General features: G+C 68.8%; 54 protein-coding genes and 1 pseudogene (2 of these 55 only partly in view). 28 read left to right on the top strand and 27 right to left on the bottom strand.

Annotated features, from left to right (window positions below; all coding sequences use genetic code 11):
- On the bottom strand, positions 1-226 hold the beginning of the coding sequence (locus ACZ53N_RS12895; RefSeq protein ID WP_469140910.1) for a hypothetical protein. It extends 308 nt beyond the left edge of the window; 226 of the gene's 534 nt are visible here — the first part of the coding sequence; the start codon lies at positions 224-226; its stop codon lies beyond the left edge, outside the window.
- 543 nt (positions 227-769) lie between these two features.
- Complete coding sequence (locus ACZ53N_RS12890) at positions 770-1,201, bottom strand: hypothetical protein (RefSeq protein WP_469140909.1); 432 nt, start codon at positions 1,199-1,201, stop codon at positions 770-772.
- 281 nt (positions 1,202-1,482) lie between these two features.
- Here ACZ53N_RS12890 and ACZ53N_RS12885 point away from each other — a divergent pair, with 281 nt between their 5' ends.
- The gene (locus ACZ53N_RS12885) at positions 1,483-1,845 is read left to right on the top strand and encodes a cupin domain-containing protein (protein ID WP_469140908.1); all 363 of its coding nucleotides are present in this window, start codon (positions 1,483-1,485) and stop codon (positions 1,843-1,845) included.
- 60 nt (positions 1,846-1,905) lie between these two features.
- Here ACZ53N_RS12885 and cynR read toward each other — a convergent pair whose 3' ends face one another.
- The gene (gene cynR / locus ACZ53N_RS12880; protein WP_469140907.1) at positions 1,906-2,811 is read right to left on the bottom strand and encodes a transcriptional regulator CynR; all 906 of its coding nucleotides are present in this window, start codon (positions 2,809-2,811) and stop codon (positions 1,906-1,908) included.
- A 125-nt stretch (positions 2,812-2,936) separates the two neighbouring features.
- Between cynR and ACZ53N_RS12875 the strand changes: the two genes are divergently transcribed.
- The 4 genes from ACZ53N_RS12875 to ACZ53N_RS12860 all read left to right on the top strand — a co-directional run bounded on the left by ACZ53N_RS12875 (position 2,937) and on the right by ACZ53N_RS12860 (position 5,231).
- Positions 2,937-3,539 carry a carbonic anhydrase gene (locus ACZ53N_RS12875; protein WP_469140906.1) on the top strand — a complete coding sequence of 201 codons (603 nt, stop codon included), beginning with the start codon at positions 2,937-2,939 and terminating at the stop codon, positions 3,537-3,539.
- Positions 3,540-3,647: 108 nt separating this feature from the next.
- A complete protein-coding gene (gene cynS / locus ACZ53N_RS12870) occupies positions 3,648-4,118 on the top strand; it encodes a cyanase (protein ID WP_469140905.1) in 471 nt (156 codons plus the stop codon).
- Between the two features lie 90 nt (positions 4,119-4,208).
- Positions 4,209-4,706 (top strand): nucleoside deaminase, encoded by a 498-nt coding sequence (locus tag ACZ53N_RS12865; protein ID WP_469140904.1) that lies wholly within the window; start codon positions 4,209-4,211, stop codon positions 4,704-4,706.
- A 54-nt stretch (positions 4,707-4,760) separates the two neighbouring features.
- Entirely contained in the window at positions 4,761-5,231 is a 471-nt protein-coding gene (locus tag ACZ53N_RS12860; RefSeq protein WP_469140903.1) for a GNAT family N-acetyltransferase, read from the top strand.
- A gap of 26 nt (positions 5,232-5,257) precedes the next feature.
- Here ACZ53N_RS12860 and ACZ53N_RS12855 read toward each other — a convergent pair whose 3' ends face one another.
- Positions 5,258-6,763, bottom strand: a complete 1,506-nt coding sequence (locus ACZ53N_RS12855) for an alpha/beta fold hydrolase (RefSeq protein WP_469140902.1) — start codon at positions 6,761-6,763, stop codon at positions 5,258-5,260.
- Between the two features lie 94 nt (positions 6,764-6,857).
- On the opposite strand from ACZ53N_RS12855, the gene ACZ53N_RS12850 reads away from it, so the two are divergent.
- From ACZ53N_RS12850 to ACZ53N_RS12835, 4 genes are all read left to right on the top strand, one after another.
- The gene (locus ACZ53N_RS12850; RefSeq protein WP_469140901.1) at positions 6,858-7,793 is read left to right on the top strand and encodes a helix-turn-helix domain-containing protein; all 936 of its coding nucleotides are present in this window, start codon (positions 6,858-6,860) and stop codon (positions 7,791-7,793) included.
- A gap of 186 nt (positions 7,794-7,979) precedes the next feature.
- Positions 7,980-8,711 carry an SDR family oxidoreductase gene (locus ACZ53N_RS12845; RefSeq protein ID WP_469140900.1) on the top strand — a complete coding sequence of 244 codons (732 nt, stop codon included), beginning with the start codon at positions 7,980-7,982 and terminating at the stop codon, positions 8,709-8,711.
- A gap of 178 nt (positions 8,712-8,889) precedes the next feature.
- A complete protein-coding gene (locus ACZ53N_RS12840) occupies positions 8,890-9,489 on the top strand; it encodes a TIGR03086 family metal-binding protein (protein ID WP_469140899.1) in 600 nt (199 codons plus the stop codon).
- A 242-nt stretch (positions 9,490-9,731) separates the two neighbouring features.
- Positions 9,732-10,301 (top strand): GNAT family N-acetyltransferase, encoded by a 570-nt coding sequence (locus tag ACZ53N_RS12835; protein ID WP_469140898.1) that lies wholly within the window; start codon positions 9,732-9,734, stop codon positions 10,299-10,301.
- Between the two features lie 106 nt (positions 10,302-10,407).
- Here the strand turns inward: ACZ53N_RS12835 and ACZ53N_RS12830 are convergent, their stop codons facing one another.
- Both ACZ53N_RS12830 and ACZ53N_RS12825 read right to left on the bottom strand, forming a co-directional pair.
- Positions 10,408-11,148 carry a class I SAM-dependent methyltransferase gene (locus ACZ53N_RS12830; protein ID WP_469140897.1) on the bottom strand — a complete coding sequence of 247 codons (741 nt, stop codon included), beginning with the start codon at positions 11,146-11,148 and terminating at the stop codon, positions 10,408-10,410.
- 338 nt (positions 11,149-11,486) lie between these two features.
- Positions 11,487-12,554, bottom strand: coding sequence for a hypothetical protein (locus tag ACZ53N_RS12825; RefSeq protein ID WP_469140896.1), 1,068 nt, complete (start codon positions 12,552-12,554; stop codon positions 11,487-11,489).
- Positions 12,555-13,596: 1,042 nt separating this feature from the next.
- On the opposite strand from ACZ53N_RS12825, the pseudogene ACZ53N_RS12820 reads away from it, so the two are divergent.
- Positions 13,597-13,815: pseudogene (locus ACZ53N_RS12820) on the top strand (IS630 family transposase); the annotation flags it as partial.
- 115 nt (positions 13,816-13,930) lie between these two features.
- On the top strand, positions 13,931-14,842 hold the full coding sequence (locus ACZ53N_RS12815; protein WP_469140895.1) for a glycosyltransferase family 2 protein: 912 nt from the start codon (positions 13,931-13,933) through the stop codon (positions 14,840-14,842).
- Positions 14,843-15,015: 173 nt separating this feature from the next.
- Here the strand turns inward: ACZ53N_RS12815 and ACZ53N_RS12810 are convergent, their stop codons facing one another.
- The 6 genes from ACZ53N_RS12810 to ACZ53N_RS12785 form a co-directional block, all read right to left on the bottom strand.
- The gene (locus ACZ53N_RS12810) at positions 15,016-15,195 is read right to left on the bottom strand and encodes a helix-turn-helix domain-containing protein (protein ID WP_469140894.1); all 180 of its coding nucleotides are present in this window, start codon (positions 15,193-15,195) and stop codon (positions 15,016-15,018) included.
- A 241-nt stretch (positions 15,196-15,436) separates the two neighbouring features.
- The gene (locus ACZ53N_RS12805) at positions 15,437-15,985 is read right to left on the bottom strand and encodes a hypothetical protein (RefSeq protein ID WP_469140893.1); all 549 of its coding nucleotides are present in this window, start codon (positions 15,983-15,985) and stop codon (positions 15,437-15,439) included.
- 255 nt (positions 15,986-16,240) lie between these two features.
- A complete protein-coding gene (locus tag ACZ53N_RS12800; RefSeq protein WP_469140892.1) occupies positions 16,241-16,540 on the bottom strand; it encodes a hypothetical protein in 300 nt (99 codons plus the stop codon).
- A gap of 94 nt (positions 16,541-16,634) precedes the next feature.
- On the bottom strand, positions 16,635-17,441 hold the full coding sequence (locus ACZ53N_RS12795) for an SCO4651 family lipoprotein (protein ID WP_469140891.1): 807 nt from the start codon (positions 17,439-17,441) through the stop codon (positions 16,635-16,637).
- Positions 17,442-18,102: 661 nt separating this feature from the next.
- Complete coding sequence (locus ACZ53N_RS12790; RefSeq protein WP_469140890.1) at positions 18,103-18,654, bottom strand: HAD domain-containing protein; 552 nt, start codon at positions 18,652-18,654, stop codon at positions 18,103-18,105.
- Positions 18,655-18,897: 243 nt separating this feature from the next.
- Positions 18,898-19,440: a hypothetical protein gene (locus ACZ53N_RS12785; RefSeq protein WP_469140889.1), complete on the bottom strand. Its 543-nt coding sequence runs from the start codon at positions 19,438-19,440 to the stop codon at positions 18,898-18,900.
- Between the two features lie 163 nt (positions 19,441-19,603).
- On the opposite strand from ACZ53N_RS12785, the gene ACZ53N_RS12780 reads away from it, so the two are divergent.
- A complete protein-coding gene (locus ACZ53N_RS12780; RefSeq protein ID WP_469140888.1) occupies positions 19,604-20,035 on the top strand; it encodes a DUF6924 domain-containing protein in 432 nt (143 codons plus the stop codon).
- 157 nt (positions 20,036-20,192) lie between these two features.
- Here the strand turns inward: ACZ53N_RS12780 and ACZ53N_RS12775 are convergent, their stop codons facing one another.
- The 6 genes from ACZ53N_RS12775 to ACZ53N_RS12750 form a co-directional block, all read right to left on the bottom strand.
- Entirely contained in the window at positions 20,193-20,363 is a 171-nt protein-coding gene (locus ACZ53N_RS12775) for a hypothetical protein (protein ID WP_469140887.1), read from the bottom strand.
- 602 nt (positions 20,364-20,965) lie between these two features.
- Positions 20,966-21,784, bottom strand: coding sequence for a spirocyclase AveC family protein (locus ACZ53N_RS12770; RefSeq protein ID WP_469140886.1), 819 nt, complete (start codon positions 21,782-21,784; stop codon positions 20,966-20,968).
- A 125-nt stretch (positions 21,785-21,909) separates the two neighbouring features.
- Positions 21,910-23,313 (bottom strand): FAD-binding protein, encoded by a 1,404-nt coding sequence (locus ACZ53N_RS12765; protein ID WP_469140885.1) that lies wholly within the window; start codon positions 23,311-23,313, stop codon positions 21,910-21,912.
- On the bottom strand, positions 23,310-25,652 hold the full coding sequence (locus ACZ53N_RS12760; protein ID WP_469140884.1) for an SDR family NAD(P)-dependent oxidoreductase: 2,343 nt from the start codon (positions 25,650-25,652) through the stop codon (positions 23,310-23,312). The genes ACZ53N_RS12765 and ACZ53N_RS12760 overlap by 4 nt, the downstream gene beginning before the upstream one ends.
- A 34-nt stretch (positions 25,653-25,686) precedes the next feature.
- Positions 25,687-29,661 (bottom strand): acyltransferase domain-containing protein, encoded by a 3,975-nt coding sequence (locus ACZ53N_RS12755; protein ID WP_469140883.1) that lies wholly within the window; start codon positions 29,659-29,661, stop codon positions 25,687-25,689.
- A gap of 11 nt (positions 29,662-29,672) precedes the next feature.
- Positions 29,673-29,849 (bottom strand): DUF5988 family protein, encoded by a 177-nt coding sequence (locus tag ACZ53N_RS12750; RefSeq protein WP_469140882.1) that lies wholly within the window; start codon positions 29,847-29,849, stop codon positions 29,673-29,675.
- A gap of 849 nt (positions 29,850-30,698) precedes the next feature.
- Between ACZ53N_RS12750 and ACZ53N_RS12745 the strand changes: the two genes are divergently transcribed.
- Positions 30,699-31,532 carry an SAM-dependent methyltransferase gene (locus ACZ53N_RS12745; RefSeq protein WP_469140881.1) on the top strand — a complete coding sequence of 278 codons (834 nt, stop codon included), beginning with the start codon at positions 30,699-30,701 and terminating at the stop codon, positions 31,530-31,532.
- 33 nt (positions 31,533-31,565) lie between these two features.
- Here the strand turns inward: ACZ53N_RS12745 and ACZ53N_RS12740 are convergent, their stop codons facing one another.
- Positions 31,566-32,600: a terpene synthase family protein gene (locus ACZ53N_RS12740; RefSeq protein WP_469140880.1), complete on the bottom strand. Its 1,035-nt coding sequence runs from the start codon at positions 32,598-32,600 to the stop codon at positions 31,566-31,568.
- Positions 32,601-33,636: 1,036 nt separating this feature from the next.
- On the opposite strand from ACZ53N_RS12740, the gene ACZ53N_RS12735 reads away from it, so the two are divergent.
- Positions 33,637-34,428 (top strand): alpha/beta fold hydrolase, encoded by a 792-nt coding sequence (locus tag ACZ53N_RS12735; RefSeq protein ID WP_469140879.1) that lies wholly within the window; start codon positions 33,637-33,639, stop codon positions 34,426-34,428.
- Positions 34,429-34,735: 307 nt separating this feature from the next.
- On the opposite strand, the gene ACZ53N_RS12730 is transcribed toward ACZ53N_RS12735, so the two are convergent.
- Entirely contained in the window at positions 34,736-35,764 is a 1,029-nt protein-coding gene (locus tag ACZ53N_RS12730) for a hypothetical protein (RefSeq protein ID WP_469140878.1), read from the bottom strand.
- A gap of 857 nt (positions 35,765-36,621) precedes the next feature.
- On the opposite strand from ACZ53N_RS12730, the gene ACZ53N_RS12725 reads away from it, so the two are divergent.
- Together ACZ53N_RS12725 and ACZ53N_RS12720 are read left to right on the top strand one after the other, a co-directional pair.
- The gene (locus tag ACZ53N_RS12725) at positions 36,622-36,864 is read left to right on the top strand and encodes a hypothetical protein (protein WP_209513636.1); all 243 of its coding nucleotides are present in this window, start codon (positions 36,622-36,624) and stop codon (positions 36,862-36,864) included.
- A gap of 1 nt (position 36,865) precedes the next feature.
- Positions 36,866-37,411, top strand: coding sequence for a Clp protease N-terminal domain-containing protein (locus tag ACZ53N_RS12720; RefSeq protein WP_469140877.1), 546 nt, complete (start codon positions 36,866-36,868; stop codon positions 37,409-37,411).
- Between the two features lie 535 nt (positions 37,412-37,946).
- On the opposite strand, the gene ACZ53N_RS12715 is transcribed toward ACZ53N_RS12720, so the two are convergent.
- Positions 37,947-38,489, bottom strand: a complete 543-nt coding sequence (locus ACZ53N_RS12715) for an ArsR/SmtB family transcription factor (protein ID WP_469140876.1) — start codon at positions 38,487-38,489, stop codon at positions 37,947-37,949.
- 57 nt (positions 38,490-38,546) lie between these two features.
- Here ACZ53N_RS12715 and ACZ53N_RS12710 point away from each other — a divergent pair, with 57 nt between their 5' ends.
- Positions 38,547-39,452, top strand: coding sequence for a S41 family peptidase (locus ACZ53N_RS12710; protein ID WP_469140875.1), 906 nt, complete (start codon positions 38,547-38,549; stop codon positions 39,450-39,452).
- Between the two features lie 300 nt (positions 39,453-39,752).
- Here the strand turns inward: ACZ53N_RS12710 and ACZ53N_RS12705 are convergent, their stop codons facing one another.
- The 4 genes from ACZ53N_RS12705 to ACZ53N_RS12690 form a co-directional block, all read right to left on the bottom strand.
- The gene (locus ACZ53N_RS12705; RefSeq protein ID WP_469140874.1) at positions 39,753-40,586 is read right to left on the bottom strand and encodes a GNAT family N-acetyltransferase; all 834 of its coding nucleotides are present in this window, start codon (positions 40,584-40,586) and stop codon (positions 39,753-39,755) included.
- A gap of 675 nt (positions 40,587-41,261) precedes the next feature.
- A complete protein-coding gene (locus tag ACZ53N_RS12700) occupies positions 41,262-41,825 on the bottom strand; it encodes a GNAT family N-acetyltransferase (protein WP_469140873.1) in 564 nt (187 codons plus the stop codon).
- 78 nt (positions 41,826-41,903) lie between these two features.
- The gene (locus ACZ53N_RS12695; RefSeq protein ID WP_469140872.1) at positions 41,904-42,350 is read right to left on the bottom strand and encodes a hypothetical protein; all 447 of its coding nucleotides are present in this window, start codon (positions 42,348-42,350) and stop codon (positions 41,904-41,906) included.
- Between the two features lie 37 nt (positions 42,351-42,387).
- On the bottom strand, positions 42,388-43,617 hold the full coding sequence (locus ACZ53N_RS12690) for an MFS transporter (RefSeq protein WP_469140871.1): 1,230 nt from the start codon (positions 43,615-43,617) through the stop codon (positions 42,388-42,390).
- A gap of 364 nt (positions 43,618-43,981) precedes the next feature.
- Between ACZ53N_RS12690 and ACZ53N_RS12685 the strand changes: the two genes are divergently transcribed.
- Positions 43,982-44,470, top strand: a complete 489-nt coding sequence (locus ACZ53N_RS12685) for a hypothetical protein (RefSeq protein WP_469140870.1) — start codon at positions 43,982-43,984, stop codon at positions 44,468-44,470.
- Positions 44,471-44,527: 57 nt separating this feature from the next.
- On the opposite strand, the gene ACZ53N_RS12680 is transcribed toward ACZ53N_RS12685, so the two are convergent.
- Entirely contained in the window at positions 44,528-44,749 is a 222-nt protein-coding gene (locus ACZ53N_RS12680) for a response regulator transcription factor (RefSeq protein WP_469140869.1), read from the bottom strand.
- A 117-nt stretch (positions 44,750-44,866) separates the two neighbouring features.
- Between ACZ53N_RS12680 and ACZ53N_RS12675 the strand changes: the two genes are divergently transcribed.
- The 4 genes from ACZ53N_RS12675 (at position 44,867) to ACZ53N_RS12660 (ending at position 49,747) form a co-directional block, all read left to right on the top strand.
- The gene (locus ACZ53N_RS12675; RefSeq protein WP_469140868.1) at positions 44,867-46,870 is read left to right on the top strand and encodes a S9 family peptidase; all 2,004 of its coding nucleotides are present in this window, start codon (positions 44,867-44,869) and stop codon (positions 46,868-46,870) included.
- A 156-nt stretch (positions 46,871-47,026) separates the two neighbouring features.
- The gene (locus tag ACZ53N_RS12670) at positions 47,027-48,079 is read left to right on the top strand and encodes a chitinase (protein ID WP_469140867.1); all 1,053 of its coding nucleotides are present in this window, start codon (positions 47,027-47,029) and stop codon (positions 48,077-48,079) included.
- 9 nt (positions 48,080-48,088) lie between these two features.
- A complete protein-coding gene (locus ACZ53N_RS12665) occupies positions 48,089-49,042 on the top strand; it encodes a helix-turn-helix transcriptional regulator (protein ID WP_469140866.1) in 954 nt (317 codons plus the stop codon).
- 36 nt (positions 49,043-49,078) lie between these two features.
- Positions 49,079-49,747, top strand: coding sequence for a dioxygenase family protein (locus tag ACZ53N_RS12660; protein ID WP_469140865.1), 669 nt, complete (start codon positions 49,079-49,081; stop codon positions 49,745-49,747).
- A gap of 22 nt (positions 49,748-49,769) precedes the next feature.
- Here the strand turns inward: ACZ53N_RS12660 and ACZ53N_RS12655 are convergent, their stop codons facing one another.
- On the bottom strand, positions 49,770-50,291 hold the full coding sequence (locus tag ACZ53N_RS12655; RefSeq protein WP_469140864.1) for a MarR family winged helix-turn-helix transcriptional regulator: 522 nt from the start codon (positions 50,289-50,291) through the stop codon (positions 49,770-49,772).
- Between the two features lie 174 nt (positions 50,292-50,465).
- Between ACZ53N_RS12655 and ACZ53N_RS12650 the strand changes: the two genes are divergently transcribed.
- From ACZ53N_RS12650 to ACZ53N_RS12625, 6 genes are all read left to right on the top strand, one after another.
- Positions 50,466-52,061: an MFS transporter gene (locus tag ACZ53N_RS12650; RefSeq protein WP_469140863.1), complete on the top strand. Its 1,596-nt coding sequence runs from the start codon at positions 50,466-50,468 to the stop codon at positions 52,059-52,061.
- Between the two features lie 110 nt (positions 52,062-52,171).
- Positions 52,172-53,200, top strand: coding sequence for an L-threonine 3-dehydrogenase (gene tdh, locus ACZ53N_RS12645; RefSeq protein WP_469140862.1), 1,029 nt, complete (start codon positions 52,172-52,174; stop codon positions 53,198-53,200).
- Between the two features lie 85 nt (positions 53,201-53,285).
- The gene (locus ACZ53N_RS12640) at positions 53,286-54,467 is read left to right on the top strand and encodes a glycine C-acetyltransferase (RefSeq protein ID WP_469140861.1); all 1,182 of its coding nucleotides are present in this window, start codon (positions 53,286-53,288) and stop codon (positions 54,465-54,467) included.
- Complete coding sequence (locus ACZ53N_RS12635) at positions 54,464-55,378, top strand: LysR family transcriptional regulator (RefSeq protein WP_469140860.1); 915 nt, start codon at positions 54,464-54,466, stop codon at positions 55,376-55,378. Before ACZ53N_RS12640 ends, ACZ53N_RS12635 begins: the two co-directional genes overlap by 4 nt.
- 107 nt (positions 55,379-55,485) lie before the next feature.
- Positions 55,486-56,043: a PadR family transcriptional regulator gene (locus tag ACZ53N_RS12630; RefSeq protein WP_469140859.1), complete on the top strand. Its 558-nt coding sequence runs from the start codon at positions 55,486-55,488 to the stop codon at positions 56,041-56,043.
- Between the two features lie 58 nt (positions 56,044-56,101).
- Positions 56,102-56,586: the 5' portion of an acyl-CoA dehydrogenase family protein gene (locus ACZ53N_RS12625; protein WP_469140858.1), read on the top strand. Its footprint extends 1,237 nt past the window's final position; 485 of the gene's 1,722 nt are visible here — the first part of the coding sequence; the start codon lies at positions 56,102-56,104; the stop codon falls past the right edge of the window.

Genomic DNA, 56,586 nt, shown 5'->3' with positions numbered 1-56,586 from the left:
AGCCGGAGCAGGTCCAGATGCCGTCCCGAGCGGGCTGCTGGAACCAGGCCCCCGCGCCGTTGCAGCCATTTCGGTCGTACATGGTGATGACGTACCCGGCCGGAACGGGTGCCCCGGAACAGGACCACCCGCCCGCCGCGGCCTTGGACTCGGCGGGCGCGGCGGCGGCTGTGCCGGTGGCGGCGCCGGTGAGGACGGCCGCGATCAGTGCGACGGCTCCTACCATCGCCGAGATCCGTCTTCGGACGGCCGTGATCGCCGTACCGTTGCCCCACAGCTGACGTAATTGGCTGTTCACTTCACACCAGTCCTATCGACATGCTCACTGGATATCTCTCGATGGCCGCGAACACCTGTCGGCACAGCAGGATGCCCTTCTTACTCGGGCCTCGCCGAGGAAATGAAGGATTTTCGCTCGGGGGTAACCGGGGGCCGGAGTATCGAAACGGGAATGCGTGATGGAGCGGAGAAAATGATTCCGGTTCGGTGGCGGGGCTGCTGTGCGCGGTGAGCGGGCTGCGCGTTCATCGGCATCTTGTCGCGTATCCGTCAGCTGGGCAAGAGGCCCACTGTGAAGGAGTTTGGCCAGGAAACGGTTGCAGCGGGGCGCGAGGTCAGGTGCGGTGCGGGCGCCGGACTGCGGCGGTAGTCGGCTGCGGATGGCGCGGGGGCCCCCGCCTCTCGTATCCGCGGGCGCGGTTTTTCCGCTGCCGATAACGCCATCGGTTCGTGAAGGGCCCGCTGTTCGCCGCGGGCCCTTCACGACGCGCTATGAGGAACGGCGTCGCCGCGAGGCCCGGCGAATCAGGAAGATCACCAGCACGATCAGCGCCACCACGAAGAGGGTGCCGAGAATCATGACCACCAGCAGGGCAGCGCCCAGCTTACGGAAGAGGCCCTTCTTCTTGTCCTTCTTCTTGTCCTTGTCCTTGGACGGCTTCTTGTGATCGGCCGTCTTGTGGTGCGACGCGGAGAGGGATGCCTGCTGGGACGCTGCCGTGTCCACCGCGCCGACCGTCACCGGACGTGCGTCCGTGCTGCTGAGGGGGGAGTGTTGCCCGGTCCCGGCCGGGGCCTGCACGCCGGCGGCCGACGCGGGCGTCGCCAGCAGGGCGGCGCCCAGCGTCAGGGCGATGAGCAGGGAAACCCTGCGGGCCAGGCGTTGCCGGCGCCTTCCCTCGTGTTGCTGCTCGCTCTTCATTCGCGTGCCCCCTGTATCGGTGCTCTCAAGGTTCGGTGCGCCCCACCTGCGCGGGGCGCCCCCATTATTGACACACCAAAGGCGTGCCCGGTTCCGCGCTGTTGATGCGCGGTATTGATACCGAGTCGAGGCTTCTTGGGGCATTCGCGTGAAAGCGAATGGACTGGACGTCGGTCCGACTTGATGTTTTGGGCTGCGGACAATTGATCAAAAACAACCCGGACCTTGGCGGGCGGGTGGCCGGACCGGACCGACGGCTCCCACTGCTATCTTCCGGGCGCATGGACGACAGTGTGTACGTGGGCAACGCGGGACGGGACGCGGCGCTGGACCGGGGATGGCTGCTCGGACACTTCAAGGACACCGCGGACCCCCGGCACAGCGAGGACGTCGAAATCAAGTGGGGTGTCCATCCGCGGGGCGACACACGCACGCGGTGGGTGAACGGCGAGGAACGGACCGCCCTGCTGGTCCTCATCAGCGGCCGCTTCCGCGTGGAACTCCCCGGGCGCAGCGTGGTGTTGGAGCGGCAGGGCGACTATGTGGTCTGGGGTCGGGGTGTCGACCACTCCTGGTGTGCCGAGGAGGAATCCGTCGTGCTGACGGTCCGTTGGCCGTCCGTCCCCGGCTATCGGGCCGAGTGAGCGGTCACCGGCCACGACGTGCCCTAACGGCTTCCCTTGAAAAGGCAACCCGCACCGTCTTCACGCAGGGGCGTAGCCGCGGGCCTGTACGTGGTCCTCGGTGAGCTGGGTGAAGGCCCGGGCGGCGGCGCTTCGATAGGCGTTTTCCCGGCGCAAGAGGGTGACCGTACGGGCGGGGAGGGCGGGTTCGAGGGGAACGGGGGTGAGGTGGGGGTGGTCGTGGGTGATGGCGTCGGGCAGGACCGTGGCGAGAGTGGTGCGCTGGACGATTTCGGTCAGAGCCTGAATGGAGTTGGCCTCCACCACGATGCGCGGCGTGACGTGGTGGGTGGCGAAGTAGGCATCGATATGGCCGCGGGTGGCGAAGTCGCCGCTGAGCAGGGCGAGATGCCGGTCGGTGAGATCCCGGACCGGCAGCGGAGCGTGCCCCCCGGCGCCGGGCCGGCGGATACCGGTGACGAGGCCGAGGGTCTCGGTGAACAGGGCGGTTGCCGTGATGCCGGGCAAGTGGGAGCCGTGGAACGCGATGCCGAGGTCCACTTCGTCGGCGAGCAGGCCCGCCTCCATGCGGTCCTGGGGTAGCTCCTTCACGTCCAGGGTGATGCCGGGGTGGCGGGCGTGCAGCTCGGCGATGAGAGGGCCGATGAGGTAGGCGGTGAAGGTGGGGGTGAGGGCCAGGCGAAGGTGGCCGCGGGAGAGGTCGGCCACGTCCAGCACGGCACGTTCGGCGGCGGCGAGGTCGCGCAGGGCCCGGCGTGCGTAGTGCACATAGGTTTCGCCGGCGTCGGTGAGCCGGACGGTCCGGCCGGTGCGGTCGAGAAGCTGGGCGCCGACGGTGCGCTCGAGCTGTTTGATCTGCTGGGAGAGCGTGGGCTGGGAGATGTGCAGGTCTTCGGCGGCGCGGGTGAAGTTGGCGTGCTCGGCGACGGCGAGCAGATAGCGCAGATGACGGAGTTCCAGAGCCATGAGCACAACTATAGATGTCATCGATAGCAGTCATGGTTATTGAGTATTGGACGCTATAGAAGCAGGTCATGCATGGTGGATCTCGTCAGCCCCACGGGGGCGGACAGCCACCGAAGGGAGTGACCATGCAAAACCTCACCGAGGGTGTCGCGCGTTTCCAGCGGGATGTCCACCCGGCCAAGGCGGAGCTCTTCGCCCACCTGGCCACGACGCACCGGCCGACGACGCTGTTCATCAGCTGCTCCGACGCCCGTGTGGTGCCGGAACTGCTCACCCAGAGCGAGCCGGGTGAATTGTTCGTCATCCGCACCGCCGGAAACCTCGTCCCCGCCCACACCCCCGGCTCGGACGGGGTGGCGGCCAGCATCGAATACGCCGTGGCCGTCCTGGGCGTACGCGACATCGTGGTGTGCGGGCACTCCGCCTGTGGCGCGATGACCGCACTCGCCGAGAACCACGACCTGAGCGGTGCCCCCGCGATCGCCGACTGGCTGCGCCACGCGGACGCCTCCCGGGCCCGTGCCACCGCGGAAACCGGCACGGAGAAGGTGGACGCCCTGGTGCGCGAGAACGTGCTCGCCCAGCTGGCGAACCTGGCCACCCACCCCTCGGTGGCCCGCGCCCTGGCGGAGAACACCGTCACGCTGCACGGCTGGGTCTACGACATCCCCACCGGCGCGGTCGAGGACGTGGCCGCCGCCGGCCGCCCGGCCGCCCGCGCGGCCTGAGCTACCCCCCATCCCGATCCCTGGAGCCGTTCCCACGGCTTGGGGCCCCCAGAACCTGCCGTCCCTTCTCTCCTCGGGAGCGGCACACCCCGAAAGGAAACCCTTCTCATGGTGCACGCACAGTTCGACCCCACCGCCCGTCAGGCCCTCTCCGTGAAGGCCGTCGAGGCCAAGGTGCGCAAGGACCTTTCCTGGCAGCAGATCGCCGACGCCGCGGGTCTGTCGGTCGCCTTCGTCACCGCCGCTGTGCTCGGCCAGCACCCCCTGCCGGAGACCTCGGCCAAGGCCGTCGCCGAACTCCTGGACCTGGACGACGACGCCGCGATGCTGCTGCAGACCATCCCGACGCGCGGCTCCATCCCCGGTGCCGTTCCGACCGACCCGACCATCTACCGCTTCTACGAGATGCTGCAGGTCTACGGCACCACGCTCAAGGCGCTGGTCCACGAGCAGTTCGGCGACGGCATCATCAGCGCGATCAACTTCAAGCTGGACGTGAAGAAGGTCGCCGACCCCGAGGGCGGCGAGCGCGCGGTGATCACCCTGGACGGCAAGTACCTGCCGACCAAGCCCTTCTGATCCGGCTGACCTCACTGATCCGGTAGAACCCGGGGCGGGCCCGTGGCGACGAGGCCGCCGGCCCGCCCCCTCCCGTAAGGAGGAACCCTCATGGACTTCGCACAGCGCACCATCGACATCGCCCGCCGCAACGTCGAAGAGGGCGGCCGCCCGTTCGCGACCGTCATCGTCAAGGACGGGAACATCCTGGCCGAAAGCCCGAATCTCGTCGCCCGGACCGCCGACCCGACTGCCCACGCCGAAATCCTCGCCATCCGCGAGGCCTGTGTGAAGCTGGGCACCGAGCATCTGACCGGCACCACCATCTATGTGCTCGCCCACCCCTGCCCGATGTGCCTGGGGTCGCTGTACTACTGCTCCCCGGACGAGGTCGTCTTCCTCACCACCCGCGACGCCTACGAGCCGCACTACGTGGACGACCGCAAGTACTTCGAACTCGACACCTTCTACGGCGAGTTCGCCAGGAACTACACCGAGCGGCGCCTGCCCATGCGCCACGAGGCCCACGACGCCGCGGTCGAGGTGTACAAGTTCTGGCAGGAGCGCAACGGCGGCGAGCGCCGCGTCGCCGGCGCCCCCACCGCTTGAGGGGACGGCCGGCCCCTCAAAAAATCACTTGATCCTTCGGCATAGGGTTCCCGCATGACGACCGCACTCCGCCTGGAGAAGATCACTGCCGACAACTTCGACGTGGCGATCGGACTCACGGTACGCCCCGACCAGGAGCACCTGGTGGCTCCTGTCGTGAAGTCCCTCGCCGAGGCGTATGTGCACCCCGATACCGCCTGGCCCCGCCTCATCCTCGACGGCGACAGGCCCGTCGGCTTCCTCATGGCCTTCCTCGGCATCGACTTCGCCGGTGACGGTACGGGCACCGACATCCGATCGGGCCTGTGGCGCCTCAACATCGCGGCCGACGAACAGGGCCGCGGCTACGGCCGCTTCGCGGTCGAGGCCGTGGCCGCCGAGATCCGCCGCCGTGGCGGCACCCGCCTCACCACCACCTGGCACCCGGGCGAGGACGGGCCCGAACGCTTCTACCTGGCGCTCGGCTTCCGGCCGACAGGGGAGATGAGCGGGGACCAGAAGGTGGGGGAACTGGAGTTGGGCTAGACACCGGCCCGCCGGTGGGCGATGCCTCAGTTCCGCAGGTGCCCCAGCACCGATCGCACCGCGCGGTCCACGGCCTGGCGCGCCTGCTCGGTGCGGTCGGTCGTCTCGAACCCGTGGTGACCGAGCGGTAGGTCGATCACCACGACATCGGCTTCGCACTCCGTGGCCGCGGCCAGGAATTCCTCGACCGTCCGCGCGATCGCCGCGCTCTCCAGGCCCACCCGGGTCAGCACGATCGGCAAGGGCCCGGCGGCACGCACCGCGGCCGCCGTGCGGAACCGGTCGCTCAGCCCCCAGTTCGGCAGCGGCGCGAGTATCGGGTACGTCGCCGCCACACACCGCAACCACGGCGGGGGAGCCGCGAGCCAATCCGCCGACAGCAGCCCGCCGCCGGAGAAGAACCACAGCGCGACGCGTTCCCCGTCGACGCGCGGATCAGCGCGTACGAGCTCGACCGCTTCGGCGATGTCCTCGGCAGCCCGTTCGTAATCGGCGAGATCGTGCAGCCGGTGGTCCAGCGTCACCCCGACCGCTCCCAGACTCGCTATGTACCGGCCGTAGCCGACATAGGTCGGCCAGTCGCGTGGCGTCGGCCGGGCGTCGGCCGGAACGGGGCCGCCATGGACGAACACCACCGCCGGACGGGGCCGGTCGTCGGCATCGGGCAAGTAGAGGTCGACCCGCCCCACCCGTTCGCGAGGCCGCTCCGGCACCTCCATGAGGAAGGGCCGCAGGTGTGCGGGTTGCCCGCTCGGCGCGGCCAGTCGGTGCCCGTCCCCCGCGGCGGCACGGAGCAGTACCCCGGCCAGTTCGTCGGGGGTGGACAGCATCGGCCAGTGCCCGGTGTCGAGTTCGAAGAAGCTCACCCGCGGGTCGACGAGCGCCTGGAAGCGGGGATCCCCCAATCCCACCAGCGACTCGACCATGGCGATGCCCGCACCATTGGCTGTGCACAGGACGCCGGTCATCGGCAGCCCGGAAACCGCCCCCGACAGCCGGAGCGGCTGGGTGAGCGTGCCCACCGGCTGCGGTGCGGCACAGCGCACCAGCCGGGCCAGCGCTGGTGCGGGGATGCCGGCGGTGCTGCCCCAGCGCTGCCACTCATCCAGGGACGGCGGGGCGATCGACCAGTCGCCCTCGGCCTGCTCCGCCCGCCGCAGCAGCCGGTCGCGGACCGCCCGGTCGGGGATCAGCTCGAGGGCCGGATCGCCGTCCCGGGGCATGCCCGCGTCCAGATGGACGACGCGGGCGATCCGCTCCGGCCGCCGGTCGGCGGCGCCGAGCACCGGGTGGATGCCGTAGCAGTGGCCGACGAGAACCACCTCCGGCGCCTCCATCTGGTCGATCAACCGCACCAGATCCCCGATATGCGTCTCCAGGTCCGTTTCTGGTCCTGCCGGATCACGGCGGTCACCCATGCCGGTGAGCGTCACCGGATACACCTCGGCCCCCGACGCCCCCAGTCGGGCTGCCACTTCCTCCCATACCCACCCGCCGGTGAAGGCGCCGGACACCAGGACGAATACCGTCATGAACATCTCCTCCCACGCATTGACCCGCACGGCCGGCCAGGGCCGTGCGCGCTCACCGGTACGGTAAGAACTCCTTCTGGGGGAGGTTCAAGTCGTGTCGTCGGACAGCAAGCGGAGCCCTGACCACACGTGGAGCATCGGCGAGCTCGCCGAGCGCGTGGGGGTCACCGTCAACACCGTCCGCTTCTACTCGGACCGGGGACTGCTGCCGGAAGCCGGACGCAGCGCCGGGGGCCACCGGCGGTACGGCCCCGAAGCACTCGACCGGCTGCGTCTGATCCGCTCCCTGCGCACCCTCGACCTCCCCGTCCCGGAAGTGGGCCGGATCCTCGACCACGAGGACACACTGGAGGACGCCATCGCGGGGCAACTGCGGGAGATCGGCTCACGGATGACCGCCCTGCGCTGGCGCGAGGCCGCCCTCCAACTGGTCCGAGACTGTGCTCCCGAGGAACGCGTCGACCGGTTGCGTCTGATCGGGGCGATGACCACCCCGCCCAGCACAGCTCCGCTGGCGCGCTTCTGGCGGCGGTGGCTGCCCCCGCGGCTCCCGGCCCGGCTGGTCTCCACCATCGTCGAACAGGCGGTGCCGCAACCACCGGCGGATCCGACCCCCTCCCAGGTGCTGGCCTTCGCCCGGCTGCACGCCTTCACTTCCGGAGACTGCCGCGGTACCGATCGCGGACAGCCCGCGGCACACCGAGCCGAGAAGGGCTACCGCCCGGCCGTGCTCTATGAGGGTCTGGTGGAGGCGTTCGCGCTGACTTCACCGGAGCTGCGGGCCCAGCGGGCGCCGCACCAGGGCGAGGCGCTCGACTGTTTCGTCTCCGCCTACGCCCGCGCGTCCGGTGCGCGCGACACACCGGCCTTCCGCCACGGGCTCAGCGCCCAGCTCGCCGCGGACCCCCGTATCGACGGTTACTGGCGACTCGTCGCCGAACTGTCGGGCCCGTCGCAACCGACGCCTGGCGCGGCACACGACTGGCTTCGTGCTGCCCTGAACACCCAGACAGCCCGTCCGGCCGTTTGAATCGGGGCCGTAGGGCCGGTTGATGGACTCCGGGCCTTTACCGAGTCGCTCGGCGGTCTTGCCCACCCCGATCCCCGCTGACACAGCCATGCACCTTCGCAGGCTGAACGCCAGGTCTGATTCCCGCCAGCGTCGGCGATCACCGTCCCGTTTCATTGAACCAGCAACCAATGACGAGGAGGGCTCATGAACGGCAAGGCGGTTCTGGTGACAGGCGGCAGCCGAGGCATCGGCGCGGCGATCGCACTGGCCATGGCCGAGGCGGGAGCCGATGTTGCCATCACCTACACGGCCAACGAGGCGGCGGCCAAGGAAGTGGTCCGCAGGATCGAGGCGATCGGCCGCCGGGGCATCGCCGTCAGGGCAGACGCGGGGGACGCCGGTGACGCGGCGGGCGCCGTGCACTGGGCGGCGCAGACACTCGGCCGACTCGATGTGCTGGTCAACAACGCGGGCGTGGGCGTCCTGGGCCCGCTCGCCGGGCTGACGCTGGCCGACATCGACCGCGTGCTCGCGGTCAACGTACGGGGTGCCTTCCTCGCTTCGCAGGCCGCAGCGGACCACATGGGCCAGGGAGGCCGGATCATCACCATCGGCACCTGCATGACCCAGCGGGTACCTGGCCCCGGCGGAACGCTCTACGCGATGAGCAAGTCGGCGCTGACCGGGCTCAACAAGGCCCTCGCCCGGGAGCTCGGCGGACGGGGCATCACCGCCAACATCGTCCACCCGGGGCCGGTCGACACTGACATGAACCCGGCCGACGGGCCCCACGCGGACTCCCAGGCCGCGATGACGGCCCTCGGCCGGTTCGGCCGTCCGGAGGAGGTCGCGGCCACGGTCGCCTTCCTCGCCGGAGACGGGGCCGCCTACATCACCGGATCCGAGTTCTCCGTCGACGGCGGCCACGCCGCCTGATCGGGCCGGACCATGCCCTGCCTCCCGTCGCCTTGCTTTCGGCGACGGGAGGCAGGGCATGGCGGCGATGGACGCAGGCTTCGCATCTGCCCTCCCCGCTGCGGAGCAGGGCGCACGGAAGTGGTCAAGGTCCGATTCCCGCCGGAAGCAGCAGCACGCCTCAGCCAGACTCGGCACCATGAATGACACAGACAGCACGATGCTCAGCTATTTCGACACTGCGGCAGAGGGTTTCAGTGATCGGCTACGGTCGGTGCCGGACACGTGCTGGGAGAACGCCACGCCGTGCACCGAATGGAACGTGCGTCAACTGGTCAACCACATGATCCAGGGGAGCCGCATCTATACCTCGCTCCTGCGTGGCGGCAGCAGTGCGGAGTTCATGGCGAACCTGGACCACGAGGAGCCCAACGGTGACCTGGTGACCACCTACCGGGATGCCGTGGCCGAGTGCCGGGCGGCGTTCCACGCCGTCGGCGCGCTCGACCAGATCGTCGACTACCCGTTCGGTCCCGTTCCCGGTCGGCAGCTGCTTGGCCTGTACGTCGTGGACGCGATCACCCACACTTGGGATCTCGCCCGCGCGGTACGGCTCGACGAACGACTCAACGCGCGCACGGTGCACTGGATCCTCAACAACTTCCAGTGGATCTATCACGGCGTCAGCGAAAGCCCGATCACGGACAGCAACCGCTACTACGGGTCACCCACAGGGGCACCGACGTCGGACACCTCCGAGCAGGACCATCTCCTCCGCGCAATGGGACGCAAGCTGTAGACCCGGCACCGAGATGAATCCTGAACGTGCGATGAACCCGTCCGTGGCGCGTGGAGATCTGCCGGATGTGCCGGGGCGATCACTACGGCCCGCTGCCCCCGGATCCTGGACACCGTAGACACTGGATCTTGAAGGTCCAGGTTCCGGGAGTTGCAGACACTCGCCGTGCGACTTTCCGCTACGTCTCAGCCCGTCGTTCATGGGATGTCCGCGTAGAGGCGGGCCCGGGTTACAGTCGCCCGATGCTGCGCATCGACTTCCCTATCGCCACCGCCCGGCTCATACTCCGTCCGTTCCGGCCCGAAGACGCCGAGGACGTTGGCGACTACCAGAGTCGGCCGGACGTCGCCCGGTTCATGCGGTGGGAGCCGCGAGGACCGGAGGACGTCCGGGTGGCCGTGGAGCAGATGGCCCGGGAGACCGAACTGGCCTCGGACGGGGACTGTCTCAGCCTGGCGGTTGTCGAGCCGGGCACGGGGACGGTCGTCGGGCAGGTCGAACTGGTCCTGCTCAGCGCCGAACACCGCCAGGGTGAGCTCGGCTATGTCTTCCACCCCGCTCACCAGGGCAAGGGCTTTGCCACCGAGGCCGCGTTCGCCGTCCTCCGCCTGGGGTTCGACGCATTGGGGATGCACCGGATGATCGGCCGCTGCCACGCGGACAACTCCGCCTCAGCCGGACTCCTCGAACGGCTGGGCATGCGCCGGGAGGCCCGCTTCATCGGCACGGAGTTCTTCAAGGGGGCATGGCGCGACGACCTGGTATACGCCATGCTCCAGCGCGAGTGGCTGGCCTCGGCTGCCCGTCGGTGAACATCACACGCCCCGTGACCGATGCCAACCACCCTCATTGTATGGGTAGTTACCAACGTGAAGGCTTGCGCACGCCTGAGCCCGGAGTCTCGTTGCTCGCCTGTCCCTACAGGTCAGCAATGACAAGCCGGTAGCCGATGTCGAGTGTTTCGCGGTGAAGCAGGTCGGCATGGCGTTCGTGCCACACGCCGGAAGACAGGTCGTCAGCCAGCCGGGCCAAGCCCGGACGGAGTACCTCCTCGTCAGTCTGGGCGAGCATGGATATGCCGGCACGCACTTCCGGATCAAGGTAGGCCTCGGGCCGGCGCCAGAAGGCGGCGCCGAACCCGTCCGTGCAGTCGTGCGGGATCGGGACCGTCTCGACGCGGGTGCCTCCCAACAGTGCAGTCAGCCGGTCGATCGCGACGGCACGCCTGTCATCGAACGCGGCCACCTCCGGCAGGTACTCGTCCACCAGCCAGAACCTGCGGAGGATGGTCTGGTCCCAGGTGAAGATGACGACGCGCCGCCGGGCGATCCGAAGCAGCTCCCCGATACCGGCTTCCAGGTCGGTCCAGTGGTGCACGGTCAGGAGGGCCATCACCGCGTCGGCGGAGTCGTCGGCGAGAGGGATCGACTCCGCGGATGCCTGCAGGGCCCGCACGGATCCGGCCGGACGCTGGGCGATCATCACTGAACTGGGTTCAACCGCCAGCACCGTTTGCGGTGGTTCGTAGGAGCCGGTGCCGGCCCCTACGTTGATCACCGTCGTAGCATCGCCGAGCGCCGCGTGGATCTTGGCGGCGATCCGGGGATCCGGTCGTCGGGTGTGGCTATAGGTCACACCAATGCCGTCATAGGTCGTCACGACGGACAGTATGCCGCGACTTCCGGCGTCAGCGGCGGGGGCGACTGTGCAGTCATCCCGGCAGCATAGTGACCGGTACGGCTGCAATGGTGTTGAGGCCACCCCGCCCCCGGGTCAGAGCAAGCGCGGCCGGAGCAGTCTGACGTCCACGCGCCGTGTCCGGCCGACGCACCACGTGGCGACCTGGTGATCGTGCGCCGTCAGACTCGATGACGGTCCGGCTCGAGTTCCGGCGAGAGGGACCCGGGTCGGCCCGAAGACCACAGCCGTGGAATCCACCGGCGGTTCGGTGACGGGCCTGGACATGAATGAATCGCCGCCGGTGATCCATAGGTGACTCAGCCGACGAGCCTCGACGCCGCCGCGCCCTGGAGCGCTACGCCTCTTACGGCGCAGTAGACCTCAGCCGGGTTGCTGTAGGAGCGCCACGGGAGGGCTCCTGCATAGCCGTCCACCAGCCGGAACTGTTCCAGGGCGGCCTCGTGGCGGCCTTGCTTGGTCAGGCAGTAGGCCAGCAGATGCCGGACCTCGGCGGCCCTGGGGTGGTCCGGCCGAGCTGCGGCGACATCCGCCAGCGCGGCCTCGGTCAGGGCCATCATCTCCGGCCAGCCGTAGGCCTCCTCCGGCGCCTCGTCGTCGTTGTGCTCGTACCAACTGACCAGCGGGAACATCGTCAGCAAGCTGCCATGCGGAGCCGTCGCCGCGGCCTGTGCGGCGAAGTTGCGGGCGAGTTCGGCGGAGCCGCACCACTTCGCGCTCCAGTATTGGAGCGCGCGCCCATGGGCCTCGTAGTGGTACGGCGCGCGGGCGGTGACCTCGGCCCACAGCTGGTGCAGCGCCTCGTGCGGGGCGTTCAGACCCATGTACAGCGGGATCTGAAGCAGGTACGGGGTCGGGTCGTCGGGATGAGCCAGGGAGGTGGCCCGGTCGAAGTCCTCCCTGGCTTCTTTCAGCACCCGGTGGAAGCCGGCGAACTGCTCGGCGGAGGTGTCCTTGGCCCAGGCCCCGCCACGGATCTGCCAGGCCAACGACACCTTGGCATTCGCGTGGACCACGGCCGCGTCCGGATCGTCGGGGCGCGCGGTCTGCCAGGCCCGCAGCCAGGTGCCGTCGTCGGCCGCCCGCCTCGCGATGACACCGACGAGGTAGGAGCGACGTTCCCAGTCGGTGCCCGTGGCGGTGAGCGCCTGGGCGGCGGGCTGCCAATCACCCTGGGAGAGGGCCGCCAGCACGGCTTCCGCCTCGGAGTCCCGGTACGCCCGGTCCGTGTTCTGCCGCTCCGGCGGCAGCAGCTCCGCGCCGATCTCGGCGGCGAGTCTCTCCGCGCGCTTGGCGAGCCTCTTGGACCGTAGCCAGAAGCAGAGCATGACGGTGATGATGACGAACGGGAGGATCTTCCCTGACATGGGTTCTACGGTCCGATCAGTCGTCGTGAGTTCACATAGATGTGCAAGAGATGTGGGATGCGGGCAAGTGCCCCGCGACCAGCCACGGGTGCTCCGCGTCGGCCGAGTCCAGCAGGCCGCGAGGTCGCCCGACGCGCTGCCTGAGGCGGCTCCCACGGTGGCCTGCCGTCGCCCGCGCGTGCATCGCCCTGTGCGCCAGTCCCGGCCGTTCCGCCCGCTCCAGCGCCAAGGCGCCCCGATCGCGAGCGGATGCGGCGCCCAGATCGAGGCCGCGACGTCGGTCCCGCCGAGCACGCCGAGCACGACATGGGCGACCAGACAGGCGTCGGCCGGCAAGACCACGCGCGCAGCGCGCGCGGAGATGCGGTCACAGAGCAGGGTCCCCCGGGCGAAGAAGAATATGAGTGGAAAGATCATATGTGCGAATCATGCACGGACGGGATCATTTCACCGGAGCCCAACCGGGCAGCCGCGCCAGGGGCGCAAGCGCGACCCGGCCCGGCCACGGGGGAGGACAGGTCATCGTGAGACGGGGGAGATTGGCGAGACGGATGAACGGTGAGGCCGTCGGGCGGTGGCTGAGGCGCGGGAGTTGCTTTCTCGCGACTCTCCTCCTGCCGGGGGCGGCCGCACCGGCGCAGGCGGACACGGAGGGGAACGGCACCGTCCAGGTGAGCCTCCGCCTCGATGGCGCTCAGCCCGACGACTGGTCGGAACCGCTCGGGCTGGGCGCGGACGGCAGATACGGCCTCTTCTCATCCCTGGCGTCCAATCTGGCGCCCGGCGCTACCAACCGCTTGTACGACGTGTTCGTCCGGGACTTACGGACCCGGCGTACCGAGCGGGTCAGATTCCCTGTCATTGTGTTGTCCTCATCGCCCACCTCCGACGCCGCTATGCGGACCGGCTGACCGTGTCACCGAGGTGGTCTCCGGCTACGAAAATCTTGCCCAGAGCCATCTTCACGTGTACGCCGACACGAGTGGCCGAACAGGTGCGTGTGCGCGAGAGCGTTGACGACGAGGGGCGACGACTGCTGTGGGCCGGCAAGACCGAGATCGTCTACCTCCTGACCAACTCCTCCTGACTGAACCGGATCGAGGCCCAGCCATCGCCTTGCGCTACTTCATCCTCGACGGCACCGACCATGGCGATCAACAAGGAGCAGGGCACTATGATCCGTCGCTACATCATCTGGCGAAACCGTCACGCCGACGACCGGCGCCTACACGCCGTCGTCGACAGGGCGAACGTTGCCTGACACGGCACCGGAGAGGTCGCAGGCCATGTACGCCTGCCGGAGTCCGGTAGACGCTGGGCCATCGGCCTCCAGGTGACGCGGGAGTGAACGGCGGCGCCGTCGGCGGCCCTCTGGTATGTACGCTGCCGCGACAGGCCCCCGGGAGAGGAAACGACCGTTGAGCACACCGCCCCCGACGATCGGTGCCATCGTCCTGACCATGAACGACCGCAAAGAGGAGTTCACCCGGGCCATGGACTCGCTCCTGGCCCAGGAAGGGGTGGACCTCGACGTCGTCGTAGTGGGCAACGGCGTCGAACCAGAACTTGTACCGCCCGGCGTCCGCACCGTGGCGCTGCCGGAGAACCTGGGCATCCCCGGAGGCCGCAACGTCGGAGCCGAGAGCGTCAAGGGCGACCTGCTGCTGTTCTTCGACAACGACGCCGTCCTCCCCGAGCCGGACAGCATCGCCCGGCTGGCCACCCGCCTTCTGCGGGACCCCAGCCTGGCGTACGTACAGCCGCGCATCGCCGACCCGGACACCGGCATCACCTTGCGCCGCTGGGTGCCCCGCCTGCGCGCCGACGCTCTACGCCCGGGCACCGTGACGGTTATGGCCGAAGGCATCATGCTGATGCGCCGTGAGGCGTTCGAAGGCGTCGGCGGGTGGCCGGGGCACTTCTTTCTCTTCCACGAGGGCATCGACCTCGCCTGGCGATGCTGGGACCACGGATACACCGGCTACTACATGCCGGACGTGACCGTGCACCATCCGGCCACCAACCCAGCACGGCACGCGATGTTCTACCGGATGAACGCCCGCAACCGGGTCTGGCTGGCTCGCCGAAACCTCCCGCGCATCCTGGTACCCGTCAACCTCGCCGTCTGGTCCCTGCTGACCTTGTGGCGCTTCCGTGACCTCAAGGTTCTGCGTACCTCCCTGGCCGGCTTCCGAGAAGGAGTGCGCACCAACTGCGGTACGCGGACGCCGATGAGCTGGCGCACCGTGGCACGGCTGACCCTTGCCGGCAGGCCGCCCGTCTTCTAGCGCACGAAGGCCGGGCGATCGCTTGGGAGCCGCCCCGCCGTTCAACGCCCGTTGGCCAGGCAACGGCCGGTCCGTTCACCCGGCGGGCTGAATCACCGCCATCAGCCCAGCAAACGACAGTACGCTGGCGAACCACTCGTCAGAGTAAACCCCGTCCCAGGGAGCCGTGTTGACTAACGACCTTGGGAGGAATTGAGCAGGGGACGGACTCGGCGGATCGCGGCGGAGACAGTGGAGCGGTCCACGCTGAAGAACTCGGCCAGGGCCGCGTGCGGCAGCCCATGCCTCAGGTGGGGGAGGGTGACCAGCAACCGGTCGACGAAGACCAGTTTCGGCTTGCGCCCAGCCCCCACCGATCGGCGCCGGGGGCCGCCACGCTGATCACGTAGCGCGGACTCGCGCGCTGCCTCCCATGGAGCCGCGAGTTCTTCGGGCAACTCGCCGAAATGTGCGCGGGAGACACCGGACAGGGCAGGATGGGAGCAGGCCGCACGGGCCCGGGTCAGCTTCACAACTCACCCAACTCGTGCGGCCCGTCTCATGTCACGGTCCGCAGTTCCGTATGACCGAACTGCGGTAACAGTGTCGGCCCTGTCAGCTGTCTGCCGGCAGCAGCTTCTTGATCGCCGCGACGGCGGCCTGCGGTTCGTCGGCGTGGCAGCGGACCGTATGAACCTCCGCGCGCCGCCCCAACAGGCTCACGGAGGTGACTGGTTGGGTCAGCTCGATAGTGATCGTGGTCTGCGACGCGATGGCCACGTCCAGCACACCGTCCTCGGACTTGTTCGCGTCCGGGAAGCGAAGGTCGTAACGGGCGGACGCGATCCGTTCCAGGGGTATCCGCAGATCGAGCCGTGCACCGCGCCGTATCCGCAGCTCGCCCGGCCCCACGACGTGTGGGCGTGTGACGGCGGCGGCGTGCAGCCCCAAGACAAGAAACACCGTGTAGAGGTCGAGAAGCAGCATGACCAGGTGGGCGACCGGATACGCGGCGAGCATGAAGGACACCCCGACCGTCTCGACCACGAACACGAAGACCAACCCGTACGCCGTCGGCGCCTGAGCACGCGCATACCCGACAGCGATATCCGCGTCCCGGACCCCGTGCGAGCGCCGAGCCACCCACAGCCCGAGGCTCGCCATCCACCGCCCCTCGTGTGCCGCCAGCCGTCGCGCCTGTGTGATGAATGTCCCGATCCCCATGTGCCTCAGTGAATCAGAGGGATCCTAAATTCCCCCAGGTCGTAAGCACCCGCTGCTGCCGCGAGATGCTGGCGGAGGTCACTTCTTGTTCCTCTCCTTGCCAGAGGGTGAGCGTGGGGGGTGTGCCGGGGATGCCGAGCTGGACGCGCAGGCGTTCTTTGGTGTTGCGGCAGTGGTAGTCCACGACGCTTTCGCTCAGTCACATGAACCAGGCGATGCGGCTGGTGGGGTAGTCCAGGACGTTGCGCAGGACGATGACGTCGAACTGTTTGGGGGCAGGTCCGCTATCGCGGTGAAGAGGCCGCGGCTGCTTTCCATGATCTTGAGCTGGTCCTGGCCGGCCCGCAGGGCCCGGGCGACGTCGAGGTAGAGCTTGACGTGCCCGATGTAGAAGGCCTGGAAGTCCAGCGGGAGCTGCGCCAGGGCGTCCACGAGGCGGCTGGAGCCGGCGAATGCGTCGGACAGGGCGTCGTAAAAGTCGTCGTCACCCGTCATACGGGTGCTCCGCCGCACAGCCCGGCCGGAGTGTTGCTGGGAACTGTCGGCGGTGGCGCCACCGCGGGGTGCCACCGCAACCGTCGCCGTTTCGTCAGCCGGTGAGGACGCCGCTGGAGGAGGGTACGGGGGTGACCTTGTCGGTGGCCGGGGCCACCACCTCCACGGGCTTGCCGAAGTCCGCGAGGTTCATCGTCACGGTGACACTGACCGGGCCCATGGCGCAGGAGAGCAGGGTGCGGGCCACCCGTCCGTTCCGGTCCACCCAGACGTCCGCGAAGACGGGGATCTCACCGATCTGCTTCTTTCCGGCGGCCCACTTCGCCCGCATTTCCTGCGCCAGCCGGAGCGTGACCATGTCGTCCTCGAGGATGCCGCGGTAATGGACGGCGGGCATGCCGTTCACCTTCTCCTCGCCGACTTTCGAGATCTTGCGCATGCCGGCTGCCTGGCGCAGGACGTGCTCGGGGTCGTTCAGAGGTGCGCGCAGCAAGTAGTGGGCCTCGGCCTCGTCCCGGGCGGTCGAGCCCCAGGAGTCCCCCATCCCCAGGAACCCGCCCACGTAGACGGTGCCGTTGGTGAACATCTCGTCCACGTGCCGGGGGCCCGGCGCATCCAGCATGTCCACCGCCAGGCGACCCTTGTCGCCCGCCAGGTCGAAGGCGCCCTTGACGGCGAGGGTGTAGGGGCGGGTGCCGTCACCTATCTTGATCTGTTCATCGATCCGGGCGCTGGTCTTGCCCGTGGCAGCCACGGCGGCCCGCACCGTCGGCCCGTGGTCCACGGCCGGAGCGGAGGCGGCTGCCTTCGCGGGCGGCTTCGGCTCATCGGCCACGCGGCCCCAGGAACACCCCGCGCACAGCAGGACAACGGCGCTGAGGGGGATGACGGAACGCCGCATTCAATTTCTCCGGGAGGCCTATGTGGTGACATGTCACAGATATCGAATTCGTGATCATACTTTCAGGAGACGGCATGTAGTCGGGTGGGGGTGCGCCGCCCGCAGCGCGGTTGTCCTGGGCCCAACAGCGGGAATGCCCCCGTGACCCATACGCCTCTAGCCCAGGCGGCGCCGAGGCGCCCGGGCGGAACTGCTCGGGCACCTCAGCGCACGGCAGGGTGCCCTGGGTCATTGAGCCTTGAGCGTTGTCACCCAAACTTGACCGCCCTGCTCAGAGTCCCTGTGGCGAAAGAGATCCAGGGTTGGCGCAGCGCGGCATAGAGCAAGGGTGACCGCGGCACAGGACCGCCTGGACGTCCCCGCCCGCCGACGCCGCCACGCGCGGCTGATCGCCGCCCTGACCAGGCAGATCGGCGCCTGCGCCGAAGCGGCGGGGGCGGTATACCAACCGATCGCCGCCGCCCGCCCGGCCAGGCCGTGGAGGTGGACTTCTTGCCGGACGTCCAAGTCAGCCTCGCTGCCGCCACTCTGCTGCACCTGGACCGCACCGAGGACGATGCCCGGTGGGCGACCGTCATGGCGTGGAAGCTGGAGGAGGCTCGGCGGACGTACGGCGGGCGGTGCGCCGTAGCGGAACTCCCGCTCTCGCTGCTTGTGGCAGTCAGGTGCCGGGGGAGTGCAGAGAGACCGCGAATGCGGTGAGTGCGGCAAAGTCTTCGTCGAGCAGCCCTCGTCGCGGGTCGACGTGGTGGAGCAGTGCCGGGCCGTCGTGGTGCGTAGCCGCGTAGGTTCGGTCGGCTGCGCCGAGGTCGTCATCGATCCAGGCGAACGGCCTGCTGGCGGCGTGCGCGATGAGATAGCGGGTCTTCCAGAGCGTGCCGCACGGCCCCGCGCCGTTCATCGTGGGCCAGTCCACCACGGGCAGTTCGGGGAGGCCGAGGACAGGCGCGATGAAAGCGTTCGCTTCCGTCCCCCAGGTGGTCGCCCACACCAGGTCGTACAGGTCGCTCAGTTCCAGGAGCCGACTGCCGTGGCCTGCGTTGAGCCAGACCCGGAGCGGCTTCACGTATGCCTGTGGCTTGCCGGGGTTTTGGGCGATCCAGCCCTCCGGCTTCATCCGGTGGGTTGAGTAGCCCTCAGGCCGGCGCTCCGGCTTCGCGGCGTATGGATTCAGTGGCCCGTCCACATCGAGGTAGAGAAGAGGGCGACGCACATGTTGCTACTTCCCTTGCTCAGCGGTTCAGGATGTGGTGAGTGTAGCTTCGCCGCATGCCGACGAGCCTCTGTTTTACGGGCAGATCGAGCGACGTCGCGTCAATGGCCCGGCCGTCCTCAGCGGATTCCCACCCGCCAGCCACCCGTCGGCCTCTTCGTCCGTCGGCAGCTTCCTGATCCGCCGCACGCAATCGCATACCCTTTCCCGCACAGTGCGCCCCCTCGTGCCCGGTTTCCGTATTCAGTCGTCTACGGTCATCGCGAGCAGGGCAATGTGCGACCGCGTGACCAGCAGAAAGTGCTTGCTCCAAGTCGCTGGGCATCCTTCGTCCTCGACGACGACTTCCGCGGCCATGCGCACGCTGCCCAGATGCTGCTCGACGGTCCCGGCCACGGCGAGTGCCCCGTCCTTCCCCGGCCCTAGTCGGCCGTCGCAGGCGACTCGTCGCGCCGTCCTGTCGAGGGTCTGCCCCAGTTCACCAGTCCAGCGCGACGGGGGCTTCAACGGCCGTACGCCCGTCACCACCTCAAAATGGGCCACCACCGATCGAGCCATTTCCGTCAATGAGGACCGAGGCGGAAAGCCTTCCACAAGCGGCTCAGCTGCGACCAGCGAAATACAGACGACGCGGTCGGCACCAGTGATCGCTGCCTCCAGCAGGGCCGCAACGTCGCGGACCGCCGCCCGCGCCGCAGAGGCTGCTCGCGTGGCCCCAGTGTCCGTTGCACCTTTTACCGAACGAGGCCGCGCACCGCGGGGAGCGGAATTCTTGTCCAGTTTCACGGGATCATCCTCGCAGGCCCACACACACTGGCCCGGCTCGCCACCGCACAATTGGCTGCACCCACGAACCCCTTCCATCCGTCAGATAGCCGCGTCCGCCTCGTCTCGTGTGCCCGGCGGTGCCTGATTTCGGTAGTAAGCGGCCGATGGGAGTCTTAGGCCCATGTCCAACGAGATGCTGCCCTTGACTGACTCGTCCATGAACGAGTGCGCACCGGTCCTCAGAACCGTCTTCGGTGACGATGAGGCGTGGCAGGCGATCTGCCGCACGATCGAGACACCCAGCGACGAGGGTTTTCTGGCCACCGTCACGTACTTCGACGATCCCGCCTTCCGCGGGCTCGAGCTGGCGCAGATCCTTGCCCTGATACCGGATGAGCCGGAGTGCAAGCTTCTGGTGGTGGTGGACGATGTCCCCCTTGGCTCGCCTGAGATGCCCCTGCTCTGTGTCGACCTCTGGGAGGTGCGGGGCCGCACGGTCCGCGTCGTTGCGACCGAGCTCTGGGGCATCGAGAACAACGTATCTCTGTCCAACATGGACTTCGAGGAATTCGCCGACGCGGCCGACGAAGACGGCGTCTTCCGCGGCTTCTGACCACAACAGTTCTTCCGGCGCAGGTGGCAGCCGGGGCCCGTCCGCGCGCACGCCCGGGCGGGGACGGCGCACCCCATGTTCCTTTGCCAGCGTCGTTTGAAAAGTGGCTCTGGATCACCTTTCGCGCTGGAGCTACGGAGGGTCACCGAATCCGCGATCATGACTGGCCGTGGATGACGCTCTCGTCCAGGGCCTGTGATCCCGTCAGGCCGACGACGGCGCGATCGACGCCTTCGACGCCAACCACGAACTGGTGGTGATACAAGCCCGCGCTCGCTTTGAATTTGCAGGTCGAAGGGCTGTTGTGACGGTCCTCCGGGGTGCTCACGCTGGTCGAGGGCGACAGCCTGCGGAGTAGGTCATCTGGCAGAGCGGTCGGCTTACCTGTTCCTGCCTGCTGTGGCCGGGTGGCCATGATCCGGTCTGTTCGGGAGCCAGTCGGCATGGGGCTAGCCCGGAGCCGCCCCAGCCGCCTGGCTATCCAGCGCAATGGTCGAGGATGGAGTCATGATCGGGGAAGCCAGCGAGATCGATCTGAGTAAGCAAGATCTTCGCGAGGTCACCGCGTTCGCTGCACCGTGCGCGGAAGTGGTGCTCGAGGTATTCGAGGGCGATCAGCCGGACGACTTGCGGACTGGCCTTCAACACCCGCGTCGCCACCCAGACCCCTACCATCCCCGTGCAGCCGTCCAGTCATATCGACGTACCGCAACCGCACGATGAACGATCCGGCTACCGCCCACGACACGCGGAGAATCACAGCAGGTCAGAGGCGGTCACAGCCATATTCGTTGTTCGCGCGGCGGATACTACGGCGACCCAGCAGGCAGAGCGGCCGGCGGGGCCCGCGGTCGTCAGCCCCTCGACCTGCTCGACGAACGTACGGCGTCGGCACGCGGCTTTGTCGCAGTACGTGGGCCGCATCGGCTTTCATCGGGGCCAGAGGAAGTCCGGTGTGTCGGTGGGGGTGGGGTCACCATAGATCGTGGCCGTGGCGTTGACGGTCATGTAGGTGAGGGTGACGAGGTTCGCGAAACCGACACCGGCCAGCAGCCGCTTCCAGTTGTCGCCTCGACTGCGTGCTTCCGTCCCCCTGAAGATGCAGGGGGTTGTGGCGTGTGTGCGCCAGTTGTGCAGCATCACGGCAGCGGTGGTGAGGAACAGGGTCCATGCGAAGCATTCATAGACCGGGTACTGGTACCAATGGCCGCCCCATAGTGACAGGGACCGGATGGCGCCTGCCCACGAGTAGGTCCCCAGGCTGATGGCCAGTGCCTCGAAGAGGCAGACCGTGACCAGGCCCGTCAGGATTCCTATGGGCAGTATGCGTGCCGATGCCCAGCGCGGCCGCCATCGGACGACCCGGTCGATCAACCAGCATTGGGTCCACACACACATGATCATCGCGGCAAAGCCTCCGACGCCGGCTAGGCCGAATGCCGTCTCGATGTTCAGGTACGGGTCAGGATGGCCGTGCCATCCTGGAATGTAGGGCCCCCAGGACGGGAAATGCAGGGCGTACTGATTATGGAGGGCGAACGGCCCGGAGTAGTCGTACAGCGGGTCCTGCCAGGCACTCAGCGTGTATCCGGCGAAGAGAGCCGCGTCGAGCGTGATGTGGCCTGCTTGACGGCATCGTCTTGCGATGACAATGGTGATGGTGACGAGTAGCACGATGTCGAGCGCTGCGCCGAGCCAGATCAGGATCGCGCGGATGGATGAGATGTCGACGTTGTCGTTGACGGTCACGCGAAGGTTTCCGTTCGCGGCCCACCGGCCCAGGATCCATGTCTGAGTGGCGAGGGAAGCGACTCCGAACGCGGCCCAGACCGTCGCCGGGCTCGGCCGGAGCCACCGTCCGCCGTCGGGCCCCGTCATGCCTCGTGCTCCGCCGGGGAGGGGCGCTTGGCCGGCCGGTGCTGTGGCTCCCGCAAAGGGGGGTGTCGGGGGCCGAGCAGGATCGGCATCAGGAGTGACGGGGTGAGGAGACGACTGGGCGGGATGGTGAGGCTGAGTGCCCCGTAATAGGCGCGGGCGACTGGTGCCGAGCAAGCCGCGGTGGCCCGGATGCGATCAGTGAGGGCGCGGGCGGTGCGCATCATCGCCGACGGAGGGGCGCCAACGGCCTGGGGGTAGCGGATGTCCTCAGTGGTGCAGATCGCCCACGGCAGGTCCGCTTGGTGACACAGGGCGCGCTGAACAGCATGCGTGTCGAGTGCCGCGACCGGACGGTCGCGGAGCATATGGTGAAGGGCGAGAGCGCTTTGAGCGGCGACCGTCATTCCCTGGCCGTAGAGGGGATTGAAGGTGACCACAGAGTCCCCGACGGCCAGGAACCCGTGCGGCCAGGCGGGGGTACGTTCATAGTGGCGGCGGCGATTCGCGGTGGCTCGGTATCCGAAGACGCGAGTGGTAAGAGTGGCCTCGTCGAGCAGTTCCCCCAGTGCGGGATGGCGCAGGCCGTACGCGAAGGCCCGGAATCCTGCTTCGTCCAGCGGTGGATGGGCTCCCCGAGTGCCGGAGAGGGTCACCATCCACTGCCCGCCCTCGGTCCGGAGCAGGAAGCCGGCGCGTCCGGGGCCGCCTGCGCGTGGGTCGGGTTGTACCGTGGCGCAGCTGACGGGCAGCCCCGCGGCCGTGGGCCGGATGGTGGCGGTCGCGTAGGCGAGGCCGCTGTCCACGACCGTGGTGACTACGGCGGGGAGGCCAAGATCGGTGAACCAGTGCGGTGTCTTTGCGGAACACCCGGTGGCGTCCACGACCAGATCGGCTACCAGGGTCTCGTGCCGGCCGGTGTTGCGGTCTCGGACCCGGACGCCCCGTACATGGCGGGCGTTGCCGACCAGTTCGACGGCTTCCGTCGCTTCGCGGACGGTAACGGCGTACCGCTGCAGCAGGTGGGTACGCACGGTGTGTTCGACGAAGGGCTGGCTTGCGCCTATGAGGAAGTACGGAGTGGAAACGGGGCGCATCCAGCCGTGTGGGCCATAGATCAGTGCCTCGTCGCCCAGACCGATGCGGCGGGCGCCACCGGCAATGAGCGCCTCGTACGTTCCCGGCAGTAAGCGTTCGATGGCATGGATGCCGCCTGACAAGAGTCCGTGCAGATGCCTGCCCTGAGGCACCCCTTTGCGCGGGGCCGGAAGCCGGGGCAGGCGGTCCCGTTCGACGATCGTCACGGTGCCGGTGTGCTCGGCGAGCGCGGCGGCTGTGAGCATCCCGGCGATTCCGCTGCCGAGCACGATGGCGTGGCCGCGCCGGTGAGGGCGGCCGGTCATGCGGGCCCGTCCGACGGGTGCTCGGGATCGGGCAAGGCCTCGGTGGTAGCGGCGAATCGGTGGGCGAGGTGGGCAGCCAGGGCCGTGACGGTGGAGTGTTTCCAGATGGCCTTGGGTGGGACCTGGATGCCGAGTGCCTTGTTGATGCGGGTGGATAACTCCAGGGCCATGAGCGAGTCCAGGCCGCAATCGGCCAGCGGGACGTCCGGGTCCACAGTGGTGCTGTGGCGCCGCAGGATGGCAGCCGTCTGTTCGGCGAGGAAGGTGCTCAGGAGGGTGCTCCGCTGCTGCGCTTCAGCGGCTGCCAGCGTCGCGCGGAGAACCGTGTGCTCGGCGGCGGCCGTGGCATCCGCGGTGCGGTCCTGGTGGGCGAGCGGGGTGAAGAACGGCAGCTTGTGGAGGCGGTCGCCGATGAAGCGGCGTGCGTCGGGGATCGGGAGGTAGCCGGTGCAGGCTCGGTTGTGGCTCAGGATGGTCCGGCAGGCGGCGAGCCCTTCGGCGGGGCCGATCATGGTGAAGCCGCGGTCGGCGAGGGCGGTGCCTCGGCCGTGGTCGGCCCAGGCACCCCACTGGATGCTGTGGGCGGGCAGGCCCTGGGAGCGGCGGTGGTGGGTGAGGGCGTCCAGCCAGGCGTTGGCGGCGGCGTAGGCGCCCTGGCCGGGGTTTCCCATCAGGGCCGCGGCGGAGGAGAAGCCGAGCCACCAGTCGAGCGGCTGGCCGCGGCTGGCCTGGCTCAGGTGCCAGGCGCCGGTGGTTTTGGCTCCCCAGACCCGGTCGAGGAGATCGTCGTCGATGTTCGCCACCGTCGCATCCGCGATGACGGCGGCGGCGTGGGCGATACCGCGCAGCGGAAGGCCGGTGGCACAGGCCGCGTCCACCAGACGGGGGGCGGTGGCGGGGTCGGTGATATCGCCGAGCTGGAGGTCGATGTCACTGCCGCTACGGCGCAGTTCGCCGATGACTTCGGCGGCGTGCTCGCCGGGGTGGCCGCGACCGTTCAGGACGATACGGCCGGCGCCGTGTTCGGCGAGGTCTCGTGCGAGGAGCAGGCCGAGACCGCCCAGGCCGCCGGTGATGATGTAAGCGCCGTGGCAGTCGGCGAGACGGACCTGACTCGGCGGGATCACTGCCGGGCTGGTGCCGTCCCGGGGGATGGTGATGACGAGCTTGCCGGTGTGCTGGGCGCCGGCCATCGTGCGCAGGGCGTCGCCCAGGTGGCTCAGCGGGTGGATGGTGTAGGGCAGCGGATGGATCCGTCCGGCCGCGACTTCCGCAGCGACTTCTCGGGTCAGTGTCTCGGCCAGGCGGGGCAGTTCCTCGGCGATCAGCGTCAGGTCGACACTGGCGAAGGTGATGTTGCGGGCAAAGGGATCCAGCCCCAGGCGGTGGTTGGCGTGGATGTCGCGTTTGCCGAGTTCGATGAAGCGGCCGCTCGGGCGCAGCAGGTCGAGGCCGGCGCGTAGGGCTGAGCCGGTCAGGGAGTTGAGGACGATGTCCACCCCGCGGCCGCCGGTGGCCGACCGGATCTGCTCGGCGAAGTCCAGGGTGCGGGAGTCGTGGACGTGGGCGATGCCCATGGCGCGTAACTGGTCGCGTTTGGCCTCGGTGCCGGCGGTGGCGTGAACGGTCGCGCCTGCGGCCCGGGCGAGGGCGAGGGCGGCCCGGCCCAGACCACCGGTGGCCGAGTGGATGAGAACGTGCTCTTCGGGCTGGACGCGGGCCAGATGGTGCAGGGCGTACCACGCGGTCAGAAATGCAGTCGGCAGCGTCACTGCCTCGGGATAGGTCATGGCCGCGGGGATGGGGAACACCGTGGTGGTGGGGACGGTCACGAACGAGCCCAGCGCACCGGGGGCGAAGGCAGCGACACGGTCTCCGATGCGCAGATCCGCCACACCGGGGCCGACGGCGGTGACCTCTCCCGCACAGTCCAGTCCCAGCCGAGTGGCGTCCGTCGTGTCCGCCAGGGTGCCCAACGCGTTGAGGACGTCCTTGAAGTTCAGGCCGGCGGTGTGCACGCCGATCTCGATCTCTCCCTCGCCGGGAGCGCGCCGGGGCCGTGTGACCAGTTCCAAGGAATCCAGGTCGCCGCGGCGACGGGGAACCGGAGCCACACCGTCCTGACCGAAACGGGCTGTGGTGGTGTGTCGTTCGCCGTCCTGGAACGGGGCGCTGCGCAGCCGGGCGACATAGCGGATACCGGCCCGCCAGGCGGTCTCATCTTCGGCGTCGTCGGCCAGCAGCTCGGCCACCAGGTCGGTGGCGTCACAGGTGTCGCCTGCCACATCGATGTGGGTCGTGCGCAGTGTGGGGTGCTCGCTGCCGATGACTCGGCACAAGCCGCGCAGTGGGGCCTGTTCGAGGGTGATGCGTTCAGTACCGGGTGCTGCCTGAGCGCCCCGAGTGACTACGTACAGGCGCGGTGGGGCGGCGGCCGTGGTGTCGGACAGGATTCGGACCAAGCGGATCAGGTGGCGTATGCGGGCGCGGGCGCGCTTGATGCCTTCGGTGCTCTCGTCGGAGGCTGGTGGCGGGCACAGGACGACCAGGCCCTGGTCGTCCTGGCAGGACAGGAGCGTCTCGACGGCGCCGGCAGCCGATTCCTCCGGCCCGACGACACTGTGGGTGCAGTGAGTACCAGCTGCACCCAGGGTAGTGAGGAGAGAGTCCGTCAGGGGATCTGCGCGGTGGCCGTCCTCGGTGATCACCAGCCAGGAGTCGGTGGCGGCGTCGGCGAGGGGGGGGCGGGGGAGTGGCGTCCCATTCGACGGCCAGCATGCGCTGTCCGGCGCGGGTGACCGCGTCCTCCGCCTGCGAGCGGCCGAGGCGGGTGTCCAGCAGCTCGGCGACGATGGTGCCGTCCTCGGCCAGCAGCGTGAGATCGGCCCGTGCCCCGGCGTCGTCGGCCTCGCGAAGGTCTGCCACGCACCAGCTCGCACGCTGCATGTCGTGGCCCCGCAGCGTGCCGATGCTCAGAGGGAGGTAAGCCGAGGCCGGGGCCATCAGGGCGGGGTGTGAACAGAGCACCTGCATGCAGGCGTCCAACAGCACCGGGTGGGCCCGGAAGGTGCGGGCACTGCCGCGCAGCTGCCGGGGGATCTGGATCCGGCCTATGACCCGCTGCGCGAGGGCGGCGGGCTGGTACGTGGCCGTGAGCCCGACGAAACCAGGGCCGTGCCGGACTCCTTTGCTCCTGGCATTGGCGAATACGGGCTCCGGTGAGGCGGAGGGTTGCTGACGGGCGAGCGCCGCACCCAGGTCGAACGGCAGCTGAGCGGATGCGTCCTCGGTTCCGGTACCGGCGGTGAGCCGGTGCACTGCGGCGGTGGCCAGGCGCTGGGCCTGTCCTTCTTCTTCGGAAAGGATCTCCACCGCCGCGCTGTGGGGAGTCAGGCAGGTGGCCCGGGTGGTGAGCACCGTGTGGGCGTTGAGCGTCAGCAGGGAGTGGAACGCAAGGTCCCGGACCTCGAAGCGCGCCGCCTCCCCGTACAGATCGGTGGCCGCCGCCAGCACCATCTCGGCGAAGCCGGCACCGGGCATGGCCGGGGCGCCGTAAACCTGGTGGTCGGCCAGCCACGGGTAGGCCGCGGTGCCCACATCGGTCTGCCACACGTGCTGCGTGTCCAGACCGTCCGGCAGCACGACATCGGCACCGAGCAGTGGACGGCCGATCTGGCCGACTTCCTCTCGGCGCGTGATGCTCTCCGGCATCCACAGGCTGCGCCTGGCCCACACGGGCAGCGGCACCTCGGCCAGGTCTCCGTCGGTGTGGCGGGGCCAGGACATGGCGACCCCGGCACAGTAGGCGGTCGCCGCCTGGGCCAGCAGACCGGCCGGATCGGCCTGGCCCCGGATCAGGGTCGGCAACACGATGGCCTGACGGCCGGCCCCGGTGGCGATCTCCTCCACGAAATGCGTGAGCAGCGGGTGCGGGGAAATCTCGATGAAACTGCGGTGGCCGTCAGCCAGCGCCGCGGCACACGCCGCGGTGAAACGCACGGGCAGCCGCAGATTGTCGGCCCAGTAGTCCGCCTCGAAGGCAGGCGTGGCGCGGGGGTCGTCGAGCACTGTGGAGTAAAAGCCCACCCGCGCGGCACGCGGTGCGATCCCGCTGACGCACGCGCGCAGCTCCGGCAGGACCGGTTCGACCTGTGCGCTGTGCGAGGCGACGTCCACCGCGACCAGACCCGCCATGACGTCCCGCCGCTGCCAGGCGGTCACCAGTGCCTCCACCTGCTGTGCGTCTCCGGAGACCACGGTGGCCGACGGTGAGCTCACGGCCGCGATACTGACGCCGGTGCTGGCGGTGGCCAGCAGTTCGGCCTCCACCTCCCTGTGGGGGAGCATCACCTGGGCCATTGCTCCGGTACCTGCCAGACGGGCGAGCAGCCGGGAGCGACGGCAGACCACCATGGCGCCGTCGGCTGGGGACAGGGCGCCTGCCACCACGGCGGCTGCCGCTTCACCGACCGAGTGTCCGATCACCGCTGCCGGTTCCACACCGTGCGCCCGCCAGGCGGCGGCCAGTGCGACCTGCATGGTGAACAGCGTCGGCTGCACGGTGGCGAAGCCGGTCACCACCGCATCGGCGGCCAAGGCCTCGCGGACCGAGAATCCGGACTCCGCCCGCACCACCGGCTCCAGTTCCTTCACCACTGCGGCGAAGGCCGGTTCGCCCGCCAGCAAGGCGCGCCCCATCCCGGCCCACTGCGATCCCTGCCCGGAGAAGACCCAGACCGGGCCCCGGCTCTGCCGCCGGGCCGTCCCCGTCCAGACCGGCGCGCCCACCTTGCCCGCGGCCAGTCGGCGCAGCCCTTGGACCAGCTCCGCCCGGTCCCTCGCCGCCACCACGGCCCGCGTGGTGCGGTGCTCGCGGCGGCATGCCAGGGTATGAGCCACATCCCGCAGTGCACGACCCGTTCCCCCCGCCTCCAGCCACTGCGCGAGCCGGCCGGCCGTGGTCGCCAGCGCCTGCTCGGATCCGGCCGACAGTGGGTACAGGCGGACTGTGTCGGACACGCCGGTGCGGGCGGCGGGCCGCACTGCTTCGGGCGCCTGCTCCACCAGGACATGGGCATTGGTTCCCGACATGCCGTAGGAGGAGACTGCGGCTATTCGCGGTCCTTCCACGTCCGGCCAGGGCGTGAGCCTGGTCGGCACGTAGAAGCGGCTCTTGTCGGCCTGGATCTCCGGATTCCACGCATCGAAGTGCAAGTTGGCCGGGATCCGACCGTGCTGCACGGCCAGCACCGCCTTGATCAGGCCCGCGATACCCGAAGCGGTCTCGCAGTGACCGATGTTGGTCTTGACCGACCCCAGCGCGCACGGCGCCCCTGCCGCTCCATAGGCGGCGCGCAGGGCGGCGTACTCGATGGGATCACCCACCTCGGTTCCGGGGCCGTGCGTCTCCACCAGCGCGACCCGGGCCGGGTCGGTACCGGAGCGCCCCAATACTTGCTCCTGCAGAGCCTGTTGCCCCTCAACCGAGGGGCTGAGCATGGTGTCGGACCGGCCGTTGTTGTTCGCCCCGGTCTCGCGCAGCACTGCCAGCACCCGATCGCCCTCCGCCAGCGCGTCCGGCAGGCGTTTGAGAGCCACCATGCCACAGCCTTCGCCCCGCACGTACCCGTTCCCGTCCGCGGAGAACGCACGGCACCTGCCCTGCGGTGACAGCACCCCCAGTGTCGAGAAGACCAGGGTGTTCTTCGCCTGGAGCGAGAGCATGACCCCGCCCGCCAGCGCCAGGTCCGCCTCGCCGGAGCGCAGCGACTGAGCGGCCAGATGCACCGCGACCAGCGCCGAGGAACACGCGGTGTCCAAGGTGACCGCGGGCCCCCTCAGGTCGAGCAGGTAGGCAATTCGGCTGGAGGCGGTGAAGCGCGTGGTGCCGATGATGGCGTGTGCGGCGTCGGGGCTGCGCAGCCCCCGGTCGAAGTCCATCATGTCCATGTAGTCCTCGTACGAGCAGCCCACCATCACGGCCGTTGCCGAACCCCGCAGGCCGTGCGGGGCCAGTCCGGCGTGTTCCAGGGCTTCGCACGAGGTCTCCAGGAGGAGCCGGAACTGCGGGTCGATCAGTGCGGCCTCGCGGTCGGTGAGCCCGAAGAACTCCGGCTCGAATCCGCTGACATCGTCGAGGAACGCCCCCCAGCGGGACTGCGTCTTGCCCGGTACCCCCGGCTCGGGGTCGTACACCGACCTCACATCCCACCGTTCGGGCGGCACCTCGGTGACTACGTCCCGCCCCTGCGCCAGCACCTGCCAAAACGTTTCAGTGGAATCGACCCCTCCAGGAAAACGGCACCCGATACCCACCACCGCGATCGGCAAGGCAAGCGATGTGGACATGGTCCAGCCCCCTATTCGGCGATCGCCGTGTTATAGATCCGCTGGAAGACCGGCAGCTCGCGGCCGTCAACCATCACGAAGCGACCGGTCCGCTCGAAGTGCACGTGCTGCCCGTAGAAGGCAACCGTGAACTTCTCCAGCGCCTCTGTCCGCCAACTGCTGCACCCGGCACAGGCCGTCCGGCCCACCCGCCAACACGATCGTCACCACGAGAAGTTCCATTCTCCGCAAGGGTGAGGGGTTGTCCGCAACGCCCGGGCCTGCCGGAGGGGCTTGACGAGAGGGGGAGTGATGAAGGCTGGACCCGGAGGGCGCGGCTCTTCGCGGAGACACCCTGATGACACCGCCGACAGGAGTCACGCCTGGCCATGTCGCGACCGCTAGAAGATCCTTTGGCCGCAGCACGTTGCGTACCCTTGTTCTAAGTAAGCAGTCGAAGACGGAGCCATCAACCCATCTGAGACGGCGCACTAACGCACCGCAGTGCGCCAGCGCGCATTAACCGAGCTCGTCTGCCTCGCACGCCGTGGATTACCGCTGCAATGATCACCTGCATAGCGCCGCACGGCGTCCATGCGGGTTGTCTTTGATCTTCGGTTCGCCCCCTGAAGCAGGGTGGGTTCTCTCGGTGGGACGGGGACGGACACCCGGTTGCGGGTCAACGTCTTGATCGAGTGTCCGGCCCAGAGTATTCAGTGGAATCCTGTTGACGGCGACTGGCGAATGCGATACTTCTGAAAAGCGGAGATCGTGTGAGATCTTGCATGAGGACTGGATCAGTTTCACCGAATTAGCTCACCGGCGCCTGTGATGCTGGAGTGCCATGCCATCCGCCTCAGAATTCATTGTCACGTCTTCAGAATTACCACCAAGGCGATTGCTTGGCCTGCGTGAAGACGGAAGCATGGATTTGACGTGTCACAGAGATGAACTGGTCAATGGTCGCCCACAATGATTCCGGCCTGCATGGCAGTTGCCGATCGACCTGCCAGCCCGAACGCCAAGAAGCCGCAAACGATGAGGGAGATGTTCAGCCCATGACCGACTTCAAGGTGGACGCGCTCAAGGTCGGCGAGATGTACGATTCCGTTTCGCGCTTCTATGAAGCACGGATGGGCAGTAGTTTCCACCTGTCCTACTGGTTCGGCGACGATGACGACACATCGGCAGCCGAGGCGGCGGATCGGCTCACCCACAAGGCCGGCGACACGTTAGGCCTCCTCCCGAGCCACCACCTTCTGGACGCGGGGTGCGGAACCGGAGGGCCGGCGGTCGCGCTGGCCATGAAGACCGGAGCAAGGGTCACGGGAATCAGCGTCAGCCCCGTAGGTGTCGAGTTCGCCAACAACCGGGCACAGGAGCATGGGCTGAGCGATCGGGTCCACTTCGAGCAGGGCGACTATATGTCCACCCGGTTCGATGATGATTCGTTCGATGCCGTTCTGGCCATCGAATCACTCGAACATGCGCCGGACCTGAGTCAAGTGCTCCGGGAATTCTTCCGCGTACTCCGCCCTGGAGGTCGATTCTCGCTCGCCAGCTACTCATCGGACTCTCCGATGACCAAGGAGGAGGCGGAGAGGTACCGGAAATTCTGGATGATAAATTTCCCGCCGTCGTTGACAGAATGGCTCGACGCCGTGCGAGGCGCTGGATTTGAAGTCGAGGAGTACACGGAGTGCGGCGCGCGGGTGGCCAAGCATGCGGCGCGGATTCTGGACGTTCCGACGTCCCGGCAGGAGGAGCTTGTCGCCAAGTTCGGACAGGGGTCAGGGGTTGAGGAGTCGATGGCTGAATTCTCTGACATCGTCTCTCTCATCGAGAAGCACAATGGCTATGTAATCATCGCGGCTCGCAAGTCGACCCGATGACCGGAGCCTTTCGCCGGCTTGTTGATCTGAAACTCAAAGGATTCTCGTCGAGGGTGTAGAGGGCGCGGGGGCCGTGGTCCGGATCCGTTCGTCGGGCAGAAGGTCGGCCAGGTAGGAGGGATCCTCTCCGGTCTGGCCGGTCTCGATGTCGCGAGGGTCAGGGGTGTAGCGCAGGAAGCGGTTGTGGGAGATGTTCTGCCACTTCATGCAGCCGCCGAGAGCCAGGAGCACGCTGCTGAACCAGCGGTGGACGCTGTCACGCTCGGCCGGGTCGAGACGGAAGATGCCCATCATCTCAGGCAGGTCCTGTTCAGCCTGGAAGATCTTGTCGAACAATCCGGTGGCCATGGTGTGCGCTTGATCCACGGCTTCCTGGAGGCTGATCTGGCGTTCGTGTCGCAGGACGTAGACGAGATTGTTGACCGCGTGCTGGTTGCTCTCCTTGACCAGGGACACGACATCGTTCTGCCAGTTGATGATGTTGGCGGCGTTGAAGAGGAAGTCGTTCATCCAAACCGATTCCCGCAGCCGGTAGGGCACGCTGACGCGTTCGGCGAGTTCGACGACATCGTAGACGGGGACCACGCAACCACTGTGGACCCTCATATGAATGTAGGTGTCCAGGGCGGGCAGGGACTGGCTGGCACGGTTCTCACTCTCCCAGATGTAGGCCAGCATGTACTGGCTGATCCCGCGTGCGAGCCGCCGCATGCTGTCACTGCTCAGCCTCTGACTGAAGCCGGCGACGACGTCCGCCAGTCCCTGGTACGGGGCAGGCGCATCGCGGGCCGGCGGCTCCCCGTACAAGATGGCGATGATGCCCGAAGCGACCGCCTTCGCCTTGGGCACATCCAGACCGGTGTGGCCGTCGTCGAACTGGTCGTCGAAGATCCAGAACCAGCCCATCATGTTGGTGAGCAGGAGCAGGTCCTCCAGCGACGCGGTGGGATAGAACCAGGCGTTGCCCTCCACATTGCACGTCTTGAGATAGTGCCTCCGGGATTCCTCCGTGGGTAGCAGGTCGAATCGATCCATCCAGGCCAGATGTGCGGCCTCGACCTGGCTCACGAGCGAGTTCTGCCGGTGTGGGAACGGGATGTCCCACACCGGCCACACCACGGCATCCAACAACTTCCGGCCCATCACTTCCCCTTGCTTGTCGGCATCTCGGAGACAAACGCCTCTCCCTCTGGCGCCGCCTACCAAATGAAGCCTGGCACGCCCGGCACAAGGCCCGGCGGTTCCGGCCCCCGTAGGCGGTCTGCGCGGTCCTGGTCTATCGCTGCGGGCCTCGATCGCCGAGGTTTGTTCGCCTTCTTCCGCCCCATGCGCACACCGTATCGGCCCGGCCTGGATTTTCTTGCCCGTCGGGGAGTTGGAGCGCACTGCCTATTCGGCCCGCCGCAACGAGGCTGCGCTCGTGCTGTCCGCGATTCGCGGACAGCACGAGCGGTGGCAGGCCACACCCCATGGCAATCGACGACGAGAAGCGCGAACAAGGGCGCGACACCGGCGCACCCGGAGACCGCCCAGTACGCGGAGGCCATAGCCACAGCGCGTCGACCGCGTATTGCTCGGCCAGCTCGCACGCGCCGCCGAGAGCCCCGACACTCCGGTCGAACTCGCCGATGACATCGACGCGCTGCGCCGTGACGCCACGGCCATGCGCGCCAGAGGCGCCCGGATCGGCAAGCTCGCCCGGGTTGTCGAAGGCGTGTCCCCCGGGCAGCAGTGCCAAGAGCCTTGCCCGCCCGCATGCCGCCCTCGGCATGCGGGCGGAAATACCTCTGCGCTTCCTCGGCGGGCGCTCGTGTCCGGCCTTTCTGGGTAGCCAGCCAGTCCAAGGCCGGTTGCACGATGAGCGCGGGGCACGGACGCACGATGCCGTACACGCCTGGAAGCGCCCCACCGAGTGCAGCGGCGATGACGAATGTGTGCGAGCCTGCACCCGCAGGGCGGGTGGCCGGAAGCCGCCGATCGGGTGTTTCGTCCACGAGGCGAAGTAGGCACTCTGGGAGGCGATCTCTCCACTGATGATCAACGGCCGCCGGCACCGTGGGCGGCCGTCGACCGTCGTCGCGCAGGCTCTGGAAGGACGCTCGCCGTGCCGTACGCCACGACCCTCGACGGGGTCGCCATCGCCTATCAGCTCCGGGGTGACGGAGCTCCGCTCGTCCTGCTCGCCGGTCAGGCGAACAGCCATCACTGGTGGGACGGCGTCCGCGACGACTTCCACGTCGCCCGCAGCACCCTCACGATCGACTACCGGGGCACCGGCGCGAGCGACGATCCCCTGACGCCCTTCAGCACCGGGCAGTTCGCGCGGGACGTGGTGGCCGTGCTCGACGACCTCGGCATCGACCGCGCGGACGTCTACGGCACCTCCATGGGCGGGCGCGTGGCCCAGTGCCTGGCCGCCGAGCACCCGGGGCGGGTCCGTTCATTGGTGCTCGGCTGCACTTCCCCCGGCGGGCGGCACGGCGTCGAGCGCGGCAACGACGTGCGCCGGTCGCTGGCCGGTACGGACCCGGAGGTGACGCGGCGGGCGCTGCTCGACCTGATGTACACACCGGGCTGGCTCGCGTCCCACCCCGGCCCGTACCGGACGCTGGGGGACCCCACGATGACCGCGCACGCCAAGCGGCAGCATCTGGCCGCGAGCAACGGGCACGACGCATGGGGCGCGCTGCCCGGCATCGAGGCGCCCACACTGGTGCTGCACGGGAGCGACGACCTGCTCAACCCTGCCGCTAATGCGCCCTTGCTCGCGGACCGCATCCCCGGCGCCCGGATGGTGATGATTCCCGGCGCCCGGCATGCCTACTTCGAGGAGTTCCGTGACATCGCCGGGCCCCTCGTCCTCGACTTCCTCGACCGCGAGGTGCAGAAGGCATGACCCGCAGGGACGACCTGCCCGCCCGGGGCGAAATGCGTGGCACGTCCCCGTACGGGGCCCCGAGCCGGCCGCCCCGGTGCGTCTGAACGTCAACGAGAACTCGTACGAACCCGCCTTGGAACGTCGCGGATGGGCTGCCTGTGGGGGGTTATCGCCTCCAACGGCCCTGGGGTTGTCTTGAGGGCGGGCGTTCACGACTCTGCTGCGCAATTCCCGTTGGTCATGTGGTGATCACATAGCGAGGTTGTGCCACCCCGGGAGCGCTCGGTCACTCACACGGGTCCGAGTAGCCGCAGTCGTGCACGTGTCATGCCGGGGGCTTCTGCAGCCAGTCTGCTTCGGTGGTCCAGAACATGTGGCGCGCACCGAGATAGTCGTGGGCGAAGTCCGTGAACCGTTCGCGGATGTACGGCTTACCGGTCTTGGGGTCCTTGGCCTTGATGTCGGGTTCCTGGACGGCCATCGCGACGAGGGGAAGGGCATCCTTGTACTTGTGGAGGAACTTGTAGGAGTTCTCCATCTGATACTTCCGGTCCGGCAGGGTGTCCGGTCCTCCGATGCCGATCTTCTTGTCCCTGGCGAGGTCGAACATCTCCTTCATGCGCTTGTGGTCGTCGTCATCCGGCAGGAAGTTGATGTACTGGATGAACTGCGTCCTGGTGAAGACCTCCTTGCCGTAGCGCATGTTGTCGATCTCGGCATCGATGTAGGACTTCGAGGTGTACTTGGTCTGATCCTTCTTGGTGTCCACCTCGACCGCGGTCTCCGGAAGGTTCACCCCGGCGAGCTTGCCGTCGAACTTCTCCGCCATCGCCTTCAGCAGGGCCTGGAAGTCTGCTCGCACCTCTTTGTTCCACTGCGCGACCATGGCCCCATGGGTGGTGGGGTTGTCAGGGTTCTCATCGACCGTCGGCGCGACCCCGCCCTCGTCCTTCACATATTGGGGAACGTTGGCGTCCTTCATGGCTACATCGAAGAACCGGTCCTGAACCTGGACGAACATTTTCTTGTGGCGTTCCTGGAGATACTTCAGGGCATTGTCCAGCCGCGACCACTTGTACTCCCCCTTCTTCCCCTCAAGGGCCTTCCAGGGCACCACCACCTGTACGCCGCCGATGTCCGTACGGTCAATCATGGCCTTGACCTCAGGGTCCTCGCCGGACGTGGCATCCTCGAATGCGCCGAGCGACATGTACAGATTGTCCGTCACCTTGCCGTGGGACACCGAGTCGGCGGCCTTGCCGGGGGAGGGAGCCGCGGCGGCCACCCCGACAGTGGCCGTCAAGGCCACGGCCGTGAGGACAACAGATCCGACCGCACCACGTTGCATCATCATGAACGAGACGCTAGGGGAACGTTCTTAGTGAAAGATAAGAGCATCCGTCGTCACTCCCGATACACGAACGGAGCGGAGAGGAACCAGTACTCCGCACAAGGGCCGCGTGCCCAACCGAGGCTCCAGAGCTTTCCTGACCGTAAGAAGCCTGGCTGGACCCCGCACAACAGCAGTACCCCGACGAGCTCAGCGCCCTCCTGAACACCCCTGCCCACGGCCGTCTCGACGCACTTGAGTACCGGCGCGGGACCTGCTGATCGAGGGCACTTGCGCCAAGCTGAAACGCCTGGTCAAACTCGATGTCCTCACCGAGGCAGACGCCGGCAGGTTCACCAGGAAGCAGTAGCCGACCGAGCACCGCGACCAGCAGTCCTACGCCAGCCTCACCCAGAAATGGACAGCAACTCACGAACCGCCCTCTCAGATGAGCCTGGCGTCCCGAACGGGGCCCGGGAGGGGGAGGATCGTGTGAGGAAGCGTGGTCTGGTCGGCTTAGCGGGCCGTCGGGCAGCGCTGCGGTACCTGCTGGCGGGGATCGCCGCTTCCGCGGTGTCGGGGTGCAGGCTCACGGGCGGCTCGCCGCCTACCCGGCGGCGAGCCGCTGGGTCCGTCGGCCTCTTCTTGGGCGCAGGGTGTGGAGCAGCCGCGGTGACCGGGGTGGCGGCAGGAGCGGCAGGCCGGCGACGTCGAAATCGTGACCATCACGGTGAGCGCACGGCGACGACGTCGCGGTTCGTGGAGCCGAAGAAGTCGGCCGCCAGGGACAGGGTGACGACGAAACCATCATGAGCCGCCAGCTTCTTGGCCTCTGTCAGGGTTCCTTGACATTCCTTGAGTGTCAGGGCAGCCTGACGAGCATGGGAGCTGAGGACACACCGGCCTCGCTGGCCGGACAGGTCACCGACAAGGACCCCGCGGTGGGACTGCAGGCCGTCGTCGCTTTGCGCCGTCTCCTGGAGGAACTCGAACGGGTCCACGTCGACAACGCCCGCGACCAGGACTGGTCTTGGCAGAGCATCGCCACGTCGCTGAACGTCAGCCGGCAGTCGGTGCACGAGAAGCATGCGAGCAGACGCAAAGCCGAAGGCAAGGAGAAATAGAGTGTTCGAATTTTTCACCGACCGCGCGAGGCATGCCGTGGTGCTGTCCCAGGACGAGGCGATCGCCCTCGGCCATGACTTCATCGGTACGGAACACCTGCTGCTCGGCCTGGTCGGCACCGACCGGAGCACGGCCGGGGACGTGTTACGCGAGCAGGGCGTCGAGCTCACGCGAGCCAGGGAGGAGACCGTGCGCATCCTGAAGGCCGCCGGAATCGTCGCCACCGGCGGACAACCCGCGAAGGACGCTCTGTCGTCCATCGGCATCGACGTTGAGGCGATCCAGCGCCAGGCCGATGACAATTTCGGTCCCGGCGCCTTCCAGTACCCGAGGCCCGCCTACACCCCGGATGCCAAGAAGGCACTCGAACACACCCTGAGCGAGGCGCGGGCCCTGGGCCAGGAGAAGTTCGGCACTGAGCACATCCTGCTCGGCATGCTGGCCGCGGGAGAAGGCCGTGGCCTCGATGTGCTGACGGCCCTGGGTGTGGGCCCTGACGGCCTGCGCGAGGCGGTGCTGGCCCGGGTGGCCAGGGGCGCCTCGTAGCGACGGTTGCGGGTATGCGGGCGCCGTCCGGCCCGAAGCCGGGCGGCGCCACGGAGCGTTTTGCCCTGCAACTCCTCTGGAACCTCCACCGGAAGACAGCGGCCGGCCGCCTCGCCCCAGCCGGTCGTACTTGGGGTCACGGCCCTCGGCGGTCATCGCGAACCGGCCCCAGCAAGCCGCGGCCCCACCTGGGTGCGCCGGCTCATCGGGCTCGTGATGGCTGGAGCTCGGCGGTGGCGCAGGCGGAGTCCTCGGTGGCACTCTCCTCGCGGCGCGGCGCGGCGTTCGCAGCGCCAGTCCACATGAGGCCTCCACAAGCTGCTCAGCGATTAGACGCCGAGTACGTCGCCCAACGATTCGCCAATATCGTTGCCGCCGGGTTGTGAGCCAAGGCCGAGAGCGGCGGGATCGTTGTCTGGCGACTGTGAGCAATCTTCAACGGAACGCTGTCACGGGCCAGCGGCCGGGTGCCGCAGTCGACGTGTGCGGCTCGTCTCGAGTGAGATGGGTGTGCTGCCTCGTGAGGTCGGTGCCGCTAGGCGGAACTGGTGGCGCTGGTCGGCGGAGCCTGCTGATAGAGCGCCACCAACACACCGTGCACGGGCTGGTCCTCTGTGTTTTCCTCGGCTTCGTCGACCAGTTTGGCGAGGGTTTCGCCGAGTTCTCTTGCCTTCGCGGGGCTGAGACGCAGGTGGCGGAGTGTCAGATGGGTCTCTGTGGGGGAGAGGTCCAGCTCCTGGGCGACCGCGGCGAGCATCGCGGCGGTGCCTGCCGCTTGGGGTTCGGCAACCACCATGCGGCGGGCCGTGCGCTGGTAGTGCTGCTCCGTGCCGCCGCGGACCTGACGGGTCTCGGCGACGTGGACCAGCCCGGCTTCGCGGAGCACTTTGAGGTGGTGGGCCACGTTGCCCTTCTTCGCGTCGAGCTGCGCCGCGAGCCGGCTGATGGTGGCGGGCCGGTGGCCCAGGGCGAAGAGCAACCGCTGGCGCAACGGGTGGGAGAGCGCCGCGAACTGCTCAGGCGCACCGATCTCCAGGACTCCCTCGGGAGGCGGCAGGTAGGAAGGCTGATCGCGCATACCGAAAGTGTCTAAACTCTTTGACGCTTTCGCAAGGGCAGTGCTCTACTCCCTGCCATGACGACTCCGACGAAGCTTCAGCCCGCCCCGGTCATCGACGAGACAGCCCGGCTGTTGACCGAGCACTACGTCTTCCCCGAGATAGCCGAGCAGCTCGCCGGCCTGCTGCAACAACGCCTCGCCGAGGGCGCCTATGACGTCGACGGCGCCGAGGAGCTCGCCCGTCTGGTCACCGCGGATATGCAGTCCGCCAACGGCGACCGACACCTGAGACTGAAGTACCACGCCGACCCGGTGTCCCCGAAGCAGGGGGCGGCCACCCGGGTAGCCATGCGCCGGGAATTCGACACCTTGCTGGGCGGTGCACCCCGGGTGGAGTTGCTCGGCGGAGGGGTCGCCGTGGTGGAGCTGGCGCCGATGCTGTTTCCGCTGGAATGGGCCGCCGAACCGCTGAGCGCCGCGCTCACCCTGGCCTCCCGCGCCCAGGCGCTGATCGTGGACCTTCGCTCCAACCGGGGCGGCGACCCGGACACGGTCGCCTTCGTCTGCAGCTACCTGCTGGACGAGCGCACCCACCTCAACACCATGTACTGGCGCGGCGGCGAGCGCATCGAGCAGTCCTGGAGCCTGCCGCACGTTCCCGGCGTGTGCTTCGGTGGCAGCAAGCCGTTGTATGTGCTGTCCAGCAACAGCACCTTCTCTGCCGCTGAGGAGCTGGCGTACGACCTGCAGCAGCTCGGCCGCGCCGTTGTCGTCGGCGAGCGCACCCGCGGCGGCGCACATCCGTGCAAGGGCTGGACGGTGCACCCACACCTGGAAGCCACCGTCCCCGGTGGTCGCGCCATCAACCCCGTCTCCGGCACGAACTGGGAGGGCGTCGGTGTGCAGCCGGATGTCCCTTGCGCTGCTGCTGACTCCCTCGACCACGCGCACACGCTGGCCCTCGCCCGTCTGGCAGGTTGATCCAGTCCAGCTCGGGTGCGGTTCCGAGTGAGATCGCCGTCAGGCGGTGAGGGCGTATTCGTCCTGGTCGCAGGTTGGACAGAGGCGCTGATGTTTCTGGGCGGGATGATGTCGCCGACAGGGAGCGCGCCCAGGCCGTTCGCAGTGGCATGCGCAGAATCCAGGGCACGCCACAGCTCATCGACGGCTGCCTCACCGGAACCGGACTCTCACTCGCGCCGACGTGAAAGCCGACATGAAAGAAGCCCGACAACCCGACGGAAAGGTCAGCAGCTCCTCTGAGTCATGTCTCGGTGGTGGTCATTGTGAGGACCACCAGGTCGACGACGTAACGGCGGTGAAGCCCAGCGACTCATACAGCGGCCGTCCGAGCCGTGAGGCGGTGAGTGTCACCGGAAGGGTCGCCATGGGCGCGAGCGAGCCGAGCATGACGGCTCGTCCGACGCCGCGGGAGCGGTGCGCCGACGACGTGCCGACCCAGTAGTGGCTGCCGAACCCGTCGTGGACGACGGTGACACCGGCCCCGACCGCCTCGCCGTCGAGAACGGCGAGAAAGACGTCCACGCCTGGCTGCTCGGTCAGTGTCGTGGGGAACATCTCGCCGGGACTGTAGGGGGTGAACCTGGTCAGCTCGAAGCCCTCGATCACGATCTGCTCGGCAGTCTGCAGCTCGTGCGTCCGCCGGACTCGGATCACCTCCATCGCGGGGGCGGGGACAGGGCCAGGCGGGCGCACCATGATCGGCATCTGCCAGTTACGCATGCCCAGGTGGCTCAGGTCGGTGGAACTGAACGGATCCTCAACATCCACCGGTCCGGTCGATCGGCCGGCCAGCTCGGCCAGCTCGGTCAGCTCGGCGAGCTCGTGCGCGTCGGGGTCGGGTTCCTGCAGCAAGATGCGTGTCCCGGCGCGCTTGTCGCCGAGTACGGCGAGGAAGCTGCGTCGGCGGATCAACTCGTGGCCGCGGGATTTTCCGATTGCGGCCCAGAACCCGGCGGAGTTGCGGGCCTGGCGTATCACCGCGTCGTCGAAGGCCGCGGGGTGATCCGGATGCTCCTGCCCGTTTCGATCCTCGACACGCGCGTCGGGGGTGGTCTGCCAAGTGTTGGCCACGGATGGCTCCTGTTCAGTCATGGTGCGGTGATCCCGGCGAAGGGGGAGGCGGGGCCCGAGGAGAAGTCAAACTCGGGTCTTCGTCATGCCTCCGACCTAACGACGTAATGTCTCTGATAGTTGGGCCGATCTCAACCGAGATTGCTGAGCCATTCGCCTTCTGCGATCTCGCCCGAGGCCGCATGACGCTGTCGTACTCGCGTGACCCGTTCTGCTCCTTCGCCACTGGCCAGGACCTGCGGACCTGCTTTCGGTTGCCGCCGGCGGGCGCGCCCACATCGGCGGGGTGGTGATGACGATCGTCCACGACCGCGCCAAGACCATCGTGCGCTGCCATGTGGACTCCGGGCGTGCAGCGACGGCCCTGAAGACCGAGTGCCTCCGTCTTCAGGGGACGACTGGGGCGCTTGGATCCCTGGTCCGCCTACACCTGCATCAACCGGGCCCTTTGGGGTACAGGGCGGGGGTACAGGGCGCCACCGGAGTCCCGCCCCGCGATCTCGCCGGGATACAGCAGCGGCTCGCCGCGATGCGCGACCACTTGCCCGCCGTCGCGCAGCAGATCGACATCAGCACGCCGAGCTGTAGGGTCCGTCGCAACCGCCCCCCGGCGTCGCGCACGATTGGCTGCGCGCCGCCCTGGCCACCCGGACAGCCCGTCCGGACTGCCTGAACCGGACCGTCAGCCCGAGCCGGTCACCGAGCCGCTTCGCGTTGCTCACGCCACTTCGGGGCGAGCACCGACCAGATCTCCATGTCGTGGCGTACGCCGCGGTACAGGACGCTCTCCCGCAGCACCGCGTCCCGCACCATCCCGAGCCTCTTGGCGACGTTGATGCTCGCGGTATTGGCGGAGGCCGCCATCCACTCCACGCGGTGGATCCCGCGCACGTCGACCGCCCAGTCGATGAGCACTTTGATCGCGCGCGTGACCAGCCCGCGGCCGACGGCCGACTCCTCCAGCCAGCAGCCGACCTCGCAGGTGCCGGCTCCGGCGTCGAAGGTCCGGAAGAGGACACCCCCGACGAGCGTGCCGTCCGCCCAGATGCCGTGGATACGCCCGCTGTCGGCGGCTTTCTTGTCTGCGTACAACTGGAGGAACGCCGTGGCGGACGCGAGGTCGACGGCACGGTCCGCCAGCGCGATATGGCGTCCGATGTACTCGCGGGACCGGTCGATGTGGGCCAGGTACTCCTCGGCGTTCCACGGCTCCAGAGGCCGCAGCTCGGCACCGTCGTCTCCCAGCGATATCGCGAACATTCTGCCCCTCCACACCGTGTACGTGACAACGGCACAACCTCTGCGGAGACGCTGGAGTTCCCGTGGACCGCCGCTCGGTCACCGAGCCACGACGTAGGCCCGTACTTCCGGGCCCGTGTGCAGCTTGAGCGGGTGTCCGAAGGCGCCGCGCGGCGTCGGCGGACACAGGACGGTGCCCAGGTCCGCATAGCCCCCGTGGTCGAGGAGGGCTGCGTGGAGTTCCTGGTGGGAGGCGGTGGGCAAGAGGCCCAGGAGGTGGGCGGGGAGGGAGCCGAGGTCCTCGCCCGTCCACGAGTGCACCCGGGCCACGGAGTCGCCCGGCGCGGCCCTTTCCTGCACCAGGACGCCCGCGCCGTGGTGGCTCTGCAGGAGGAGAGCCCACAGGGTGCGTTCCACGAGGTCGCGCGGGAGCGCGAACAGGTGCCGCGCCAAGGCGTCGTCCGAGCCGGAGAAGGCGTGGAACTCGGCCGCGACCGGAGGGGCCGGGGCCCCGGTGGCCGAAGAAGAAGAGGGTGCGACGGTCATGGTCATCCACCTTGCTCGTCCGGTCAGGTGAGCTGGATCAGGTGCGGCCGGTGGGGGATTCCACCGACTTTTCCGCGGCCGACGGGCGGAGCCGCGGATGTCTCCGCACGACGGTCACGGCCATGGAGGCCGCCGCGAGCAGCGCCGCCGCGGCGGCGGTAAGTGCGCCGAACCCGGGGGAGACGTGCTGGACGACCACACCGGTGACGAAGCTTCCGGCCGCGAAGCCCACCCAGTTGGACGCGACCAGCACCGCGAAGGCCTGCGCCCGGGTGGCGGCCGAGGCGTACTCGCCGACCAGCACCGTCTCGATGGCGTCCGCCGGCCCGTTGACGAAACCGATGGCCACCAGCAGGGCCAGGGTGAGCAGGGTGGCAGGCCCCGGCCCCAGGGCCAGGATGCACCCGCCGTACAGGGCGAGAGCGACCGTGAGCTGCGCCGGGCCGCTGCCGGGCAATCGCAGGCCGCCGTACAGGAAGCTGCCCAGTACGCCGCCGCAGGCGAGCGCGGCGAGGAACAGCCCGGCGTGGGTGCCGAGCTCGCCCGCGTGTGCCGTCACCGACACCTGCACCCCGCCGATCGCGAACGCGGCCGCCGCCACGACGAGTTGGATGTGAACCTGCCGCCGGTTCCAGTCGATGCGCATCCCCGGCCCCGTCAGCGGTGGCCGTTCCCGGTCCACGAGCCGTACGGCCGGCGCCGCCCGCAGCCACAGCACCCCGATGGCGGACACCGTGGCCGTGACCACGACGGCGTACAGCGCGGGCAGCACCATGACGGTGGCGGCCACCAGCAGCGGGCCGCACACGAAGACACTCTCGGTCAGGAGCCCGCACAAGGCGAAGAGGGTCTTGCGGTCCTCCTCCCCGGGCACCACCGCCATGTACACGGCGTTGGAGATCGCGGCTGCCGGGGGAGTGGCGGCACCGGCGAGAAAGGCCGCCGGTACCAGCAGGGCCGGCCACGCCGAGGCGGCGACGAGCGCCACGAACAGGCCGAAGGAGAGGGACTGCAGAGAGGCCGACCAGGCCAGGGCGGTCCGGGCACCGTGCCGGTCCGCGATCCGGCCCCACAGCGGTGAGGTGAAGGCGAGGGCCACGGCGTAGGCACCGGAAACGGAACCGGCGTTGGCGTAGCTCCCGCTGGCGTCCTTGGCGACGAGCAGCAGTGCCAGGCTGACCATGCCGGACAGCATGCGGCAGACGAAGGCGGCCGCCACCACACGGGCGATACCCGGGTGGGCGAGCGCCGTTCGGTACCGTGCCATGACTGCCATCCCGGGCCACCTCCACCGAGCCGGTGTCCTGCCGACGGTGGGACGCTACCCGGCGAGGGGTGATCCGGGAAGTGAGGCGGAGAACCCCCGACGGAATTCGCCCCGAGGGATGTACGCGAAGGGGCGTACGCGAGCTGGTGTAGGCGGTGGGAGCGGCTCGGTGCGTTTCACGGACCGGTAGGTCACCGACAGGGAAATGCCGGGCATCGCCTGTCTCCCTCCAGGGGACTAGCGTGACGTCCCTCAAGCGGCCCATCCGGAAAACGCCATCCGGAAACGCCATCCGGAACATCGACCTGCAACGTCCACCCGGAAACACATCCGGAAACATCCGGACCACGGAGGTACCGCCGCAATGACCACCCAATCCACACGCACGTCCCAGCACATCACCGCCGCGACGGCTCAGGCATGCAAGACGGCGGCATGGGACTGCCAGTCGCACATCTTCATGGGCTCACCGGAGACGGTGATCGAGAATCTGGCCGGCCTGCCCGACGAGCTCGTGGGCCGGCGGGTGTACATGCTCCTCGTCCAGGGCGACAGCCACACGGAGGCCCGTATCTTCGAGCGTTTCAACCTGGAGGACACCGAGGGCACCGTCTCGAGCTGGGCCGAGAACGACATGCACGACATGGTCAGCCAGATCACCGAGGTGCTCGTCGCCAACCGCGGCGTGCACTGTCCCGGTGAACAGGTCAAGGCCACTCTCGAGAGCAAGCGCGAGATCCACGTCGGCGCCCCCGCGCCCGCCCCCAAGTCCACGGCCGAGGCGTTCACCCCGCTCGTCGAGGGCTTCAAGCACGACAAGTTCGTCCGGGCCACCGTGATGGTCCTCTGCTGACGGGATCGCGGCGGACGCACCGATCGTCTTTCCCGCCGCTCATGGCAGCGTGTCGGCTCAGCCTTCGCGGGCATCCGGCACGCTGCTCGGAATCCCGCCCTCCATGAGCCATTTGGCCACCAGAGCGGCCCGGTTGTGCACATTGTGCCTGTCGTAGAGACGCTGAAGATGTGATTCGACGGTGCGCGTGGACATATCCAGTTTCCGGGCTATTTCCTTGTTGCAACAGCCCGACACGATCAAAGAGAGGATCTGTTCCTGTTTGGGGCTCAGGTGCACGGGACTCTCCCTCAAAAGAGGATCTTGGCGAACCGGGGCGATCCCCGGCGAGCGCGGTGCACATGACCTGCTGTCAACAGCGTGGATTATTCCATGTGCCTCCCCACAGGAGAAGCCGTGGCCGAGTTCCCGACCCCCGCCCCCCTTCCGTACGGTTCCTGGCCCTCTCCCATCACCGCCGGAACCGTGGCCCGGGCGCGGCTGCGCCTGGACTTCCCCCTGGCGGCCGACGGCCGTGTGTGGTGGCAGGAGTCCCTGCCGACGGAGGGCGGCCGGACGACGGTCGTCGAGCACACCCCCGGCGGCGGTAACCGGAATCTGCTCCCGGCGCCTTGGGACGCCCGCAGCCGCGTCCACGAGTACGGCGGGCTGTCCTACCTGCCCGTGCGGTCAGCACGGGACGGCAGTCGGCAGATCGTGTTCGCCCACTTCCCCGACCAGCGGCTCTACCTCACCGCACCGCACGGGATGCCACCGGTGCCGCTCACGCCCGAACCGGCCGAGCCCGCCGCGCTGCGCTACGCGGACTTCGCGCTCTCTCCCGACGGCCGGGAGGTGTGGTGCGTGCGGGAACGGCACGGCGTCACGGGGCGGATCACCCGCTCCATCGTGGCGGTGCCGCTCGACGGGTCAGCCGCCGGGGGGCCGGACGCCCTGCGCGAGTTGGCCGTGGGCGCGGACTTCTTCGCCTACCCCACCCCCTCGCCGGACGGCCGCCACCTGGCGTGGATCTGCTGGAACCACCCCGACATGCCCTGGGACGCCACCGAGTTACGGATCGGCCCGGCCGACCGGGCGGCACCGACCACAGGCCGACCGGTCATGGGCGCCGGCCCCGTCCGGGAGTCGGTGCTCGCACCGTGCTGGCGCGACACGAACACGCTCTACGCGGTCTCCGACCGCTCGGGGTGGTGGAACCTCTACGAGGTGGACCTCGCGGCGCCCGCGCGGCCCCGCGCCCTGCACCCGGCGGAGGAGGAGTACGGTCACCCGCTCTGGGACCTGGGCGGCCGCCCCTTCGCTCCCCTCGCCGACGGGCGCCTCGCCGTCGCCCACGGCCGGGGTGATCAGCGGCTCGCCCTGCTGGACCCGAAGACCGGCGCCCTGACCGACCTGGACTGCGGATACCCCGTGTTCTCCCCGGCGCTGTCCACCGACCGTGCCTTCGTCGTCGGGCTGGCCGGAGGCCCGGCGACACCGCCCTGCGTCGTACGGGTCGACACCACCACTGGTGTGGTGGAGGAGCTGCGCCGCGAACTCGAGGTCCTCCCCGACCCGGCGTATCTGCCCGCCCCCCGGCCGGCCGAGTTCCGTGACGCGTCCGGCCAGGTGGTGCACGCGTCCGTCTATCCCCCGTCGCACCCCACGGCCCGCGCGCCCGAGGGCGAGCTGCCGCCGTATGTGGTGTGGGTCCACGGCGGTCCGACCGGCAACGAGTCCGGGGTGGTGGACCTCGCCAAGGCCTACTTCACCAGCCGCGGCATCGGTGTCATCGCCGTGGACCACAGCGGTTCGAGCGGCTACGGCCGTGCCTACCGCGAACGGCTCAAGGGACGGTGGGGAGTGGTGGACGTCGCGGATGTCGTCATGGCGGCCCGCCAACTCGCCGCACGCGGGGAGGCCGACAGCAGGCGCCTCGCCGTACGCGGCCCGTCGGCCGGCGGCTGGACGGCACTCGCCGCCGTCACCACGGGCATCGCGGCCCACGGGCCGGTGTTCCGGGCCGCCACCTCCTATTTCGGTGTCGCGGACCCCCGGCTTCTCGTCGCCCAGCTGCACGACTTCGAGTCCCGCTACCTCGACGGCCTCATCGGCCCGCTGCCCGCCTGTGCCGAACGCTACCGGGAGCGGTCGCCGCTGGGTCATGTCGCCGACGGCACCTGCCCGGTGCTGCTGCTGCACGGCACGGACGACCCCGTCGTGCCGCCCGCCCAGGCGGAGGCGCTGGTCAGAGAGCTGGAGTCCCGGGGCGTCGGCCATCTCCATCTGGCCTTCGCCGGGGAGTCGCACGGTTTCCGCAAGGCCGAAACGATCGCCCGGGCCCTGGAGACGGAACTGGCCTTTTACGGCAGGACCCTCGGCTTCGATCCGCCCGGTGTGCCACCGGTGGAACTGTCGTGACCTCACGGGGCGCCGGAGGCGTCGACCCCGAACGCTTCCCCGAGTTGGTACAGACCTATTGACGGCACGTCAGGGTCGTCCTACGTTCGAAGAAATCCGGGCGCGCACCGCTCGTCCCGCCATCGGCTGCCTCTCCGGGTGGAAGGGAGAGCGGCAATGGCCGGTCGGACATCACCTCTGCTGGGCCTCGGTCTGGCGCTGGCCCTCGTCGTCCAGGCACCGCTCGCTTCCAGGGCGAGCGCTTCGGCCGATGACACCTGCCCGGTCAAGCCGAAGCCCACGGGCAAGGTGCTCCAGGGATACTGGGAGAACTGGGACGGCGCGGCGAATGGTGTCCACCCGCCCTTCGGCTGGACACCGATCACGGACCCCCGCATCGCCGCACACGGTTACAACGTGATCAATGCGGCGTTCCCGGTGATCCGCCCGGACGGCACCGCCCTGTGGGAGAACGGGATGGACGCGACGGTGAAGGTCGCGACCCCCGTCGAGATGTGCCGGGCCAAGGCGGACGGTGCCACGATCCTGATGTCCATCGGCGGTGCGACGGCCGGTATCGACCTCAGCTCCCCCGCCGTCGCCGACCGGTTCGTCGAGACGGTGGTGCCGATCCTGAAGACGTACAACTTCGACGGCATCGACATCGACATCGAGACGGGCCTCACCGGCAGCGGCGACATCAACAGACTGTCGGCCTCGCAGGCCAACCTCGTTCGCATCATCGACGGTGTGCTCGCCCGGATGCCCTCGGACTTCGGGCTCACGATGGCACCCGAAACCGCCTACGTCACCGGGGGCAGCGTGACCTACGGCTCGATCTGGGGCGCCTATCTGCCGGTGGTGAAGAAGTACGCGGACAACGGCCGGCTGTGGTGGCTGAACATGCAGTACTACAACGGCAACATGTACGGCTGCTCCGGGGACTCCTACTCCGCCGGGACGGTCAAGGGGTTCACCGCGCAGACGGACTGCCTGAACAAGGGGCTGGTCGTCCAGGGCACCACGATCAAGGTCCCCTACGACAAACAAGTCCCGGGGCTGCCGGCGCAGCCCGGCGCCGGAGGCGGCCACATGGCGCCGCAGCTCGTGGCGCAGGCCTGGAACGGCTACCGCAACCAACTCAAGGGGCTGATGACCTGGTCACTCAACTGGGACGGCGCGAAAGGGTGGACGTTCGGCAACAACGTCAAGACCCTGCAAGGCCGCTGAGACCGGGCCGTGAGCACACGCACACACGACGGGACGCCACCCGCAGACCCCGTACCCCTGCACCGGCTGGCGCTCTCCCCACCGCAGGCGCCGCCCTGCACCATCGGCTCCTTCGACGTCTTCGGCCCCGATTCCCGCGCGGGCTATCCGCACCGGCACTCCTTCTACGAGATCGTCTATGTGACGGGAGGATCGGGCGGCCATGTCATCGACCTCGTCCGCCGACCGCTGCACCCTCCGCACCTGTGTGTTCTGCTGCCCGGACAGGTGCACTACTGGGACCGGGTCTCCGGCCTGCGGGGTGTGCTGATGCTGTTCACCGACGACTTCCTGCTGGCACGCCCCGACGACCGGCAGCTCCTGCGCGCCCTCAGCGAGCGGTCATGGCTGCAGCTGCCTCCCGGACCGGACGGCAGTGACGCCGCGGGGCTCGGTGCCTTGATCCGTGCGATGGAGCGGGAGTTCACCGACCGGGCCGACGGCTGCGCCTCCGTGCTCCAGGCGTATCTGCACATCCTGCTCGTCCACGCGCTGCGCCTGCCCGGGGCCGGCAGACCCCCGCGGCCGGATTCGGTCACGGGCCGGTCCGCGGGGGTCTCCCGGGAGTTCGGGCTGCTGCTCGCCGAGCCCGCCGGAGCCGCCGAGTGGTCGGTCGGAGCGTACGCCGCGCGGCTCGGGGTCTCGGTCGGCTATCTGAACGAGGCCGTCAAACGGGCCACGGGCCGGACCCCCGGCGAGCTGGCCCGCGCGGCCAGGACACTTGAGGCGAAGCGGCTGCTGACCGGCTCCGACCTCGGTGTCGGCCAGGTCGCCCGGCGGGTGGGATTCGCCGACCCCGCGTACTTCTGCCGTTTCTTCCGACGCGAGACCGGGGTGAGCCCCGGGGAGTTCCGCCGCAGGGCGGGCGGGAATCACCACGTTCACCGAACGGAGTCCATCGATCCGCACGGCCGGCCGCCCTAGCGTCGTGAGTGAGGCACTCACCCCTGGAGGCAGACCATGGCGGACGAGCACATCCCCACCCGCGACACGGAGGCCGAGGGACGGCCGGTCAGTCGTAAGACCCTGCTCAAGGCGACCCTCGTCGCCGTATCCCTGCCCGCGCTGCTCGGTGGCGGCGTGGCCCTCGCCCGTGACCACCGGCCTTCGGACGCGCCCTTGGCACCGACGCCGTTCTGCGACGACGGGGACGATCCCACTCCGCCGCAGACCGAAGGGCCCTACTTCATGCCACGCTCACCCGAGCGCCTCTCCCTGCTGGAACCCGGGACGCGGGGCACCCGGCTCACGGTCGGCGGCTATGTCTTCGGGCTGACCTGCAAGCCGGTCGCGCACGCCCTGCTGGACTTCTGGCAGGCGGACGACGCGGGCGCGTACGACAACCGGGGATTCAGACTGAGGGGTCACCAATACACCGACGCACGCGGTGCGTTCACGCTGACGACGATCGTTCCGGGGCTCTACCCGGGCCGTACCCGTCATCTCCACGTCAAGGTGCAGGCACCCGGGCGGCCCGTGCTCACCACGCAGCTGTACTTCCCCGGCGAGCCCCGCAACCACACCGACCCGCTCTTCAACGCCGCCCTGTTGATGAACGTCCGGCAGGCCGGACCGGCGAAGCAGGCGACCTTCGACTTCGTCGTCGACGCCGGCGGACCCGGCCGGTAGGCCGACCGGGGGTGCCGACGCGTCAGGCGGTCTCCGAGGAAGGCCGGCTGCCCGGGCGGCACTCCCGGTATTCGTTCGTCAGCAGCGCGTCCATGGTCCCGCGGAGGTGGCCGATGAAGTCCTCGAACCCCTGGAGCTGCTCGGGGGTGTACCGCGCCATCTCCGCGGCCATGCGCTCGGCGTAGGGGCCGAAGAACTCCACTGCCCGCGGTCTGATGTCGGGGCTGCTGCGCAGGGTCACGACCCTGCGGTCGGTGTGCTCGCGGGTGCGGACGATGTGCCCTGCCTTCTCGAGGCGGTTCAGCAGGATGGTCGTCGCGCCGGACGACAGGGAAACGCGCTCGCCCAGCCGGGCGGGAGACAGGGGGGAGCCCTTGTCCTCGGCGTACAGGATCTCGGCCAGTGCCGCGGCGTCGGTGGAGTGCAGCCCCAGCCAGGTCGCGAAGCGCTGGGTGAACTCGGTGTAGTTGGCGCCGAACGCTCGCAGCCCCTCCATGAGGCGGTCGCGCCGCGCCTCGAGGTCGCCGGACTCCGGATTCTCCATGCGCGTGCTCCCCTTTCCGCTCCGCGCGGGCGACTTACACGCGCGGGTGATGTGATCCACCGCTCGGTTGACAACCTACCCTGCCCGAAATAGCTTTGCCGCAAAGCTATCTACCTTTGTCGCAAAGGCATCGAGGGCGGAGTCATCGTGGACGGCACAGCACAATCCCCTCTCATGAGCCGGTGGTTAGGCCTCATCGCCGTATCTCTGGGGGTGGCCCTCATCGTCGTGGACCTCACCATCGTCAACGTGATCCTCGCCCCGATCATCGAGGACCTCTCGATCGGCGCGGTCGAGGCCCAGTGGATCCAGGAGTCCTACGCGATCGTCTTCGCCGCGCTGCTCCTGCTCACCGGACGCCTCTCCGACCTGCACGGCGCCCGCAGGATCTTCCTCATCGGCATCGGCGTGTTCGGCGCGACCAGTGTGGTGGCCGCCCTCGCGCCCAACGCCGGTCTGCTGATCCTGGCCCGGCTTCTGCAGGGCATCGGCGGCGCCATGATCCTGCCGACGTCACTGGCCCTGGTGAACGCGTCGTTCACCGGCAAGGCCCGAGGGCAGGCCTTCGCGGTCTGGGGGTCGACGATCGGCGCCGCGGCGGCCGTCGGCCCGCTGCTGGGCGGCCGGCTCGCGGACTTCTCCTGGCGCTGGGCCTTCGGCGTCAACATCCCGCTCGTGGCGCTGATCACCGCGGGCGTGCTGTTCCACCTGCCCGCCTCGCCCCGCACCCGGGGGCGTATCGACGGTCTCGGCGGCGCCCTGTCGACGATCGGGCTCGGCCTTCTCGCGTTCGCGCTGATCGAAGGGCGCACCTACGGCTGGCTGGCGACCACCGAGCCGCTGACCGTCGGCGGTCTGTCGTGGAGCGGCGGCCCCTCTCCCGTCCTCGTCGCCTTCCTCGTGTCGGCTCTGGTCCTGGGTGCCTTCTGGCGCCGGCAGACAGCGCTCGGCCGCAAGGGCGGTGAGCCCTTGATGGACGTCCGGCTGTTCTCGATCCCCTCATTCCGCAACGGCAACGTTGTGACGCTGATCATCGGCATCGGAGAGTTCGGCATCATCGCTGTACTGCCGCTGTGGTTGCAGTTCGCGCTGGACTACAGCGTGTTCCAGGCGGGGCTCGCGCTCGTCGCCCTCGCCGCGGGCAGTTTCTGCGCCAGCGGTGCGAGCTTCTCGGTGCCCGCTCCGCCCCTGGTCCACGTGCGGACCGGGCTGCTCCTGGAGGTCGCGGGCCTGGTGCTGCTGGGGCTGATCGCCGCCACCGACAGCGCCTGGTGGCTGATCGCGCTCGCGTTGTTCGTCTACGGCGCCGGCGTCGGGTTCGCCACCGCGCAGGTCACCAACGTCGTCCTCGCGGACGTACCCGCCCCGAGCGCCGGACAGGGATCGGGCGTACAGAGCACGGCCCGCGAACTGGGATCCGCGCTCGGCATCGCCGTACTCACCACCCTGTTCTTCAGCACGCTCGCCTCCGCCCTGCGCGACCGCCTCACCGGCACCGGTCTCCCGGGCCATGACGCCGAACGGCTCGCCGCGGTCGTGACGGAGAGCGCCGGATCGGTGATCCCCGCGCTCTCGGCCGATCCGGAGACCGCGACGGCCGCGGATGCCGCACGCCAGGCGATGACCGCCGGGCTGGCGGTCTCCGCCTACGTCTGCGCGGGTCTGCTGGCGCTGGCCCTCGTGGCCACCCTCTTCATCGCCCCGCGGAGCGCGACCACCGCCGCCGGTGAACGCGAGCCCTCACCTCGGGAACCGACGCCGCACGCGTGAAGCTCCGCTGTTGGCCCGATTAAGAAATCCTCGATGGACGGCACCCTTCCGGCCCGTCAGATTGGTACGCGTTCGTCGTCAGCTCTTTCACCTCGCCTGGAGCCACAGCCATGAAGGCACTTGTCAAGCAGTACGCCGAGCCCGGGCTGTGGCTGATGGACGTGCCGGAGCCGGAGGTGGGCCCGGGCGACGTGCTGATCAAGGTGCTCCGCACCGGCATCTGCGGCACGGACCTGCACATCCGGTCCTGGGACGGCTGGGCGCAGCAGGCCGTCGCCACACCGCTCGTGCTCGGTCACGAGTTCGTGGGGGAGGTCGCGGCCGTCGGCGCGGGCGCGGGGGACATCGCGGTCGGCGACCTGGTGAGCGGCGAGGGCCACCTGGTGTGCGGGAAATGCCGCAACTGTCTGGCGGGCCGTCGTCACCTGTGCCGCTCCACCGTCGGACTCGGCGTCGGCCGCAACGGCGCCTTCGCCGAGTACGTGGCCCTGCCCGCGTCCAATGTCTGGGTGCACCGCACCAAGGTGGACCTGGACGTGGCCGCGATCTTCGACCCGTTCGGCAACGCCGTGCACACCGCGCTCTCCTTCCCGCTCGTCGGCGAGGACGTACTGATCACCGGCGCGGGCCCGATCGGCATCATGGCCGCGGCCGTCGCCCGGCACGCCGGTGCGCGCAATGTCGTGATCACCGATGTCAGCGAGTCCCGCCTGGCCATCGCCCGCAAGGCCGGCGCGACCCTGGCGCTCAACGTCGCCGAGTCGGACATCGCCGACGCGCAGCGGCAGTTGGGCCTCAAGGAGGGCTTCGACATCGGCCTGGAGATGTCGGGCCGCCCCGAGGCCATGCGGGACATGGTCGCGAACATGACGCACGGCGGCCGGATCGCCATGCTCGGCCTGCCCGCCGAGGAGTTCGCGGTCGACTGGTCGAAGATCGTCACCTCGATGATCACCATCAAGGGCATCTACGGCCGTGAGATGTACGAGACGTGGTACGCGATGACTGTCCTGCTGGAGGGCGGGCTCGACCTCAGCCCCGTGATCACCGGCAAGTACGGCTACCAGGACTTCGACGAGGCCTTCGACGAGGCCGCCACCGCCCGCAGCGGCAAGATCATCCTGGACTGGACGATCTGAGCCACCGACGGGGCCCCGCCCCGCTCCGCCCTCCCGAACCGGGCCGTGCCCGGCCCGCAGAACCACCGCCAGGAGAATCCCCCGCATGTACGCATCCGTCCGCGACGACCTCCGCGCCACCCTCGACGAGATCCGCACCGCCGGTCTCTACAAGCCCGAGCGCGTCATCGGCACCCCGCAGAGCGCCTCCGTCGCCGTCGCGTCCGGCGACGTGCTCAACTTCTGCGCCAACAACTACCTCGGCCTCGCCGATCACCCCGACGTCGTCGCCGCCGCCAAGGACGCGCTCGACCGCTGGGGCTACGGCATGGCCTCCGTGCGCTTCATCTGCGGCACCCAGGAGATCCACAAGGAGCTGGAGCAGCGGCTCTCCGCCTTCCTGGGCCAGGAGGACACGATCCTCTACTCCTCCTGCTTCGACGCCAACGGCGGCGTCTTCGAGACCCTCCTCGGCCCCGAGGACGCGGTCATCTCCGACGCCCTCAACCACGCCTCGATCATCGACGGCATCCGCCTGTCCAAGGCCCGTCGGCACCGCTACGCCAACCGGGACCTCGCGGACCTGGAGCAGCAGCTCAAGGACACCCAGGACGCCCGCCGCCGGCTCATCGTCACCGACGGCGTCTTCTCGATGGACGGGTACATCGCCCCGCTCGCCGAGATCTGCGACCTGGCCGACCGCTACGACGCCATGGTCATGGTCGACGACTCGCACGCCGTCGGCTTCGTCGGCCCCGGCGGCCGCGGCACCCCCGAGCTGCACGGCGTCATGGACCGCGTCGACATCATCACCGGCACCCTCGGCAAGGCGCTCGGCGGCGCCTCCGGCGGCTACGTCTCGGCCCGGGCCGAGATCGTCGAGCTGCTGCGCCAGCGCTCGCGCCCGTACCTCTTCTCCAACTCCCTCGCCCCGGTGATCGCCGCCGCGTCGATCAAGGTCCTCGACCTGCTGGAGTCGGCCGGTGAGCTGCGCGAGCGCCTCAACGCCAACACCGAGCTCTTCCGTACGAAGATGACGGAGGCCGGATTCGAGATCCTGCCCGGCGACCACGCCATCGCCCCCGTGATGATCGGCGACGCGGCGGAGGCCGGCCGGATGGCCGAGCTGCTGCTCGAGCGCGGTGTGTACGTGATCGGCTTCTCCTACCCCGTCGTCCCCATGGGCGCCGCCCGGATCCGTGTCCAGCTCTCCGCCGCGCACTCCACCGCCGATGTGGAGCGGGCCGTGGCGGCGTTCATCGACGCCCGCGCGACAATGGCTGGGTGATCGACCCCCGAAGGCTGCGCATACTGCGAGCCGTGGCGGACCACCGGACGGTGACCGCCGCGGCCGCAGCGCTGTATCTGACCCCGTCCGCCGTCTCCCAGCAGCTCGCCGCACTGGAGCAGGAGACCGGCCACACCCTGCTGACCCGCAGCGGCAGGGGCGTACGGCTGACCGCGGCCGGTGACATCCTGCTCGCCCATGCCAACGCCGTACTCGTCCAGCTGGAGCGGGCCGAGGCCGAGCTCGCGGCGTACGCGGGCGGAACGGCCGGCGAGGTGCGGGTGGTCGCCTTCGCGACGGGCATCGCGGAGGTGCTGGCCCCGGCTATCGGCCGGCTCGCCGACCACCACCCCGACGTGCGGATACGGGTACGGGACGCCGAGGGCGAGGAGAGCCTGCGGCTGGTGCTCGACGGCGAAGCGGACGTCGTGCTGGCCGTCGAGTACCGGGGCTCGCCGGGCGAGGACGACCGGCGCCTGGCACGCGTACCGCTCTACGCGGAGCCGTTCGATGCCGTTCTGCACACCTCGCACCCCCTCGGGCAGGCCGCGCACGTCGCGCTCGCCGAGCTGGCGGACAGCGACTGGATCGGCCCCTACCCCGGCAACCCCTGCCACGACGTGATGCTGCTCGCCTGCGAGCTCGCGGGGTTCCAACCACGTCTCGTGCATTCCTCGGACGACTTCCGCGCCGTCGTGGCGCTGGCGGGAGCAGGTGCCGGGGTTGCGCTCGTACCACGCTCCGCGCTGCGCGGCATGGAGCTCAAGGACACGGTGGTACGCCCCGTGACGGGCCCGGCGGCGACCCGCCGGGTGTTCGCCGCCGTACGCCGGGGAGCCGAGCACCACCCGCTGATCAGGCCGGTTCTGGACGCGCTGGCCGCATCGGCGGCCGGGCTCTCCATCGACTGACGCCCCACGACGCGGGTGCGGGCTGCTGCTCCGGCCGGCGGTGGGTGAGCCGTGTCTCATCCAGGCGGTCTTGTCTATGCAACGAGTTGCATAGGAAGATCCGGGCTATGGCGCTCGAGCACGCGATCCTCGTCTCCCTGCTGGAGAAGCCGGGCTCCGGCTATGAGCTGGCCCGGCGCTTCGAGCGGTCCATCGGCTACTTCTGGACCGCCACCCACCAGCAGATCTACCGCGTCCTCAAGCGTATGGAGGGCGACGGCTGGATCGACGTCCGCGAGGTGCCGCAGCAGGGCCGGCCGGACAAGAAGGAGTACTCCGTCGCCGCCCTCGGCCGGACCGCCCTCTCCCAATGGCTTCACGAGCCGATCGAACCCGAGAGCGTCCGGCACGACCTCGCCGTGAAGATCCGCGGCGCGGCCTTCGACGACCCGGCCGCGCTGATCCTCGAGGTCGAGCGGCACCACCGGGAGCACGCCGACCGGCTCGCGCACTACCTCGCGGGGGAACTGCGCGACTTCACCGGGCCCGAGGCTCCCCGAACGCCCGACGCCGGGCAGGAGCTGCAGCACGCCGTGCTGCGCGGCGGCATCGCCTACGAGCGGATGATGCTCGCCTGGCTCGACGACGTACTCGCCACCCTCCACCGGCTCCGTCCCGAGCACTGAACCCTCTCCTACCCGCACTCGTCATCCGTCAACTGCCCAGCAGGAAAGGCGATCACCCATGGCTGACCCGCTTCTGTTCAACCCGCGCACCTACGACCCCGCGCACTTCGACCCCGAGACCCGCAGGCTGCTGCGCGCCACCGTGGACTGGTTCGAGGAGCGCGGCAAGCGCAAGCTGATCGAGGACTACCGCTCCCGTGCCTGGCTGGCGGACTTCCTCGCCTTCTCCGCCAAGGAGGGGCTGTTCGCGACCTTCCTCACCCCGGCCTCCGCCGCCGACGGGCAGCAGGACAAGCGCTGGGACACCGCCCGCATCGCCGCCCTCAACGAGATCTTCGGCTTCTACGGGCTCGACTACTGGTACGCCTGGCAGGTGACCATCCTGGGTCTCGGTCCGGTCTGGCAGAGCGACAACGCCGCCGCCCGCGCCCGCGCCGCCGAACTCCTCGCCCAGGGCGAGGTGTTCGCCTTCGGCCTGTCCGAGAAGTCCCACGGCGCGGACATCTACTCCACCGACATGCTCCTGGAGCCGGACGGCAACGG

It is taken from the genome of Streptomyces sp. NPDC033229, assembly GCF_055576875.1.
This window is presented reverse-complemented; position numbering and strand designations above follow the sequence as displayed.

Bases quoted from the DNA above. Each gene is read 5' to 3' on its own strand.
- ACZ53N_RS12755 (WP_469140883.1), bottom strand. From the start codon at position 29,661: ATGTCCACATCGCTTGCCTTGCCGATCGCGGTGGTGGGTATCGGGTGC.
- ACZ53N_RS12685 (WP_469140870.1), top strand. From the start codon at position 43,982: ATGACCACCCAATCCACACGCACGTCCCAGCACATCACCGCCGCGACG.
- ACZ53N_RS12640 (WP_469140861.1), top strand. From the start codon at position 53,286: ATGTACGCATCCGTCCGCGACGACCTCCGCGCCACCCTCGACGAGATC.
- ACZ53N_RS12715 (WP_469140876.1), bottom strand. From the start codon at position 38,489: ATGCGCGATCAGCCTTCCTACCTGCCGCCTCCCGAGGGAGTCCTGGAG.
- ACZ53N_RS12670 (WP_469140867.1), top strand. From the start codon at position 47,027: ATGGCCGGTCGGACATCACCTCTGCTGGGCCTCGGTCTGGCGCTGGCC.
- ACZ53N_RS12780 (WP_469140888.1), top strand. From the start codon at position 19,604: ATGTCCAACGAGATGCTGCCCTTGACTGACTCGTCCATGAACGAGTGC.
- ACZ53N_RS12700 (WP_469140873.1), bottom strand. From the start codon at position 41,825: ATGTTCGCGATATCGCTGGGAGACGACGGTGCCGAGCTGCGGCCTCTG.
- ACZ53N_RS12730 (WP_469140878.1), bottom strand. From the start codon at position 35,764: ATGATGATGCAACGTGGTGCGGTCGGATCTGTTGTCCTCACGGCCGTG.
- cynS (WP_469140905.1), top strand. From the start codon at position 3,648: ATGGTGCACGCACAGTTCGACCCCACCGCCCGTCAGGCCCTCTCCGTG.
- ACZ53N_RS12890 (WP_469140909.1), bottom strand. From the start codon at position 1,201: ATGAAGAGCGAGCAGCAACACGAGGGAAGGCGCCGGCAACGCCTGGCC.
- ACZ53N_RS12885 (WP_469140908.1), top strand. From the start codon at position 1,483: ATGGACGACAGTGTGTACGTGGGCAACGCGGGACGGGACGCGGCGCTG.
- ACZ53N_RS12705 (WP_469140874.1), bottom strand. From the start codon at position 40,586: ATGACTGAACAGGAGCCATCCGTGGCCAACACTTGGCAGACCACCCCC.
- ACZ53N_RS12865 (WP_469140904.1), top strand. From the start codon at position 4,209: ATGGACTTCGCACAGCGCACCATCGACATCGCCCGCCGCAACGTCGAA.
- ACZ53N_RS12690 (WP_469140871.1), bottom strand. From the start codon at position 43,617: ATGGCACGGTACCGAACGGCGCTCGCCCACCCGGGTATCGCCCGTGTG.
- ACZ53N_RS12795 (WP_469140891.1), bottom strand. From the start codon at position 17,441: ATGCGGCGTTCCGTCATCCCCCTCAGCGCCGTTGTCCTGCTGTGCGCG.
- ACZ53N_RS12860 (WP_469140903.1), top strand. From the start codon at position 4,761: ATGACGACCGCACTCCGCCTGGAGAAGATCACTGCCGACAACTTCGAC.
- ACZ53N_RS12660 (WP_469140865.1), top strand. From the start codon at position 49,079: ATGGCGGACGAGCACATCCCCACCCGCGACACGGAGGCCGAGGGACGG.
- tdh (WP_469140862.1), top strand. From the start codon at position 52,172: ATGAAGGCACTTGTCAAGCAGTACGCCGAGCCCGGGCTGTGGCTGATG.
- ACZ53N_RS12845 (WP_469140900.1), top strand. From the start codon at position 7,980: ATGAACGGCAAGGCGGTTCTGGTGACAGGCGGCAGCCGAGGCATCGGC.
- ACZ53N_RS12765 (WP_469140885.1), bottom strand. From the start codon at position 23,313: ATGACCGGCCGCCCTCACCGGCGCGGCCACGCCATCGTGCTCGGCAGC.
- ACZ53N_RS12650 (WP_469140863.1), top strand. From the start codon at position 50,466: ATGAGCCGGTGGTTAGGCCTCATCGCCGTATCTCTGGGGGTGGCCCTC.
- ACZ53N_RS12805 (WP_469140893.1), bottom strand. From the start codon at position 15,985: ATGGCGAGCCTCGGGCTGTGGGTGGCTCGGCGCTCGCACGGGGTCCGG.
- ACZ53N_RS12725 (WP_209513636.1), top strand. From the start codon at position 36,622: ATGGGAGCTGAGGACACACCGGCCTCGCTGGCCGGACAGGTCACCGAC.
- ACZ53N_RS12745 (WP_469140881.1), top strand. From the start codon at position 30,699: ATGACCGACTTCAAGGTGGACGCGCTCAAGGTCGGCGAGATGTACGAT.
- ACZ53N_RS12825 (WP_469140896.1), bottom strand. From the start codon at position 12,554: ATGTCAGGGAAGATCCTCCCGTTCGTCATCATCACCGTCATGCTCTGC.
- ACZ53N_RS12835 (WP_469140898.1), top strand. From the start codon at position 9,732: ATGCTGCGCATCGACTTCCCTATCGCCACCGCCCGGCTCATACTCCGT.
- ACZ53N_RS12630 (WP_469140859.1), top strand. From the start codon at position 55,486: ATGGCGCTCGAGCACGCGATCCTCGTCTCCCTGCTGGAGAAGCCGGGC.
- ACZ53N_RS12815 (WP_469140895.1), top strand. From the start codon at position 13,931: ATGTACGCTGCCGCGACAGGCCCCCGGGAGAGGAAACGACCGTTGAGC.
- ACZ53N_RS12855 (WP_469140902.1), bottom strand. From the start codon at position 6,763: ATGACGGTATTCGTCCTGGTGTCCGGCGCCTTCACCGGCGGGTGGGTA.
- ACZ53N_RS12695 (WP_469140872.1), bottom strand. From the start codon at position 42,350: ATGACCGTCGCACCCTCTTCTTCTTCGGCCACCGGGGCCCCGGCCCCT.
- ACZ53N_RS12800 (WP_469140892.1), bottom strand. From the start codon at position 16,540: ATGACGGGTGACGACGACTTTTACGACGCCCTGTCCGACGCATTCGCC.
- ACZ53N_RS12655 (WP_469140864.1), bottom strand. From the start codon at position 50,291: ATGGAGAATCCGGAGTCCGGCGACCTCGAGGCGCGGCGCGACCGCCTC.
- ACZ53N_RS12710 (WP_469140875.1), top strand. From the start codon at position 38,547: ATGACGACTCCGACGAAGCTTCAGCCCGCCCCGGTCATCGACGAGACA.
- ACZ53N_RS12840 (WP_469140899.1), top strand. From the start codon at position 8,890: ATGAATGACACAGACAGCACGATGCTCAGCTATTTCGACACTGCGGCA.
- cynR (WP_469140907.1), bottom strand. From the start codon at position 2,811: ATGGCTCTGGAACTCCGTCATCTGCGCTATCTGCTCGCCGTCGCCGAG.
- ACZ53N_RS12875 (WP_469140906.1), top strand. From the start codon at position 2,937: ATGCAAAACCTCACCGAGGGTGTCGCGCGTTTCCAGCGGGATGTCCAC.